The 57,131-nt window shown below is 71.2% G+C and carries 49 protein-coding genes; 15 read left to right on the top strand and 34 right to left on the bottom strand.

What is annotated here, in order from left to right:
* The first annotated feature begins 221 nt into the window (after positions 1-221).
* From ABZ948_RS10735 to ABZ948_RS10725, 3 genes are all read left to right on the top strand, one after another.
* A complete protein-coding gene (locus ABZ948_RS10735; protein ID WP_031117305.1) occupies positions 222-821 on the top strand; it encodes a SigE family RNA polymerase sigma factor in 600 nt (199 codons plus the stop codon).
* Complete coding sequence (locus ABZ948_RS10730; protein ID WP_359758564.1) at positions 818-1,687, top strand: hypothetical protein; 870 nt, start codon at positions 818-820, stop codon at positions 1,685-1,687. The genes ABZ948_RS10735 and ABZ948_RS10730 overlap by 4 nt, the downstream gene beginning before the upstream one ends.
* Before the next feature lie 84 nt (positions 1,688-1,771).
* Complete coding sequence (locus ABZ948_RS10725; RefSeq protein ID WP_359758563.1) at positions 1,772-2,605, top strand: pectate lyase; 834 nt, start codon at positions 1,772-1,774, stop codon at positions 2,603-2,605.
* Between the two features lie 213 nt (positions 2,606-2,818).
* Here the strand turns inward: ABZ948_RS10725 and ABZ948_RS10720 are convergent, their stop codons facing one another.
* Positions 2,819-3,973 carry a right-handed parallel beta-helix repeat-containing protein gene (locus ABZ948_RS10720; RefSeq protein ID WP_359758562.1) on the bottom strand — a complete coding sequence of 385 codons (1,155 nt, stop codon included), beginning with the start codon at positions 3,971-3,973 and terminating at the stop codon, positions 2,819-2,821.
* Between the two features lie 232 nt (positions 3,974-4,205).
* Between ABZ948_RS10720 and ABZ948_RS10715 the strand changes: the two genes are divergently transcribed.
* Positions 4,206-6,413, top strand: coding sequence for a glycoside hydrolase family 43 protein (locus ABZ948_RS10715; protein ID WP_359758561.1), 2,208 nt, complete (start codon positions 4,206-4,208; stop codon positions 6,411-6,413).
* A 3-nt stretch (positions 6,414-6,416) separates the two neighbouring features.
* Here the strand turns inward: ABZ948_RS10715 and ABZ948_RS10710 are convergent, their stop codons facing one another.
* From ABZ948_RS10710 to ABZ948_RS10600, 23 genes are all read right to left on the bottom strand, one after another.
* On the bottom strand, positions 6,417-7,574 hold the full coding sequence (locus ABZ948_RS10710; protein ID WP_359758560.1) for a dienelactone hydrolase family protein: 1,158 nt from the start codon (positions 7,572-7,574) through the stop codon (positions 6,417-6,419).
* Entirely contained in the window at positions 7,561-8,796 is a 1,236-nt protein-coding gene (locus tag ABZ948_RS10705; RefSeq protein WP_359758559.1) for a pectate lyase family protein, read from the bottom strand. The genes ABZ948_RS10710 and ABZ948_RS10705 overlap by 14 nt, the downstream gene beginning before the upstream one ends.
* 22 nt (positions 8,797-8,818) lie before the next feature.
* The gene (locus tag ABZ948_RS10700) at positions 8,819-9,847 is read right to left on the bottom strand and encodes a pectinesterase family protein (protein ID WP_359758558.1); all 1,029 of its coding nucleotides are present in this window, start codon (positions 9,845-9,847) and stop codon (positions 8,819-8,821) included.
* Positions 9,848-10,975, bottom strand: coding sequence for a pectinesterase family protein (locus ABZ948_RS10695; RefSeq protein WP_359758557.1), 1,128 nt, complete (start codon positions 10,973-10,975; stop codon positions 9,848-9,850).
* A 115-nt stretch (positions 10,976-11,090) separates the two neighbouring features.
* Positions 11,091-12,401 carry a pectate lyase family protein gene (locus ABZ948_RS10690; RefSeq protein ID WP_359758556.1) on the bottom strand — a complete coding sequence of 437 codons (1,311 nt, stop codon included), beginning with the start codon at positions 12,399-12,401 and terminating at the stop codon, positions 11,091-11,093.
* A 39-nt stretch (positions 12,402-12,440) separates the two neighbouring features.
* Positions 12,441-13,235 carry a rhamnogalacturonan acetylesterase gene (locus ABZ948_RS10685; RefSeq protein WP_359758555.1) on the bottom strand — a complete coding sequence of 265 codons (795 nt, stop codon included), beginning with the start codon at positions 13,233-13,235 and terminating at the stop codon, positions 12,441-12,443.
* Positions 13,236-13,353: 118 nt separating this feature from the next.
* The gene (locus ABZ948_RS10680; protein WP_359758554.1) at positions 13,354-14,715 is read right to left on the bottom strand and encodes an ABC transporter substrate-binding protein; all 1,362 of its coding nucleotides are present in this window, start codon (positions 14,713-14,715) and stop codon (positions 13,354-13,356) included.
* A gap of 49 nt (positions 14,716-14,764) precedes the next feature.
* On the bottom strand, positions 14,765-16,756 hold the full coding sequence (locus tag ABZ948_RS10675) for a pectinesterase family protein (protein WP_359758553.1): 1,992 nt from the start codon (positions 16,754-16,756) through the stop codon (positions 14,765-14,767).
* 30 nt (positions 16,757-16,786) lie between these two features.
* A complete protein-coding gene (locus tag ABZ948_RS10670) occupies positions 16,787-18,307 on the bottom strand; it encodes a glycoside hydrolase family 43 protein (protein WP_359758552.1) in 1,521 nt (506 codons plus the stop codon).
* Positions 18,304-19,152, bottom strand: coding sequence for a DUF6807 domain-containing protein (locus tag ABZ948_RS10665; RefSeq protein WP_359758551.1), 849 nt, complete (start codon positions 19,150-19,152; stop codon positions 18,304-18,306). The genes ABZ948_RS10670 and ABZ948_RS10665 overlap by 4 nt, the downstream gene beginning before the upstream one ends.
* Positions 19,149-20,330: a Gfo/Idh/MocA family protein gene (locus ABZ948_RS10660; RefSeq protein WP_359758550.1), complete on the bottom strand. Its 1,182-nt coding sequence runs from the start codon at positions 20,328-20,330 to the stop codon at positions 19,149-19,151. Before ABZ948_RS10660 ends, ABZ948_RS10665 begins: the two co-directional genes overlap by 4 nt.
* A complete protein-coding gene (locus ABZ948_RS10655; RefSeq protein WP_359758549.1) occupies positions 20,327-21,613 on the bottom strand; it encodes a pectate lyase family protein in 1,287 nt (428 codons plus the stop codon). The genes ABZ948_RS10660 and ABZ948_RS10655 overlap by 4 nt, the downstream gene beginning before the upstream one ends.
* Positions 21,610-22,506 carry a carbohydrate ABC transporter permease gene (locus ABZ948_RS10650; RefSeq protein WP_359758548.1) on the bottom strand — a complete coding sequence of 299 codons (897 nt, stop codon included), beginning with the start codon at positions 22,504-22,506 and terminating at the stop codon, positions 21,610-21,612. The genes ABZ948_RS10655 and ABZ948_RS10650 overlap by 4 nt, the downstream gene beginning before the upstream one ends.
* Positions 22,503-23,438: a carbohydrate ABC transporter permease gene (locus ABZ948_RS10645; protein WP_359758547.1), complete on the bottom strand. Its 936-nt coding sequence runs from the start codon at positions 23,436-23,438 to the stop codon at positions 22,503-22,505. Before ABZ948_RS10645 ends, ABZ948_RS10650 begins: the two co-directional genes overlap by 4 nt.
* A 139-nt stretch (positions 23,439-23,577) precedes the next feature.
* The gene (gene araD, locus ABZ948_RS10640; RefSeq protein ID WP_359758546.1) at positions 23,578-25,308 is read right to left on the bottom strand and encodes an L-arabinonate dehydratase; all 1,731 of its coding nucleotides are present in this window, start codon (positions 25,306-25,308) and stop codon (positions 23,578-23,580) included.
* The gene (locus tag ABZ948_RS10635) at positions 25,305-26,216 is read right to left on the bottom strand and encodes a dihydrodipicolinate synthase family protein (RefSeq protein ID WP_359758545.1); all 912 of its coding nucleotides are present in this window, start codon (positions 26,214-26,216) and stop codon (positions 25,305-25,307) included. Before ABZ948_RS10635 ends, araD begins: the two co-directional genes overlap by 4 nt.
* Positions 26,213-26,872: a GntR family transcriptional regulator gene (locus ABZ948_RS10630; protein WP_359758544.1), complete on the bottom strand. Its 660-nt coding sequence runs from the start codon at positions 26,870-26,872 to the stop codon at positions 26,213-26,215. The genes ABZ948_RS10635 and ABZ948_RS10630 overlap by 4 nt, the downstream gene beginning before the upstream one ends.
* Positions 26,873-27,021: 149 nt before the next feature.
* Positions 27,022-27,633: a TIGR03086 family metal-binding protein gene (locus ABZ948_RS10625; RefSeq protein WP_037756976.1), complete on the bottom strand. Its 612-nt coding sequence runs from the start codon at positions 27,631-27,633 to the stop codon at positions 27,022-27,024.
* A 242-nt stretch (positions 27,634-27,875) separates the two neighbouring features.
* The gene (locus ABZ948_RS10620) at positions 27,876-29,174 is read right to left on the bottom strand and encodes a YrhB domain-containing protein (RefSeq protein WP_359758543.1); all 1,299 of its coding nucleotides are present in this window, start codon (positions 29,172-29,174) and stop codon (positions 27,876-27,878) included.
* A gap of 3 nt (positions 29,175-29,177) precedes the next feature.
* Positions 29,178-29,495: a YrhB domain-containing protein gene (locus tag ABZ948_RS10615; protein ID WP_037756979.1), complete on the bottom strand. Its 318-nt coding sequence runs from the start codon at positions 29,493-29,495 to the stop codon at positions 29,178-29,180.
* The gene (locus tag ABZ948_RS10610; protein ID WP_359758542.1) at positions 29,496-31,244 is read right to left on the bottom strand and encodes a putative T7SS-secreted protein; all 1,749 of its coding nucleotides are present in this window, start codon (positions 31,242-31,244) and stop codon (positions 29,496-29,498) included. It abuts the gene before it with no gap.
* Positions 31,244-31,915 (bottom strand): hypothetical protein, encoded by a 672-nt coding sequence (locus tag ABZ948_RS10605; RefSeq protein WP_359758541.1) that lies wholly within the window; start codon positions 31,913-31,915, stop codon positions 31,244-31,246. The genes ABZ948_RS10610 and ABZ948_RS10605 overlap by 1 nt, the downstream gene beginning before the upstream one ends.
* Complete coding sequence (locus tag ABZ948_RS10600; RefSeq protein ID WP_359758540.1) at positions 31,912-32,286, bottom strand: SseB family protein; 375 nt, start codon at positions 32,284-32,286, stop codon at positions 31,912-31,914. The genes ABZ948_RS10605 and ABZ948_RS10600 overlap by 4 nt, the downstream gene beginning before the upstream one ends.
* A gap of 442 nt (positions 32,287-32,728) precedes the next feature.
* On the opposite strand from ABZ948_RS10600, the gene ABZ948_RS10595 reads away from it, so the two are divergent.
* Positions 32,729-33,967, top strand: a complete 1,239-nt coding sequence (locus ABZ948_RS10595; RefSeq protein ID WP_359758539.1) for an MFS transporter — start codon at positions 32,729-32,731, stop codon at positions 33,965-33,967.
* Here the strand turns inward: ABZ948_RS10595 and ABZ948_RS10590 are convergent.
* Both ABZ948_RS10590 and ABZ948_RS10585 read right to left on the bottom strand, forming a co-directional pair.
* Positions 33,904-35,067 (bottom strand): hypothetical protein, encoded by a 1,164-nt coding sequence (locus ABZ948_RS10590; RefSeq protein WP_359758538.1) that lies wholly within the window; start codon positions 35,065-35,067, stop codon positions 33,904-33,906. The genes ABZ948_RS10595 and ABZ948_RS10590 overlap by 64 nt on opposite strands.
* The gene (locus ABZ948_RS10585) at positions 35,064-36,005 is read right to left on the bottom strand and encodes a 5-dehydro-4-deoxyglucarate dehydratase (protein WP_359758537.1); all 942 of its coding nucleotides are present in this window, start codon (positions 36,003-36,005) and stop codon (positions 35,064-35,066) included. Before ABZ948_RS10585 ends, ABZ948_RS10590 begins: the two co-directional genes overlap by 4 nt.
* A 222-nt stretch (positions 36,006-36,227) precedes the next feature.
* On the opposite strand from ABZ948_RS10585, the gene ABZ948_RS10580 reads away from it, so the two are divergent.
* The 8 genes from ABZ948_RS10580 to ABZ948_RS10545 all read left to right on the top strand — a co-directional run bounded on the left by ABZ948_RS10580 (position 36,228) and on the right by ABZ948_RS10545 (position 43,921).
* Positions 36,228-37,037 (top strand): NAD-dependent epimerase/dehydratase family protein, encoded by an 810-nt coding sequence (locus ABZ948_RS10580; RefSeq protein ID WP_359758536.1) that lies wholly within the window; start codon positions 36,228-36,230, stop codon positions 37,035-37,037.
* Positions 37,038-37,348: 311 nt separating this feature from the next.
* Positions 37,349-38,116 (top strand): DeoR/GlpR family DNA-binding transcription regulator, encoded by a 768-nt coding sequence (locus ABZ948_RS10575; protein WP_359758535.1) that lies wholly within the window; start codon positions 37,349-37,351, stop codon positions 38,114-38,116.
* 80 nt (positions 38,117-38,196) lie between these two features.
* Positions 38,197-39,570, top strand: a complete 1,374-nt coding sequence (locus ABZ948_RS10570) for an ABC transporter substrate-binding protein (protein ID WP_359758534.1) — start codon at positions 38,197-38,199, stop codon at positions 39,568-39,570.
* Entirely contained in the window at positions 39,567-40,508 is a 942-nt protein-coding gene (locus ABZ948_RS10565; protein ID WP_359758533.1) for a carbohydrate ABC transporter permease, read from the top strand. The genes ABZ948_RS10570 and ABZ948_RS10565 overlap by 4 nt, the downstream gene beginning before the upstream one ends.
* Positions 40,505-41,356 carry a carbohydrate ABC transporter permease gene (locus ABZ948_RS10560; RefSeq protein WP_359758532.1) on the top strand — a complete coding sequence of 284 codons (852 nt, stop codon included), beginning with the start codon at positions 40,505-40,507 and terminating at the stop codon, positions 41,354-41,356. The genes ABZ948_RS10565 and ABZ948_RS10560 overlap by 4 nt, the downstream gene beginning before the upstream one ends.
* Positions 41,353-42,342, top strand: coding sequence for a zinc-dependent alcohol dehydrogenase family protein (locus tag ABZ948_RS10555; RefSeq protein WP_359758531.1), 990 nt, complete (start codon positions 41,353-41,355; stop codon positions 42,340-42,342). Before ABZ948_RS10560 ends, ABZ948_RS10555 begins: the two co-directional genes overlap by 4 nt.
* An 81-nt stretch (positions 42,343-42,423) precedes the next feature.
* Positions 42,424-42,645, top strand: a complete 222-nt coding sequence (locus ABZ948_RS10550; protein WP_359758530.1) for a hypothetical protein — start codon at positions 42,424-42,426, stop codon at positions 42,643-42,645.
* 64 nt (positions 42,646-42,709) lie between these two features.
* Positions 42,710-43,921 (top strand): TerD family protein, encoded by a 1,212-nt coding sequence (locus tag ABZ948_RS10545; RefSeq protein WP_359758648.1) that lies wholly within the window; start codon positions 42,710-42,712, stop codon positions 43,919-43,921.
* Between the two features lie 464 nt (positions 43,922-44,385).
* On the opposite strand, the gene ABZ948_RS10540 is transcribed toward ABZ948_RS10545, so the two are convergent.
* From ABZ948_RS10540 to ABZ948_RS10505, 8 genes are all read right to left on the bottom strand, one after another.
* Entirely contained in the window at positions 44,386-44,961 is a 576-nt protein-coding gene (locus ABZ948_RS10540) for a TetR/AcrR family transcriptional regulator (protein WP_359758529.1), read from the bottom strand.
* 70 nt (positions 44,962-45,031) lie between these two features.
* Positions 45,032-45,901: a carbohydrate ABC transporter permease gene (locus ABZ948_RS10535; RefSeq protein WP_359758528.1), complete on the bottom strand. Its 870-nt coding sequence runs from the start codon at positions 45,899-45,901 to the stop codon at positions 45,032-45,034.
* Entirely contained in the window at positions 45,891-46,907 is a 1,017-nt protein-coding gene (locus tag ABZ948_RS10530; RefSeq protein WP_359758527.1) for a carbohydrate ABC transporter permease, read from the bottom strand. Before ABZ948_RS10530 ends, ABZ948_RS10535 begins: the two co-directional genes overlap by 11 nt.
* Before the next feature lies 1 nt (position 46,908).
* Positions 46,909-48,201, bottom strand: a complete 1,293-nt coding sequence (locus tag ABZ948_RS10525; protein WP_359758526.1) for an ABC transporter substrate-binding protein — start codon at positions 48,199-48,201, stop codon at positions 46,909-46,911.
* 328 nt (positions 48,202-48,529) lie between these two features.
* Positions 48,530-49,567 (bottom strand): LacI family DNA-binding transcriptional regulator, encoded by a 1,038-nt coding sequence (locus ABZ948_RS10520; protein WP_359758525.1) that lies wholly within the window; start codon positions 49,565-49,567, stop codon positions 48,530-48,532.
* 97 nt (positions 49,568-49,664) lie between these two features.
* Complete coding sequence (locus ABZ948_RS10515; RefSeq protein WP_359758524.1) at positions 49,665-50,069, bottom strand: VOC family protein; 405 nt, start codon at positions 50,067-50,069, stop codon at positions 49,665-49,667.
* A 773-nt stretch (positions 50,070-50,842) separates the two neighbouring features.
* On the bottom strand, positions 50,843-51,526 hold the full coding sequence (locus ABZ948_RS10510) for a haloacid dehalogenase type II (protein WP_359758523.1): 684 nt from the start codon (positions 51,524-51,526) through the stop codon (positions 50,843-50,845).
* 527 nt (positions 51,527-52,053) lie between these two features.
* Entirely contained in the window at positions 52,054-53,271 is a 1,218-nt protein-coding gene (locus tag ABZ948_RS10505) for a PucR family transcriptional regulator (protein WP_359758522.1), read from the bottom strand.
* 486 nt (positions 53,272-53,757) lie between these two features.
* Between ABZ948_RS10505 and ABZ948_RS10500 the strand changes: the two genes are divergently transcribed.
* A complete protein-coding gene (locus ABZ948_RS10500) occupies positions 53,758-56,787 on the top strand; it encodes an aminotransferase class III-fold pyridoxal phosphate-dependent enzyme (RefSeq protein WP_359758521.1) in 3,030 nt (1,009 codons plus the stop codon).
* Positions 56,788-56,805: 18 nt separating this feature from the next.
* A partial coding sequence (locus tag ABZ948_RS10495; RefSeq protein ID WP_359758520.1) for a M14 family metallopeptidase occupies positions 56,806-57,131 on the top strand: 326 nt, incomplete at its 3' end.

Below are 57,131 nucleotides of genomic sequence, written 5' to 3'. Positions count from 1 at the left end.
GATTGTTCCCGCGTTGAACCCCGTTCAGGTTTTCGCCGTGTTACGGAATCAGAGTCCGGCCCGCCATACGCCGTTCGAAGCTCCGTACGAACCATCCCGAGATCGCTGCTACGCTTCCGGATCTCGTCCGGGCCTCCCCCGGATGATCACATGTCATCTACATGACACTCACGGGCACCCCGGCCGGGAGTGCCCGAAGCCGCTGCGAGGAGAGGTCGCCCGTGGGCACAGTCGTCGACGACGCCGCCTCCGTGGAGTTCCACGCCTTCTTCGAGCGCCATTACGCCGAACTGTCCCGTCTGGCCTATCTGTTGACGGGCGAGTCGGACACCGCCGACGACCTGGCGGCGGACGCGTTACTGGCGCTGTGGCACCGCTGGGACCGGGTGCGCGCGGCCGACCACCCGGCGGCCTACGCCCGCGGTGTGGTCGCCAACCTGGCCCGCACCCGGATCCGCAGTGCCGTGCGGGAGCGGCGGCGCATCGCCCTGTTCTGGTCGCAGCGCGAGGAGAACACCGAGAACCCCGACGTCGCGGGCGTGGTCGACGTCCAGGAGGCGCTGCGCAGGCTGCCGTTCCGCAAGCGCGCCTGCGTGGTGCTGCGGCACGCGTTCGACCTGTCGGAGAAGGACACCGCGCTCGCCCTCGGCGTCTCGGTGGGTACGGTGAAGAGCCAGACCTCGAAGGGAATGGCCGAACTCCAGCGGTTGCTGGGCACACAGGGTGTGCCGCAGCGGATGCACGCGGCGGTGGGCGCACCCCGTTGCGCACCCGCCGTGGAAGGCTTGCGCACCGGTGAGGGCGGAGGGAGGGACCGATGACCATGCGGCGGGACGTGCACGAGGAGCTGCGCTCCCGGCTGCACGCGGCGGCCGGGGGCCACGAGCCCGACCGGGAGCGCATCCTGGCTCGGGTCGAGCGCGGCATGGCCGGTCCCGCCACCTCCGGCCACCGGGCGACGCGTCCGCCGGTGTTCGGCTGGATGCGGGTGGCCGGTGCGACGGCCGCGGTGGCGAGCGTGCTGGCGGTGGGCGGTTACGCGGTCGCGTCCGCGGTGAAGGAGGAGACGGCCCCGCAGCAGCAGGAGGTGGCGACGCCGCCGACCCCCACACCGTCGCCGGAGGCGACGAGCCGGCCGCCCGCGCCGCCGGTGGATCCGACGCCGAGCAGCCCGCCGGAGCGGCGCGAGTCCGCTCCGCCGCCCTCCAGGACGCCGAGTCCCTCCGCCCCCGGGCGGACGCCCGCCGCGACCGAGGACGGGCCGCTGTGGTCGGACGGCTCGGTCGACCCGCACAGCAACGACTTCTGGGCGCAGAGCAACATCACCCTCAAGACCCGCGCGCGACTGACCGCCCTGACGGTGCGGTTGCGGGTCGCGCAGACCGGCGGGGTCTCCGACGCGGGCGCCTGGCGCTCCCTGCCGGAGAACGACTTCACCCTCACCGTCGCGGAGCAGGACGGCTTCCTCGTCTACACCTGGACCCTCAAGGAGGGCCGCACCGTGCCGGCGGGCGAGTGGGTGTTCGCGGGGCAGTTCGACCACGACCGCGGCGGCCGCGACGCCGGCGCGGACCGCTACACGGTGACGGCCGCCGCGGGTGCGGAACGGCTGTCCGTGGGGGGCGGTTTCGCCGCCGTGGACAAGGACGGGGAAGCCACCGGGGAAGACTCCGGGGACGACTCGTGAAAAAAATCTGAAGGGCGGCAACCCTTTCCTCACCGGTGACGACCACCAGGCGCAAGAGTCACCACCCAGTTGAGGAATCGGTACATGACTGCACCAGCAGAACAGCGCGTCCGCCACCGCCGCAGCGTCACCAAGCGGCGGGCGGTGATCGCCGGGATGTCGGCCTTCGGCATCACGGGAGCGGCGATCATCACGACGTCGATGCTGTCGACGGCGGGCGCCGCGTCCTCCTGGCCCGCGGACAAGGGCAAGACGCCGGTGTCGAAGACCATCCCGGTCTCCGGTGTCCGCGACGGCGGGATGAAGATGTTCTACGGCACCGGCGCGCTCGGCGGCGGCAACCAGGACGAGGGCCAGGACCCCATCTTCGAGCTGGCCGACGGCGCGGTCCTCAAGAACGTCATCATCGGCACCCCGGCCGCCGACGGCGTGCACTGCAAGGGCAGCTGCACCCTGCAGAACGTCTGGTGGACGGACGTCGGCGAGGACGCGGCCAGCTTCAAGGGCAAGTCGTCCTCGGCGGTGTACAAGGTGATCGGCGGCGGCGCGAAGAACGCCGACGACAAGGTGCTGCAGTTCAACGGCGCCGGCACGCTGAACGTGTCGGGCTTCCAGGTGCAGAACGCCGGCAAGCTGGTCCGCTCCTGCGGCAACTGCAAGACGCAGTACAAGCGCACGATCGTGCTCAGCGACATCGACGTCACGGCCCCGATGAACTCGATCGTCGGCGTGAACGCCAACTACGGCGACACGGCCACGCTGTCGAAGATCCGCGTCCACGGCGACAGCAAGAAGAAGATCAAGACGTGCGTGCGCTTCGAGGGCAACAACACGGGCAAGGAGCCCAAGGAGCTGAAGCCGGCCGGCCCGGACGGCAAGACCTGCAAGTTCAAGGCCTCGGACATCAGCTACCAGTGACGCCGCGGCACATGTGAGCTCCGGCCGGACCGAAACCCCCCTCGGTACGGCCGGATGCCGGATGTCCGGGCCCCCAGTCGGACTCCCGGCACCCCGACCCTCCGGAGCCCCCCTCCGGACGGTCGAGCAGCCCTGGCCGAGCCCCCCTCGGCCGGTCGGCAGGACGCCCCCGCCGGTACCCACCGGCGGGGGCGTCGTCGTGCGGCGGCGCGTCTAGTTCATCGTCGAGCCCATGGTGGTGGAGCCGGTCGTCAGGAACGTGGTCGCGGGGACGGAGCCGTCCGCCTTGCGGGCCCCGTAGGCGCCGGTGGCGTCCGTGGACCTGAAGGGCGGGGTCGCGACGCCGCTGTCCCAGTTGTTGCCGGCGGAGACCGCGGCGGAGCCCAGCTCGGCGCGGCCGGCCCGGTCGCTCACGGCGAGGTTCCCGCCGAGGCGGGCCGCACCGGTGGCGAAGTGGAAGCCCTTCCCGGCGTTGGCGTACGCGGTGTTGCGGTGCAGCGTGAGGGCGCCGGGGTTGGAGTTCCCGGTGAAGCCGTGCCGTGTGTTGTCCCAGGCCGCGTTGTCGTCGACGACGTGGGCGGCCGAGGCGCCCCCGCCGCCCAGTTCGAAGCCGTTGCCTCGGCCCTCGGAGGCGGCGTCGTCCGAGCGGTCGGGGCCGTTGCCGAAGGCCCAGGAGTGCTCGATGGTGACCGGCGAGGAGAACTGCCACAGGTCGAGGCCGTCGTCGGCGTTGTCGTACAGCCGGGCGCCGGTGATGCGGTTGCCCGTGCCGGAGCCGAACTTCACGGCGATGCCGTCGGCGTTCCGGCCGTGGCCGGCCGGGTCGTGGTTGCCGTGGCTGTCCAGGTTCCGCACGAGGTTGCCGGTGGTGCCGTCGCCGCGCAGGGTGAAACCGGAGTCGCCGTTGTCCGCGGTGACGAGGTTGTGGAAGACCCCGCCGACCGAGGAGGTGGCGACGAATCCCTCGGCCGGGGCGTCGGCGAAGGTGAGGTCCCGGACGGTCCAGTAGTCGCCGTCGATGGCGGCCAGCCGGGAGCCGGCCGGCAGCTCGGAGCCGTCGATCCGCACCTGCTCGCCCTGGTGCGCCCGCAGGGTGATGCGCGCCGAACTCGTGCCGTTCGCGCGGGACTCGAGGGTCGCGGTCGGGTGGTAGGTGCCGCCGCGGACCTGGATGGTGGTGCCGGCGCCGGCGTTCCGCACGGCCGTTTCGAGCTGGGCCGTGGTGGAGACGGTGACGGTCGTGGAGGCGGCCCGCGCACCGCCGGTCGTCAGCCCGAGGCAGAAGCCGCCCGCCCCCGCGGCACAGGCCACCGCGGCGGCGATGGAGAGCGTGCGGGTGCTGCGGTGGCGTCCGGTGCTGAGCAGCACGGAGCGGTCCTTTCCTAGGGAGTCGGGGAGGAAACGGCTCGGAGGGGCCCGCTCCGGCGCGTTTCGACCACCAGTCGCCGCCGTGCGGAAAAGGGTTGCCGCCGAGGCGTCGATGTTCCGAAAGTTTCGGAACGACCGGCCTCGTGCACACCCGTTGACGCCTTGCTTCCCTCCGGTGACACTCCGAGGGCCGCCATCCAACAGAATCCCCCATACTCCGACAGGAAGTGTCATGCGCCCCCGCACGCTCCTGCTTCCGTTCCTGGCCCTGACCGGCCTCCTCATGACCCTCCTCACGGCACCGCCGAGCACGGCAGATCCCGGAGCACCACCCGTGAAGCACTCCAAGTACGCCGGCTACCTCTTCGCCTACTTCACGGGCGAGGGCACCGCCGACGGCGAGCAGATCCGCTACGCCCTCAGCCGGGGCAACGACCCGCTGCACTGGCGTGAACTGAACGCCGGCAAGCCGGTCCTGACCTCGACGATCGGAGAGAAGGGCCTGCGCGACCCGTTCGTGATCCGCTCCCCCGAGGGCGACAAGTTCTTCCTGATCGCCACCGACCTCAGGATGTACCAGAACTCCAGCGGCAGCTGGGACCAGGTGCAGCGGCACGGCAGCAAGTCGATCATGGTGTGGGAGTCCACCGACCTGGTCAACTGGACCGACCAGCGCCTGGTGAAGGTCTCCCCGGACAACGCGGGCAACACCTGGGCCCCGGAGGCCTACTGGGACGACGAGCTCGACGCGTACGTCGTCTTCTGGGCGTCGAAGCTGTATGCCGACGACGACCCGGAGCACAAGGGCGACACGTACAACAAGATGCTGTACGCGACCACGAAGGACTTCCGCACCTTCAGCGAGCCGAAGATCTGGAACGACCCCGGCTACTCGGTGATCGACTCCACGGTCGTGAAGTACAAGGACGAGTACTACCGCTACACCAAGGACGAGCGGGACCCCAGCTCCTCCAGCCCCTGCTCGAAGTTCATCACCGGGGAGAAGTCGACGTCCCTGACCTCGACGAAGTACGACTTCGTGGCCGACTGCATCGGCAAGGGCGCGATGGACCGCGGTGAGGGCCCGACGGTGTTCAAGTCGAACACCGAGAAGAAGTGGTACCTGTTCATCGACGAGTACGGCGGCCGCGGCTACATCCCCTTCGAGACCACCGACCTCGCCTCCGGCAAGTGGACCCCGTCGACGGACTACCAGCTCCCGGCGAGCCCGCGGCACGGCACGGTCCTGCCGGTGACGCAGCAGGAGTACGACCGCCTGCTGGCCGCCTACCCGGCGACGCCCACCTCGGTCGTGGACGCGACGGCGAAGCACCAGAAGGGCTACGCGATCGTCACGGACAGCGCCTCGAAGGTCGTCCTGCCGATGGAGCCCGACGCCGATCTGCGGGGCCTCGCCCCGAAACTGTGGGTCGGCGAGGGCGCCACGCTGAGCCCGAGGTCCGGTACCCGCCGCGACTTCCGCACGCCGCAGACGTACACGGTGACGGCGGCCGACGGCACCAAGCGCACCTGGACGGTGGAGGCGGTCCGCACCCGCAGCCCCATGCTGCCGGGCCTGAACGCCGACCCGGACGTGCGGTACCTGAACGGCCGCTACTGGATCTACCCGACGACGGACGGCTTCCAGGGCTGGAGCGGCACCAAGTTCAAGGCGTACTCGTCGAAGGACCTGGTCCACTGGAAGGACCACGGCGTCATCCTCGACCTGGGGCCGGACGTGACCTGGGCCGACAAGTACGCCTGGGCGCCCGCGATCGCCGAGCGGAACGGCAAGTACTACTTCTACTTCTGCGCCGAGCAGCAGATCGGCGTGGCGGTGGCCGACTCCCCCGCCGGCCCCTTCAAGGACGCGCTCGGCAAGCCGCTGGTCGCCAAGGGCGGTGCGCTGAAGGGCCAGATGATCGACCCGTCGGTCTTCACGGACGACGACGGCAAGGCCTACCTGTACTGGGGCAACGGCCACGGGTACGTCGTCCCGCTGAACGACGACATGGTGTCGTACGACGCCTCGCAGGTGCAGGACATCACCCCGGCGAACTTCCGCGAGGGCTCCTTCGTGATCAAGCGGAAGGGCACGTACTACTTCATGTGGTCGGAGGACGACACGCGCAGCGAGAACTACCACGTGGCGTACGCGACGGGACCGTCCCCGCTCGGCCCGTGGACCAAGCGCGGCACGATCCTTGAGAAGCGGCCGGAGTACGGCATCCTCGGCACCGGTCACCACTCGGTGGTGAACGCCCCCGGCACCGACGACTGGTACGCCGTCTACCACCGCTTCGCCCTCAACGGCCCCGGCCGCCCGGGCGGCGACGGCATGCACCGCGAGACGACCATCGACCGCATGGAGTTCGCGGCCGACGGCACCATCAAGCCGGTGATCCCGACGCTGGAGGGGATCAGGCCGGTACGGCGGTGAGCCTCACAGGACGTCGTCGAGCCAGCTGAAGACCTCGTCCTGCATCCGGTCGGTGAAGACGTGGCCGAGCTCCGGCCACGTCTTCAGCCGTATCCGGTCCTCGGCGTTCCGCGCCCGCCAGACGGCACGCAGCTTGTCCTGGGCGACCCGTACGCCCTCGGCCGGGAACAGCGTGTCGAGACCGCCGTGGAAGAACAGCATCGGCCGGGGGGCCGCGATGCTCGCCACGTCGGGGATGTCGAGGTGCCGGGCGAGCCCGGGGTGGAGCATGTAGTAGGCCGACTGCCCGCGCAGCGTGTTGTTGCCGGGCACCATCATCTCCTTCAGGCCGGTCATCCAGCAGACGCTCGCGGCGGCCGCGACGTGGTCGCTGAGGGCGGCGGTCTGCCAGGCGCGGTAGGCGCCCATGGAGAAGCCGACGGCCGCGACCCGCCGGGCGTCCACCCGGTCGAGCCCCGCCAGGAAGGCGGCGGCCCGCTCGTCCTCCCGGGCCATGAGCCCGGCGAGCGAGGAACCGAGGTTGAGGAAGCTGGACGCCAGGGCCTGCTGCTGCTCGTAGGCGAGGGGCCCGCGGTCGCCCCAGCCGAGCGCGTCCAGGCACAGCACCACATAGCCCCGCCGGGCCAGTTCGTCGCCGACGAACCGCCCGCTGAAGTACTTGTCGGCCCAGGCCGAGGCGGAGGCGAGGCGGGTGTCGTCGTACCAGGGCCGGACGAGTTTCTCCTTGCCGATGTCGAACCGGGCGCCGTGGTCGTGCAGGAGCAGCACGGCCGGGAAGGGACCGCGGCCGTGCGGGGTGAGCAGGGCACCCCGCACGCGCTCGTAGCGGGTGAGGGAGACGGTCACCGACTCCCGGGTGAAGCCGTCCCCCGGGGAGCGGTCGCCGAACTCCGGCGCGTACGGCGTGCGGTCCTGCCGCTCGACGAGGAGGTGCTCCTCGACCACGGCCCGGGCGGCACGCCGCCAGGCGCGGAAGTCACGGACCGGGGAGCGGCCCCAGGCGAGCGGGAAGGTCAGGGCGTCCTTGAGCGCCGGGTGGAAGTCGGGCAGCGGGCCGTCGACGACCGCCGCCTCCGCCCCGCTCACCGCTCCCCCCGCCAGCAGGGCCGCGCCGGCCCCGACCACGAACCCGCGCCGTCCCAGCGGCTCATGGGCGTCCATCCGGCCTCCCCGCTCCGGCGTGCCGCAGCACGTACCGCTCGACCGCCGACGCCGACGCCAGGGCGCGGTGGTCGTACACGTCGGCGGGGTCCCAGCCGACGTCGCTGTCCAGGCCCAGTCCGCTCGCCACGGCGTCCAGGCGGGCGGGCCGGCCGTTGAACCAGGAGCCGGTGTCGTGGAACCGCTCGCCCCCGTACGCGGCGAGGGCGACGGACGGTCCGGCCCCCGGGTACCGGAAGACGTTGCGCTCGGAGAAGAGCGCGGACTCCACGCCGACGCCCAGGGCGTAGAGCGGGGTCCGTCCCCGGTGGACGTTGTTGACGACGTGCACCTGCCCGAAGCGGACGCGCGGGGCGCGCTGCGCGATGCCGTCGAAGAGGTTGCGGGCGAAGGTCACCTTGAGGTGCCCCCGGTCCCGGTCGCCGCGCCCGTCGCCCGAGCCGACCAGGATCGCCTTGTCGTGGTCCTCGAACCGGCTGTCGGAGACGGTGACGAAGTCGGAGCCGTCCTCGATGTCCAGCAGTCCGTCGTGCCGCTGCACGCGCTCGCCGTGGAAGCCGAGGGGCGCCTCGCGGTCGGGGAACCGGCCGTCGGTGAAGGTGCAGTGGTCGATCCAGAGGTGCTTGCCGGTGATGACGGTGAGCGCGTCGAAGCGGGCGTTCCAGCTGCCGCGAGTCCCGTCGGCCGGGGACCAGCTGGTGAAGTGGTCGACGGGTGCCTCCAGGCGCAGGTTGCGCACGATGATGTTCCGGCCGGTGTTGACGGTCAGGAACACCCCGAGCAGCCGGGCGTCGCGGCCCACGCCGACGAGCGTGGTGTTGCTCGGCACGGTCAGCTGGATCTGCGCCTTCTGTCTGTTCGACCCGGTCTGGCGCAGGTGCCGCTGCTGCTTGCAGTGGTCGAAGCGGGTGTCGGACCAGGCGGAGCCGTCCTCCCCGAAGCAGGACATGTACTTGCGGAGGTCGTAGCCGGGCGCGTAGTCCTGCTCGCCGAGCAGGGAGCCGTCGTCGCTCTCGTGGCCGTCGATGTCGCCGACGACCCGGATCACCTTGGGCGCGGTGGGCTCCCCGCCGTTCGCGAGGGCCTCCTTGAGCTCGGCGCGCGTGTCCACCGTCCAGGTCCGGCCGCCCGCCCCGCCGCTCGTGCCCGGGCCCGTCGAGGCCCAGCCGACGGGCGCGCGTTCGGCGGCGGAGGCCGGCGGGGCGGGCCAGAGCAGACACACACCCAGGAGGAGAGCGGCGGCCCTACGCACAGGGCCGCCAGTCGCCGAGATAGGTCTCCTTGGTGTGCGACCGGGCCTGCTCGGCGGTGAGCTGGGGCCGGTTCTCCGGCACGGAGACGGCGGCCCCCGGCCCGGTGTTGCGGTACTCGGCGAACCGCATCGACTGCCAGGGGTGGGCCTCCCGCATGTTGGTGTACGGGGCCACCGCGTCGATGCCCGGCCCGATCCGGGTCTCGCGCACGACCAGCGACGGCCGGGCCGTGGTCTCGTACGACGGCACCCAGGGCCGGGCCAGCTTGTACGCCCCGTCCTCGGCGCCGGAGGTGACGCGGCAGCGGACGGCGAGGATGCCGTGCGGGTTCGCCCGGGCCGTGGAGGGGGCGAACACCATGCCCTTGGGGGTGAAGTCCACGTCCCGTGCCAGGGTGCGGAAGTGGCACTCCTCGAACACGGCCGTCGCCCGCCCGAAGACGAAGTCGACGTCGCCCTGGATGTGGCAGTGCCGGAAGTACTGCCGGTCGAAGGCGTCCAGGGCGGTGGTGTCCACGAAGAGGGTGTCCTGGTGGGCCAGGAGCCGGACGTTCTCGAAACGGGTCCGGTCGCCGTACGTGTACGCCGCCACGGCCTGCGTTCCCGTGATCTCGGGGTGGTCGGCGCGCAGCCAGTCGTTGGCCAGGGTCAGGTCGCGGACGGTCAGCCCGGGGGCCGCCGAGGTGAAGGTGGCGGAGCCCGCCGTCCCGTAGGTGCCCGAACCGTCCGGCCTGGGCGTGCCGTTGGCGTTGTCGTACACGATGACGGTGTCGCGGGGGTCCCGGGTGAGACCCCGGAGGGTGAGCCCGGCCGCCCGGGCCGGGACTTTCACCACCTCGCGGTACGTCCCCGGGTGCACGACGATCGTCCGGCCCGGCCCGTCCACCGCGTCCACCGCGGCCTGGACGGAGTCGCCCGGCCGGACGTGCAGGACGCGGCGGTCGGCCGCGGCGAAGGCGGGTGCGGCACCGGCGGCGACCAGTCCGCCGGCGAATCCGGTGAGCAGGGTGCGCCGGTGCATTCAGCAGACCTCCTTCCACGGCTCCCAGTCGCCGAGGTGGGCGGCGCGGGTGGCGGAGCGGGCCTGTTCGGCGGTGAGTTGGGGGCGGTTCTCGGGGACCGTGATCCGGGCGCCCGGGCCGGTGTTGCGGTACTCGGCGAACCGCATCGACTGCCACGGGTGGGAGTTCGACATGTTGGCGTAGGGGGCGGCAGCGTCGATGCCCGGCCCGAGCCAGGTGTCCCGGACGGTGAGCATGGGCCGGGCGGTGGTGTCGGAACTGGGCACCCAGGGCCGGGCCAGCTTGTGGAAGCCGTCGGGGGCCTCGCTGCTGACGCGGCTCCTGGTCACCAGGTAGCCGAGCGGATTGGCCCCGGCGGTCGACGGCGCGAAGACGAAGCCGTACGGGGCGCCGGACAGGTCGGTCCGGTCCAGGGTCCGGAAGTGGCAGTGCTCGAAGACGGCGGTGCCCCGGCCGAAGACGAAGTCGACGTCGCCCTCGGCGTAGCAGTGGGCGAAGTACTGGCGGGCGAAGGTGCCGAGGGCCATGGAGTCGGCGTACAGGGTGTCCTGGTGGCCGAGGAACCGGCAGTGGTGGAAGGCGGACCGGTCGCCCTGGACCTTGAGGGCGACGGCCTGGGTGCCGGTGATGCCGGGGTGGTCGGCGCGCAGCCAGTCGTTGGCGAAGGTGATCCGGTGGGCGGTGAAGCCGTCGGCCTGCAGGGTGGTGGTGGCGGAGCCGGTGGTGCCGTAGCTGCCGCCGCCGGGCTTGGGGGTCCCGGCCGCGTTGTCGTAGACGATCACGACGTCCCGGGGGTCCTCGCTCGCCCCGATCCAGGTCATCTCGGTGCGGGTCCGGTCGACGGCGACGGTCTGCCGGTAGACGCCGGGGGCGATGACGAGGGTGTACCCGCTGCCGTCCGCCGCTGCCACGGCGTCCCGGACCGTGGTGACGTCACCGGCGCCGCCGGGGTGGACGTACAGCGTCTTGGAATCGAGCCGGGCGGCCGGTGAGCCGTAGCGGCCGAACGGGCGCGGGCGGGCGGCGGCCCGCGCGGGGCCGGGGGCGAGGCCGAGGGCGGCGCCGGCTGCGGCGCCGGCGACGAGGAACCCGCGGCGGGAGAGGGGACGACGGTGCTGCGAGAGCATGCGGCTGCTCCTTCGCGGTGCGGCTGGTGCGGGGTGAGGGAGGGCCGGGGCGGGCGCACCCCGGGGCGGGGGTGCGATGCGGGCCGCCCCGGCCCTGTTTCAGGAGCGGGTCAGATCAGCACAGGCGTCCGGCGCCCGCCCGGGCTCCGACGATGCCCGGGACGGCCTTCGCGGGATCGACGCCCGCCCGCAGGGTCGGGGTCCAGCCCGCACCCGACTGGAGCGTCTCGCCGGGAATCTCCGCGTTGTGCACGGCGATCAGGTCGACGGCCTTGCCGCCCACGACATTGCCGTTCGCGGTGACGGGCGCCTCGCTCCACTTCTTGAGGATCTTCGCCGGGCTGATGCCCTGGGCCAGCGTGAACGCGTTGTGCTCGGCGACGAGCCGGGACTCCTTGCCGATGCCGAAGACGTAGCCCCACTTCTGGCCCTTGGTGACCACGAAGTGGTTGTTGTACGAGTCGACCTGCCCGAACCGCACCCGCGGGGCCCGCTCGACGATGCCCTCGAAGCGGTTGTGGTGCAGCGTGACCTTGAGTTTGCCCGTGTCGTCGGCGGTGGCGCTGTCGCTGTTGCCGATCAGCATGGTCTTGTCGTGGTCCTTGAAGGAGTTCCAGGACACGGTCACGTGGTTGGAGCCGCGCACGACGTCGAGGAGCCCGTCGTGCTGCTGGAAGACCTTCCCGAAGTAGGAGGGCAGGGAGCTGTCCGGGTAGCGGCCGTCGGTGAGCGTGTTGTGGTCGACCCACACGTGGGTGGAGCCGTAGACGACCATGCCGTCGTACTCGGAGTTCCAGGCGCCCGTCTTGTTGTCGTCGGTCGGGTCCCACTGCGGGAAGCAGTCGACCGGCGCCTCGAAGGTGAGGTTGCGGACGATGACGTTGTCGACGCCCTTGATCTGCAGGCTGCCGCCGAGGATGCCCGATCCCTTGCCCACGCCGATGATCGTGGTGTTGGCGGGCACGTTGGCCTTGATGGCCTTGTCCTGGTTGGCGGCGGACGCGGCCCGCAGGTCCTCCTGCTCACCGCTGACCGGCTTGTCGTGTCCCCAGACGGCGGGGTCGTAGGCGGCGAGGTACTTCTGGAAGTCGTACCCCTCGGCCGCGAAGGCGTCGCAGCCCTCGGAGACGGCGTCGATCATCCCCTTCACCTTGATGATCTTGGGCGCGGACCCGCCGTCCTTCAGGGCGGCCCTGAACTGCTCCCACGTGGTGACCGTGTAGACGTGCTCGGCGTCGGCCGCGGCGCCGCCGGTGGTCCCGGTGCCGTACGCGCCCCACCCGTCGCCGGCCCCGAGGGTCTGGCGGGCCACGTCCCGCGGCTGGGCCTGTGCGCCGGTGCCGGTCAGGGACAGCACGAGCGCGGTGCAGCCGGCCAGCACGACGGCTCTCGCAATGGCATGATCATGACACTTCTGAACGTTCATGGTGCGGCTCTCTTCTCTCGTCGGGGACGGTGCTCTCCGCTACGCGGCGGCTTCCGGCCAGGTGATCCAGGACTCGGGGATCCGCTCGTCCAGCCGCCGCAGATCACGCGGCCCGAGCACCCTGGTCCGCAGCAGCTCCCGCGCCACGAGCCGGGCCACCTCGATGGCTCCCGGCGGATTGAAGTGCGTGTTGTCCTGCTCGGTCGGGGTCCAGTTGAAGTACGTCTTCGTCTGCTCGGGCCCCAGCTCCTGCCACCGGGCGAGCGACAGCGCCTGGGTGTCGAGCAGCGCGACCTGCTCCTCGGCGGCGAGCGCCCGCATGGCCGCCGGGTACTCCCCGTGCGTGGGCAGGGCCTTCCCGGCGGCGTCGAACCTGCGCCGCTCCACCGAGGTCGCCAGCACCGGCCGCGCCCCGCGCGCCCGGGCCCCCTCGACGTACATCCGCAGATGGTCCTGGTACGTCGTCCAGGGCTCGGTGTAGCGCGCCGGGTCCTCCTTCTTCGCGTCGTTGTGGCCGAACTGGACGAGAAGGAAATCCCCGGGCCGTATCACGGAGAAGACGGCGTCGAGCCGCCCCTCGTCGACGAAACTCTTCGAACTCCGCCCGTTCACCGCGTGATTGGAAACCACCAGGTCCTTGCGGAGAAAGAACGGCAGCGCCATTCCCCACCCGGTCTCGGGCGCGGCATCGGCGTACTTCTGGGCGGCGGTGGAGTCACCGGCGATGTGGAGGGTGCGGCGACGGCGGCCGGTGGCGTAGGCGGTACCGGTGGCGGCAAGGGCCAGCGGGACGGAAGCAGCCACGGCGGCCATCTGTCTTCTGCTGAGGGACACGCAGAGTTCCTTTCAGGAGAGGGCGGGAGATGCCCTAGGGGCGCGGGGAACTGCGCGACAAGCCAGGGACGGCCCGCAGCCCGCACACCACAGGCCGTCCCACGGCGAGACCCGGCAATCAACTGTTCTGCTGGTTCCACTCCTCCTGCGCGGTGTTCAGCTGCTCAGCCATCGTGTCCAGGAATTCCTTCGCACTCATCTTCCCGAGCAGCACCTTCTGGAAGTTCGGCTCGTTGTCGGCCTTGGAAATGGTGTTCCAGTCGGGCAGGTAGTACGGCAGCTGCACGATCGTCGTCGTCCCGTCCGACAACGCCTGCGCCGCCAGCTTCGTGGGCTCGGCCTTCGCGATCCACGCGTCCTGCGCCGCGTCCGTGTTCGACGGCACCTGCCCCGCCGCCTCGTTGAACTTCGAGTTCTCCGCCTTGGACGTGGCGAACTCGATGAACTTCCAGGCGGCCTCCTTGTTCTTCGAGCTCTTGAACAGCCCGATCCCGTCCACCGGGTTGGAGACCTGCACCCGCTTCCCACCGGGCCCGGTCGGCTGCGGAATACCGCGGAACTTGTCGGACCCGAGCGCCTTCACATGGTCCTGGTACGAGCCGAGATTGTGGTTCAGCATCCCGATCGTGCCGGAGTCCCACTGCGCGACCATCTTGGTGAAGTCGTTGTTGAGGTCGGCGGCCGGGGTGACCGTCTTGTACAGCTTCGCGTACTTCTCCAGCGCCGCCACGTTCTTCGGGTCGTTGACCGTGGTCTTGTCACCGCTGGAGTCCCAGAACGAGGTGATGCCGGACTGCCCGTACATCGCGTCCAGCGCCTGGGCGATGGACCCCGCGCCGCCCCGGATGGTGTAGCCGAACTCGTTCTTGCCCTTGTTCGTGAGCTTCTGCGCGGCCTCGAAGAACCGCTCCCAGGTCGTCGGCTCCTGGAGCCCCGCCTTCTTGAACAGGTCGGTGCGGTAGTACAGCACACCGTTGTTCGCGGAGGTCGGGATCGAGTACAGCTTGTCGTCACCGCCGCCGGCGGCCTTCAGCGACTCGACCATGTCCTTGTTGAGCTTGCCGTTCAGCGACGACTTGGCGAGCCGGTCGTCGAGCGGCTCCAGCGCGCCCTGCGCGGCGAACCCGGCGAGCATCGCCGCACCCACACCGCCGACGTCCGGCAGGCCGCCGCCCTGGAGGGCGGTGTCGACCTTGGACTGGTACTCGGTGGAGGCGATGCCGACGTACTCGACCTTGATGTCCGGGTTGGCCTTCTCGAAGTCGGCGATGACCTCCTTCCAGATCTCGGTGCGGACACCGCCGTTGTTGTCCCAGAAGACGATCTTGCCCTTGCCGCTGCCCTCCGAGCCCTTGTCGCCGCCCGCCCCGCTGCCGTCGTCGCCGCAGGCGGTCGCGGTCAGCGCGAGCACGGCCCCCAGGGCGACGGCGGCCGACGTCCGGCGCCCGCCTCTGCTGCTGGTTCGATTGCTGATCTTCATTGGTCGGCTCTCTTCTTCCGGATCCAGCGAACTGTGTGGGTGTGGGGGGTCAGTGGTGGGCGTGGGGTGCCCAGTCGTCCGTGCCCTTCAGGTAGGCGGCGACGGTGTGGGACCGCGCCTCCTGGTGGCTCAGCTGCGGACGGTCGGCGGTGACCGTCGCGCCCGCTCCGTGGTTGCGGTACTCGGCGAACCTCGCGTCCTTCCACGAGAACCCGCTCATGTCCGTCCACGGAGAGCTCTTGATCGCGGCAGGCAGTTCGGTGTCCCGGATCAGCACCTGGCCGATCGCGTCCGGTTCGCCGCCCGGGTGCCAGGGCCTGCCGAGGTGGAACGTCCCGGCGGGGGCGTCACTGACGATCCTCGACCTGGTGATCAGGAACCCGTACGGGTTGCCCTTCCAGGTCGAAGCCGCGGTGATGTAGCCGTTGTTGGTGTCCGAGCCCCGGCTCAGCGCCCGGATCACCGACCGCTCGATCACGGTGGTGGCCCGTCCGTAGACGAAGTCGACGTCGCCCTCGATGTAGGAGTCGCGGACGTAGACCCGGCTGACGGTGGTCAGCTTGGGGCTGTCGGTCATCAGCGTGTCCTGGTTGCCGAGGAACGCCGTGTCGTCGAAGACGATCCGGTCGCCGGTCGTCTTCATCGCCAGCGCCTGCTCGCCCTTCAGCTCGTGCGCGGCCTCGTCGAAGTCGTTGCTGAAGGTGAGGTGGCGTGCCGTGACGTCGTTCGCGGCGATCCGGACGGTGGCGCTCCCCGTCGATCCCCCGTACTCGGCGGGCGTGTCGAAGACGATGACGGTGTCGGAGCGGTGCCGTCCGGTGCCGCGCAGCTCGATGTGCGGCTTGCCCGCCGGGATGAGCACCTTCTCGCGGTAGGTGCCCGGCGCGACGGCGATCCGCACCGGCACGTCGTTGCCGTCGGGCACGGCGTCCACGGCGGCCTGCACGGTCGGGTAGGCGCCCGGGACGTGCAGCGTGACCGGCCCGCCGATCCGCTTCTGCGGTCCGGAGAACCGCTTCACCAGCGCGGGGACGGCCGCGGCCGGGTCGAGCCGGTAGGCGTAGAACGCGCGCGGGTCGAACGCCGTGCCCCACGCGTCGTGCCGGCCCGTCGTGTTCCTCAGGACCGACCCGCGCTGCACCAGCTCGGCGGTGGCGTCGGCCTGGTAGGGGTGCTGCACGCCGTCGTAGTAGCTGTTCTCGACGACCATCTTCGTCCGGCCGCGCGCCCAGTTCCCGTACGTCCACACGGGGTCGCCGTCGGACAGCTGCGAGGACAGGTAATTGTTGTAGAGGTGCGCGTAGGCGCAGTTGTCGGCGGACGGGTTGCGCTGCTTGGTGCCCCGGAACCAGTTGTGGTCGACGGTGATCTGGGTCTTGACGTTCGGCGTCCAGCCGATGCCGAAGGTCTTGTTGTTGTCGGTGAACTGGTTGTAGGAGACGGTGACGTACTCGCTGTCCTTGCGGATGTCGAGCTGGCCGTCGCAGATCCGCGAGAACCGTATGTGGTCGATCCACACGTGGTGGGCGGTGTCGAGGCGGATGCCGTCGTAGTCGGTGTCCTTGCAGTCCCAGTTGCCCTCGATGGCCGTGTCGCGGATGGTGAGGTTGCGGATGACGACGTTGTGCGTGCCGGCATCGAGGGTGAACCCGCCGTGGACGATCTCGGCGGTGTCGCTCACGCCGATGATGGTCTTGTCCGAGGCGACGGGTATCTCCGTGCCGAAGGGGTCCATGTCCAGCGATCCCTTGACGCGGATGACGTACGGCTCCTCGGCCGCCGCGTACTTCGCCAGCGCGGCCTGGTCGGTGACGGTGACGACCTTGCCGCCCGCCCCGCCGGTGGTGCCGCCGGCGAGGGAGGCGAAGCCGTGGGGCCGGTCGGTCCAGCGGTCGGCGGCGGGCGCGGCCTGCGCTGCGGGCGCCGCCGCCCGCGCGTCACCGATCGCCCCGAGCCCCAGCGCGGCGACGAGGCCGAGCACGGTGGCCACGACCTTGCCGTGCCCCGCTCTCGGCAAGCGCTTGCTCCGGAAGTGCGTCATTGCGGCTCCCAACAGGCGTACGAGGGTGACTTATGAGGGCGTGACTCTGAACCGCGTGAAGGTCGCGGCTCCGGCGTGCCCGCCTCCGGCGGGCGCGAGGGCGAACAGGCCGAGCAGGGCGCCGACCCAGCGCCAGGGGGTGGCGGCGAAGACCGGGCCGGACGGCCGGAAGCCGTCGCCGGTGTCGGCCGAGAAGCGGCAGCGCGCGCCGGCGCCGATCTCGATCCGCAGCCGGGCCCGGCCGTCGGGGGCGAGCCGGGCGTGGTCGGCGTCCCGTTCCCGTTCGGCGACGCCCTCCGCGAACCGGTGCACGAGGTGCACGGCCCCGTCGGCGCCCCGCTGGAGCCCGATCCAGGAGAACGCGTCCCCGAGCACCGCGAGCCCCGCCCGCGCGCCCGGCTCGTCGCTGTCGAGCCGCAGCTCCACCTCGGCCGCGCAGGGCTTGCCGGGCAGCCGCTGGGTGAGGACGTTCGGGAGTCTGCGCAGGTCGTGCGCGTCGGCCGAGCGGACGCAGGTCAGGCGCAGCCCGTCCCCGGAGTGCTGGGTGGCCCAGCCTTCGCCGGGGTTGGCCGTCCACTGCCACTGGCGGCCGAACCGTCCGCCGGGAAAGTCGTCGTCGGTGGCCGGCGCGGCGGGCGGCTGCGGCGGCAGGGCGGGGCGGCGGTGTGCGGTGACGGGGGCGCCGTCGTCCCCGAGCACGGGCCAGCCGTCCGGGCCCCAGCACATCGGCTGGAGGTGGACGACCCGGCCGTAGGGGCCGCGCTGCTGGAAGTGCAGGAACCAGTCCTCGCCCGACGGGGTGCGCACCCAGCCGCCCTGGTGGGGGCCGTTGACGTCGGTGTCCTTCTGCTCCAGGACGATCCGCTCCTCGTACGGCCCGAAGAAGCCGCGCGAGCGGAAGGCGCCCTGCCAGCCGGTCTCCACTCCCCCGGCCGGGGCGAAGATCCAGAACCAGCCGTCGTGCCGGTAGAGCTTGGGCCCTTCGAGGGTGAACCAGCCGGGTATCCGGTCGCCGTCGACGATCACCTTGCCCTCGTCGAGGAGTTCGGTGCCGTCGGGGCGCATCCGGTGGCCGGTGAGCCGGTTCTTGATGCCGGAGCGGGACTTGGCCCAGGCGTGGACCAGGTAGGCCTCGCCGGTCTCCTCGTCCCACAGGGGGCAGGGATCGATCAGGCCCTTGCCCGCCTTCAGCAGGTGCGGGCGGGTCCAGGGGCCCCTGATCTGTGGGGCGTTGACCTGGAAGATGCCCTGGTCGGGGTCGCCCCAGAAGATCCAGAAGCGTTCGTCGTGGTAGCGGAGGGACGGGGCCCAGACGCCGCAGTCGTGCCGGGGCGTGGCGAACGCCGCGGCCGGTTCGAGGCGTTCGAGGGCGTGGCCGACCAGGGTCCAGTCGACCAGGTCGCGGGAGTGCAGCAGGGGCAGGCCGGGGGCGCGGCCGAAGCTGGAGGCGGTCAGGTAGAAGTCGTCGCCGACGCGCACGACGTCGGGGTCGGACCAGTCGGCGTCGAGGACGGGGTTGGTGTAGGTGTCCCCGGTCGTCTCGGCGGTCACGGGCTCACCGCCTTGCGGACGAGGGCCGCGGCGGCGTCCCGGCCGAGGCGGCCGTCGGCGACGACGGTGACCACCCGGCGGACGACGGTCTCGCCCGGCGGGATCGGCAGCCGCTCGTCGTGCGCCAGCGAGGAGCCGACGCCGGGGTACTCCTCGGTGCGCACGAACCACGGGTCGCGCCGGGTCTGTTCGGTTGCCCCGGCGAAGACCAGCGTCCAGCCGGCCCCGGCCAGGGCGAGCCAGTCGGCGCGCCTGCCGTGTGCCCCGGCCTCGCCCTCGGTGTCGGCCGTGAAGACCTCCGGCGCGGCGGCCTCCTTGCGGGCCCGCCAGAAGAAGCCGCCGTAGGCCGCGCCCGGGCGGCCGTTGGTCGCGGGGCTGCCGATCGACAGCGGGCTCTTCGTGACGTTGGTGAGGGAGAAGGTGAGGTCCAGCGCCCAGGCCTGGTCGGTGAGTTCGGTGGCCGCGACCGTGCGGCGCTCGCGCAGCAGTTCGCCGCCCGCGGCGACCCAGCGCAGCTCCTCCACGAAGCCGTCCGGGTCGCGCAGCTGGAAGGCGACGTGCCGCTGGGAGCCGTGGTTGTCCAGCTCGGTCGGGCCCTGGTCGCGGACGTAGGTGCGTCCGCCCCAGAAGTTGGACCCCTCGACGTCGGGAACGGCGACACCGACGCCGAGGTGGTGCGCGTGGTCGGCGGGGCTCAGTTCGGTGACCGCCGTGCCGGCCAGGGTGGTGACGGGGTGCAGATAGGGCCGGGGGGAGAGCCGGCCCGGCAGCTCGGGCCGGGTGACGTACCGGCCGACCGGCCGGCCCGCGACGCGCAGGACCGCGGTGTCGCTGCTGCTGGTCATCTGGTGCTCACCTCTTTCGACAGGTGCTCCGTGGCCCAGGGGGCGCCGAGTTCGGAGTAGAGGGAGAGGGTGTCGGCGGCGGCCGCGACGAGTCCGTCGATGCCGGGCACCACGCGGCGGTTCTCGCCGGGGATCCGGTGCCAGGCGGTGTCCGGCAGCGGCGCCGGGTCGGGAGCGGTGCGGATGGCCTCCACGACCTTCATGAAGGCGCCGGTCTCGTCGGGCGGGACCAGCAGGGCGGCGCCGGTGGTGAGGTGGTCGACGAGGTTCTCCAGCAGGTCGGTGCGGCCGTGCTCGAACTCCTCCGGGCCGTGCCCCGCGCGCTGGAGCAGCACGCGGTCCTGCTTGTACCAGAAGGTGATGCGGCCGCTGCTGCCGTGCACCAGCACGTACGGCTCGTCCGCCTGCTCGGCGCACAGGGTGGCGGCGACGGTGACCGGGTGGCCCTGCGCGGTGGTGATCCGGACGCAGGAGGTGTCGTCGGACTCGATGGCGTTGGCGCGCAGCAGCTCGGTCTCGATGGCGGTGACGTCCTCGGCGCGGGTGCTGCCGCCGAGGGCGAGCGCGGTGGCGACGGCGTGCGCGAGGGGGTTGGTCAGCGCCCCGTCGATCACGTCGACGCCGTTCATCCGCCGCTTGCCCGCCCAGGGGGCCCGCCGGAAGTAGTCCTCGTCCCGTACCCACGCCCCGGCTCCGCCGAGCCCGACCAGTTGCCCGATCGCGCCCTGGCCGACCAGTTCGCGGACGGCGGGCAGGGCGTGGGAGCCCAGTGACTGGAAGCCGATCTGGCAGACGACTCCGGCCGCGGCTACCCCGTCGGCCATCCGGCGGAACTCCGCGTACGAGGGGGCGGGCGGCTTCTCCAGGAGGAGGTGCACGCCCCGTTCGGCCGCGGTGAGCGCGAGGTCGGTGTGGGTCGGGATCGGGGTGCAGATCACGGCGATCCGGGCGCCGGTGGAGTCCAGCAGGGCGCCGAAGTCGGCGGACTGCTCGGGGGTGCCGAGGTCGCCGAGTTCGTCCTCGGTCAGCGGCGTCAGCTCGCAGACGCCGACCAGCCGGACGAGGCCCTTGTGCTGCAGGCGGCGGATGTTCTCCACGTGCCAGCGGCCGTGACCGCGGGCACCGGCGAGGACGACGGGCACAGGTGTGTTCATGGCGTCGATCATGCGGCCGGTCATGGGATCCTCCCCGCTCCCGCGCCGCGGGCCACCGCCCGGTCGGCCGTGGCGGCGCTGTCGATCGGCCCGTGCAGGACGGGCGTCCAGCCGACGTCGGCCGTCAGATCGCGCTCGCTGCCGGAGTTGTAGGCGTTGTAGATCATGAGCAGGTCAACCGGAAAGCCGTTGAAGAGCGTGCCCTCCTGGTGCAGGGCGCTGCCGTTCCAGCTCTTGACGAGGTCGGCGACCTCCACGTGGCCGGGCGCGTGGAAGGCGTTGTTCTCGGCGTGGATCCCCGACTCGGTGGAGACGCCGAGGGAGTAGCGGTAGTCGCCGTCGGTGATGTCGTAGCGGTTGTTGTAGAGGTGCACCTGGCCGAAGCGGACGCGCGGGGCGCGCTGGACGACCGATTCGAAGGCGTTGTGGTGCAGGGTGACGCGGAGTTTCCCGCGGTCGCCGGTGGCGGTGTCGCCGTTGCCGATCAGCATCGCCTTGTCGTGGTCGGTGAACCGGCTCCAGGAGACGGTGACGAGGTCGGAGCCGTTGGTGATGTCGAGCAGGCCGTCGTGGCGGAGGTAGTTGCGGGCGAAGTGGGTGGGTTCCTTCGCGTCGGGGTGGCCCTTGTCGGAGGCGGTGATGTGGTCGATCCACACATGGGTGGCGCCGGCCAGCCAGAGGTTGTCGTAGGCGGCCTTCCAGTCGCCGAGGCCGCCGGTGTTGGGCTGCCAGACGGGGAAGCAGTCGTAGGCGTCGCGCAGTTCGAGGTTCCGGATGATCACGTTGTCCGCGTCGCGCACCTGGAGGGCGGCGCCCTTGAGGACCGCCGAGTCGCCGAGGCCGACGATCGTGGTGTTGGAGCCGACGGGCAGCACGATCCGCTCGGCCTGCCGGGCGGCGGAGGCCTTGCGGGCCTCCTCCTGCGGGCCGCTGGGCTTGGCGGCGCCCCAGGTGCGCGGGTCGTAGGCGGCGAGGTACTTCTTCAGGCTGTAGCCGCCGGTGGCGTAGTCGGCGCAGTCCAGGCGGTCGCCCTCGTCGTCGGTGTTGGCGTCGATGGTCCCGGCGATCCTGATGATCTTCGGGGTGTCGCTGCCGCCGTCCAGGGCGCGGACGAGACCGGCCCGGTCGGTCACCGTGTGGACGTGGTCGGCGTCGGCGGCCGCGCCCCCGGTGGTGCCCTGTCCCTCGGAGGCCCAGCCGTCGTCGGCGGGGAGGGTGTCGCGGCCGATGTCCCGGGCCTCGGCGTGGGCCGGGACGCAGAGCACCCCCAACAGGCCCGCCGTGACGGCCAGTCGTCCGAGTCTCATCCCTTCACCGCCCCCGCGCTGAAGCCGGTGATCAGCCACTTCTGGATGAAGGCGAAGACGATCACGACCGGCACGGCCGCGATGATGCCGCCCGCCGCCAGGGCGCCCAGGTCGACGCTGTCCGCGCTCATCAGGGTGTTCAGGCCGACCGGGATGGTCTGCTTGTCCTGGTTGTTGAGGAACATCAGGGCGAACAGGAAGTGGTTCCAGGAGTGCACGAAGGCGAAGGAGCCGACGGCGATCAGGCCGGGCCGCAGCAGCGGCAGCACCACGATCCGGAAGGCCGTCATGCGGTTGCAGCCGTCCACCCAGGCCGCCTCCTCCAGGGAGTACGGCACGTTCTTGATGAAGTTGCTGATCAGGATCATCGACAGCGGCAGCTGGAAGACCGTCTCGGCGAGGATGACACTGCCGAGGCTGTTGATCATCTGGAGTTCGGCGAAGATCTCGAACAGCGGGACCAGCAGCAGCGCGCCCGGTACGAACTGGGAGCAGAGCAGGCCCAGCATGAACGCCCGCTTGATCTTGAAGTCGAACCGGGCGAGGGCGTAGCCGCCGGCCAGGGCGACGAGGGTCGTCATGACCAGGGTGGCGACGCCGACGAGCACGCTGTTGGCGAAGTAGGTGCCGAAGCTGCGCTCCGTCCACACCTTCTCGAAGTGGTCGAAGGTCATCGGCCAGGGCACCAGCGACGTCGAGCCGGCCGGGCGCAGGGCGAACAGCAGGATCCAGTAGAAGGGGATGAGGGTGAAGACCAGGTAGATGCCCAGGGGCAGGTAGATCTGCCAGCGGGGTGCCTCGTCCCAGGCCCGGTTGCGCTTCGCCGGTCGCGGCGGTTCGGGGGTGGCGCGCACGGGGGCGGGCGCCGTCTTGGTCGCTTCCTTGACGCTCACTTGCTCTCGCCTCCGAACTTGCTCAGCCGCAGGTAGACCATCGAGCAGAAGAGCAGGATCACGAACGCCACCGTGGTCAGGGCCGACGCGTAGCCGAAGTTGTGGGCGTCGACGGAGGTGTTGGCGATGTACAGCGGCAGGGTGGTCGTCTCGCCCGCGGGTCCGCCGCCGGTCAGGGTGTAGAGCAGGTCGACGTTGTTGAACTCCCACACCGCGCGCAGCAGCGTGGAGAGGATGATGGCGTCCTTCAGGTGCGGCAGCGTGATGTGCCAGAACTGCTTGATCCGGCTGGCCCCGTCGACCTCGGCGGCCTCGTAGAGGTCCTTGGAGACGGACTGGAGGTCGGCGAGGATGAGGATCGCGAAGAACGGCACTCCGCGCCACAGGTCGGCCACGATCGCCGCCGGGAAGACGGTGGAGGTGTCCGAGAGCCAGCTCGTGCCGTAGGAGCCGATGCCCAGGTCCGCGAGGTAGCGGGTGATGCCCGTCTGGGAGTTGTAGAGCAGCACCCAGATCGCGGAGGTGAGCACGCCGGAGACGGCCCACGGGGAGAAGACCAGGGCGCGTCCCAGGCCCCGGCCCACGAAGGTCTGGTTGACGATGAGGGCCAGCGCGAGACCGAACAGCAGCTGGAGTCCGACCTCGACGACGACCCACTTGGCGCTGAAGACCAGGGTGTCCCAGAAGACCGGGTCCTCGGTGAAGGCGTGGACGAAGTTGTCGAAGCCCGCGAATCCGTTCCGCCACGGCTTGGTGGGGTTGTAGTTCTGCAGGCTGTAGTAGAAGACGCTGACGACCGGGTAGGCGATGAAGCCCAGCATGAGCAGGGCGGCCGGCGCGATCAGCAGGTACGGGAGCCTGCGCGGGGTGGCGGAGGCACGGCGCCGCCGGGGTGGCGCGGGCGGTTTCGCCACGGCTGCGGCTTGGGCCATGACTGTTCTCCGTTCTCAGTACGTCGTGGTACGTCGTGCTCGGTACGTGCGCGGGAAGCGCTTTCTCCCTGGGCAGGGTCGTGCCGGGGTCGTGCTGAGGTGCGTGGGTGGTGCGGAGGTGCGTGGGCGGTGCGGCCGTTCAGCTCGCGTACGGGTCGGCGACGCGGCCCGGGCGGGCGAGGAACTCGAAGTCGCAGCCGGTGTCGGCCTGCGTGATCTGCTCGTTGTAGAGCGCGCCGTAGCCGCGCTCGTACCGGGCGGGCGGCGGTGTCCACTCCGCCCTCCGGCGCTCCAGCTCCTCGTCGTCCACGTTGAGCTGGAGGGTCCTGGCCTCGACGTCCAGGGTGATCGAGTCACCGGTGCGGACCAGGGCCAGCGGCCCGCCGACGTACGACTCGGGCGCGATGTGCAGCGCGCACGCGCCGTAGCTGGTGCCGCTCATCCGGGCGTCGGAGATCCGGACCATGTCCCGCACGCCCTGCTTCAGCAGGCGGTCGGGGATCGGCAGCATGCCGTACTCGGGCATGCCGGGGCCGCCCTTGGGTCCGGCGTTGCGCAGCACCAGCACGCTGTCGGCGGTGATGTCCAGCGCGGGGTCGTTGATCGTGCGCTGCATGGTCTTGTAGTCGTCGAAGACGACCGCGGGACCGGTGTGCTTGAGCAAGTGACGCTCGGCGGCGATGTGCTTGATGACGGCGCCGTCGGGGCAGAGGTTGCCGCGCAGCACGGCGACCCCGCCCTCGGCGGCGACCGGGTTCTCGCGGGTGCGGATGACGTCGTCGTCGTGGACGACGGCGCCCGCGAGCTGCTCGCCCAGGGTGCCGTTGACGGTGGGCCGGTCCAGGTGCAGCAGGTCGGTGATCCGCGAGAGGAAGGCCGGGAGGCCTCCGGCGAAGTGGAAGTCCTCCATGAGGTACGTCTGTCCGCCGGGCCGGACGTTGGCGAGCACCGGCACGGTGCGGGCGATGCGGTCGAAGTCGTCGAGGGTGAGCCGGACGCCGGCGCGGCCCGCCATCGCGATCAGGTGGATGACGGCGTTGGTGGAGCCGCCGAGCCCGAGCACGGTGGTGACGGCGTCCTCGAAAGCCTCGCGGGTGAGGATCCGGGACGGCTTGAGCGCGGTCCAGGCGAGTTCCACGGCGCGGCGCCCGGAGGCGGCGGCCATCCGCTCGTGCCCGGAGTCGACGGCCGGGATGGAGGAGGCGCCCGGCAGCGTCATGCCGAGGGCCTCCGCCGCCGCGGTCATCGTGGAGGCGGTCCCCATGGTCATGCAGTGACCGGGTGACCGGGCCAACCCGCCCTGCAGCTCCCGCAGTTCGCAGTCGGTGAGGTTGCCCGCGCGGTGCTCGTCCCAGTACTTCCACATGTCGGTGCCGGACCCGAGGGTCTCGCCGCGCCAGTGGCCCGGCAGCATCGGCCCGGCGGGCACGAAGAGGGCCGGCACGTCGGCCGAGGCCGCGCCCATGAGCAGCGCGGGCGTCGACTTGTCGCAGCCGCCGAGCAGCACGGCCGCGTCGACCGGGTACGACCGCAGCAGCTCCTCCGTCTCCATCGCGAGGAGGTTGCGGTAGAGCATCGGGGTCGGCTTCTGGTACGTCTCGGAGAGCGTGGCGACCGGGAACTCCAGCGGGAAGCCGCCGGCCTGCCACACGCCCCGCTTGACCGCCTCGGCGCGCTCGCGCAGGTGGACGTGGCAGGGGTTGATGTCGGACCAGGTGTTCAGGACGGCGATCACCGGGCGGCCCTGGTACTCCTCGGCCTCGTAACCGAGCTGCCGCATCCGGGCGTTGTGCGACCAGGTGCGCAGCTGGCCCTCGACGCCGTACCACTGGTGGCTCCGGAGCTCCTCGGGACGCAGTCGGCCGGTCATATCGACCACCCCGCGGCGATCGCGGCGACCTCGGCGCGCTCGTCCTCCCGGAGGGTCCGGCTCGGTGGGCGGACCTCGCGGCGGCACAGTCCGAGGGAGGCGAGGGCCTCCTTGACGACGGTGACGTTGTTCGCGGAGCCGTTGGCCGCTCGCAGTTCCTCGAAGCGGCGGATCTGCTCCCAGACCTTCATCGCGGCCGGGTAGTCGCCGGAGCGCAGCGCCTCGATCATGTTCAGGGAGACGGCCGGGGCGACGTTGACGAGCCCCGAGGTGAAGCCGGTGGCGCCCGCGGAGAAGTAGGAGGGGGCGTACGGCTCGGCGAGTCCGGCGACCCACACGAACCGCTCCAGGCCCGCGTCCCGGGCGAAGGCGGCGAACTTGGCGGCGTCCGGGACGGCGTACTTCACGCCGATGACGTTCGGGCAGGCGTCGGCGAGTTCGGCGAGGCGGGCGCCGGTGAGCTGCGCGTTGCGGATGTACGGCACGACGCCCAGCTCGGGCACGGCCTCGGCGACGGCGCGGTGGTAGTCGACCCAGCCGGCCTGGGAGACGTACGGGTGGACGGGCTGGTGGACCATCACCATCTGGGCGCCGAGCTCCCGGGCGTGCCGGGCCGAGGCGACGGCGGTCGGGATGTCGTGCCCGACGCCGACGAGGATGACGGCCCGGTCCCCGGCCTCGTCGATGGTCAGCTCCGTGACGAGCCGGCGCTCCTCGGGGGTGAGGGCGTAGAACTCGCCGGTGTTGCCGTTCGGGGTGAGGGTGGTGATGCCGCCGTCGAGCAGACGGCGCAGCAGGGCCCGGTAGGTGTCCGGCGCGACGGAGCCGTCCTCGGCGAAGGGGGTCACCGGGATCGCCACCACGTCGGCCAGGGCCGCCCGCTGGGTCTCGAACGCCACGCTGCTCATTCCTGACCTTCCTGTTCCAGTGCTGCCTCGGGGAACGCGCGCTGCACGAAGGACGCGATGTGGCCGTGGAGCGCGCGGGCCGCGCCGTCGGCGTCGCCGTCGAGGGCGAGCCGGAGGATCTCGCGGTGCTCGCCGGCCTCCCGCTCCCAGGAGGGCGAGGCGGCCCAGGCGACGGCGGAGACCAGGGCGGCCTGGTCGCGGACCTCGTCGAGCATCCGGCCGAGCAGCGGGTTGCCGCAGGGCAGGTACAGGGCGCGGTGGAACTCCCGGTTGGCGAGGGAGCGTTCGGCGGTGTCGGTGGCGGCGTCGGCCCGGGTCAGCGCCTCGCGGGCGGCGTCCAGGGAGGCGCCGCGCTGCACGGCCCGCTTCAGCGCCTCCGGCTCCAGCAGCAGCCGCACGTCGTAGACCTCGCGCGCCATGTCCGCGTCCACCATGCGCACCGTGACGCCCTTGTACTGGCTCATCACGACCAGCCCGGTCCCGGCGAGGGTCTTCAGCGCCTCGCGCACCGGGGTCTTGGACACCCCGAACTGCGCGGCGAGCTCGGTCTCGACCAGCGCCTGACCCGGCGTCAACTGCCCGGTGAGGATGCGGTGTTTGATCCCCTCCAGCACGTACTGCGTGCGGGAGGGGATCGGCGTGGGCACAGAGGTCATGCGCGCCTCTCGGATCTCGCGTCTCGGTGGATCGCGTATCGGATCTCGCGTATCGCGTCTCATATATGACGTACGAAGTACGACGCGATGACGGTAGGAGGGCGCGTGGGGTTCGTCAATGCTTTCGGCAAAGAAACAGCAATCGCTTTCTACAGGTGAGGCGCCCACTCCGGATCCCGCCCGCTGAGCCCCACCGCCCGGGCCAGCAGGGATGCCTCTGGCCCGACCGTGACGACGGGCCCGAAGATCGCGCCGCGGTCGGGGTCGTCGACGGACGCCGCGAGGAAGTCGTGGCAGACCCGGAGCGCGGCCGGGTCGGGGTCGTAGCGTTGACCGGTGGCGCGGGCCAGGTCCCAGCCGTGGACGACCAGTTCGTCGGTGGCGACGAGACCCGCGATCTCGCCGGGCAGGTCCACGCCCCCGGCGCGGGTCATGCCGGTCCAAGCGGCCGGGTCCCGCCAGGCCTCGGCCAGTTCGGCGAGGACGTTGGGCAGCTCCTCACGCCAGCCGGGCGCGAGGTCCGGGAGCGCGGACTGCGGGCTGGTGTCGGTGGTGACACCCAGGTCCTTGCGGCCGGCGTCACGGAAGGCGACGGCCAGCCCGGCCAGGTGGCCGAGCAGGTGGCGCACCTGGTACTCGGGGCAGGGGGTCGGGCCCGACAGCTGCTCGTCGGTGACGCCGGCGACGAGGCGCGCCAGTTCCTGCGCGTGGGGTCCGAGGTCGAGGGTCGGGCTGGTCGTGCCCGTTGTGCTGTCGGTCATGGGGCTGCTCCTCCGGGTGTCGTCCGGAAGGTAGACCGGAACCGGGCGCAGAACTCATCGCCCGCCCGACGCTTTCCCGCGTCCCGTCTCTGGTCCCATGTCGCACGGGCCGGCCGGTGGGATGGGGCGTAGCGCGACGGCCCACCGGTCGGGATGACGCCCCCCGACGGCCCGGGCGAGACGCGCGTCGCCCCGGCCATCGGAGGCCGGGTGCTCGTCGGCGCTGCCTGCCCGGACGTCCCTCAGCGGTACCGGACGACGTGCAACCGGTGGACGCCCGTCGGGTCCAGGACGGCCGGCTCGCCCGACGCGCCGTCGACCAGAACGACGCCGTCCTCCAGGCGGAGCGCGTTCACCAGCTGGCCGACGGCCTCGCGGCCCCGGCCGTCCGTACGGCGAGCCCAGATCAGGGCGCGGGCCGCGACGGGCAGTGCGGAAGCCGCCTCGACCGCCGCCGCCCAGTCCTGGTGCTCGGACACGGACAGCACGGGGCCGAGGTCGGCGAGCGTCGACTCGAACCACGCGGCGCGGGCGGGAGACGGTGGCTTCGGTAGGTCCGCGCTTCCGACGGTGCCGCCCGCGTCCCACCGGGCGAGCCAGCCCCACGGGTCGGCGTTGGGCAGGCCGAAGGGTGCGGCCTCGTCCTTGGGGACCACGACCGTCGCGTCGAGCATGCAGTCCCGCCAGTGGCCTTCGCGCAGGAAACGGCTCGTGTTGCAGGAGAAGACCCAGCCGCGCGTGGTCTCGTCCTGCGCCGTCGGAGCGTGGAGCTCCACTTCGCCGTGGTAGGCGTCCTGAAGCCAGCGGCGTGCTTTGTCGACCGCGGAGGCGAAGTCGGGCGCCGCGTGCTCCCACGGGGTGAGGCGCGGCGTGAACGCGCCGGGCAGCGCGCGGAGCAGCACGAGCTCACGGACCAGGGACGAGTCGAGGCGGGCCAGAGAGGAGGTCAGCGCGTCGAGGAGAACCACTTGTCCCTTGTGGTTGTGCGCGTAGAGCAGGTTGCCGGTCGCCTCGTGGCCACCGACCTCCCGGCGGACCCAGACCAGGCCACGGGTGTCCGGCCCGGTCTGTGTGACCGCCCGGATCACGTCGTCCCAGTCGCCGACCCCGACTCGCGTGAATTCGGGGAAGTAGCGGCGCGTGAGCCGGTCCCACCAGCCGGGTGCCTCGTCCGACGGCTGCCAGGGCAGGGGGGTGGAGGGGGCGCCGTTGATCGTGGAGTGCAGAGTCACGACACATCCGCGGATGTTGATCCGACGGGGCTGCGTCTCGACCCGGCGAGCCGCGTCTTCCGGTGCCACGGGTTCCAGGTCCGCGAGTGGGGCACTGGGCGCCGGGTGGAACGGGGTCCCGCCGTCCTTGGGGACGACGACCGACGCGGCCATCATCGGCGTCTCCGGAAACCCCGGCTGCGGCAGCGGTCGGCAGGCCATCAGCCATGCGGCCGCCGTTTCGTGCACGGGGTGCCCGACGGCCAGCCCCACGAGGCCGCCGTAGGTGGCGTTCAGCCAGGCGGTTGCCCTCTGGTCGGGACTCGACATCCCTCAGTGCCCCCTCTTCGGCGGCCATCCATGGGGCCATTCACCCGTCGCGCGGAGTTCCATGTACTTGTCCGCCGGAAGGTAGGTCGGGGAGAAGTGCGGATCGGTGCCGTCGTGCGGTACCACGATGAGCGACGTGAACGGAGCCTGCGTGGGGTCGCCCGTGTCGATGTGTTCCTTGAAATCGAAGCGCACGGTCCAGCCGTAAGGGAACCGGATCGCTGTTTCCGGCAGCATTACTACAGAATCGGGCTTCTCAGGGAAAGCCTTGGTTTTCAGGTATTCGGCGGCCGCCGCCACGGCCTCGTCACGACTCAGCACTCAGGAGCTCCCATCGCGGTAAGGAATGTGTCCGATCGATGACACATTTTTCTCCAGCATTCCGAGGGTTCCTGACTGCCCGTCGAGGAAAACGACCCCGTGCTTGGTGTTCACGGCATTGAAGACGTGGGCGCTGCCGTCGGGTCGGCTCACGTACACGGCGCTTCTCGAACCCTCTCCGCGCGCCTGGAGGTCTCGGATGATGTCATCGTAGCTCTTGACCATGTCATAGTGCCCCTTGGCCCTGTCCTTGAGGCCGAGTTGCTCCGGGGGAATGTGATCCGGCTGCAGCTTGGGCGCCGCACTCACCTCGACCCCGTCCAGCCTGCGGTCCACGGAGACGACGTTATGGCTGCAGTTGTCTCGATAGCCAGGAGTATCGGTACTGTTGACGTCCTTCAACCACGGATATTCGCTGTCCAGAAACTCCTGGGCCTTCTGTGGGTCCACGGAGTCGTAATGGATGGCTTTTTCCTTGACGTGGTCCGTGGACCGTGCGAGGTCGCTCCAACTCTTGGGCGCCGCGTCGGCGGCCTCGTCCGCGACCTTCGCACCGTTGGGTACGGCCTTCGCGGCTCCCGCTCCCGTCTCCATCCCCTCCCTCACCGCAGCGCGCAGACCACCCCGCGCCAGCCCCGCGCCCTTCGTGCCGATGAGCTCGGGTACGAGGCGGCCGATGAATTCGGACGGATCCTTCTTGAAGCCCTCCACCGCTGCGTTCAGCGCGCGCTCGGGGTGGGCCGCGGTCGAGACCAGGCCGGAGAGCGTCAGGGAGATGTTCTGGAGGTACTCCGCCGGGTGGGTCAGGTTGTAGGGGTCGACCGGGTTCAGGCCGCGGGCGAAGCTGACCAGGCCCGCCGTGCCTTTGACGACACCGCCGACGAAGTGGTTGAGCTCGACGCCGGTCGCCACGAGGCCGTCGACCACGTTGCCGGTCAGGCGGTCCAGCGGCGGCGGCTCCGCCGGGGCGTGGGCGAGGGCCTTTCTGACGTCCGCCTCGGCGTCACCGGCGGCGGTGTTCCGTTGGGCGCGGGCTCGGGCCAGCTTCTCTCGCGCCTGCCGGATGGTCTCCCTGCCGGGGTCCTGGAACGGCCCTGGCATGGGCCCGGGGTCCTGGTCCGCCCGCACCTTGGCGTTGTAGGCGTCGACCTTCTGGTTGTACTCCCCGATGGCCTTCTCGGACGCGCTTTTGCCACGCGCGTACAGCTCGATGGCCTCCTGCGCCTGCTGCTGCGCCCACTTCACCGTGCCCGCATAGGCGTCCAGCGCGGATGCGGCGGCGGCGCATGCGTCGGCGGCCTGGAACCACTTCGAGGGGTGGACGCCGAACTTCTCGCGGAACGTGTCCCCGGCCTCGCCGCGCCAGGCGGAGGAGTCGACCTTCTTCATCCCCGAGCCGACCTTGTCGAAGGCGGCGGAGAAGTCCCGCAGGTGCTTGGCACTGCTCCGGATCTTCTCGGGGTTGCCGTGGATCAGCTCGTCGGCCTCCTCGGTCCCGCCGAGCTGCTGCTCGCCCGGTGTGGCTCCGAGGTCGGACGCGACCTCGTCGCCCCAGTCCTGGACCGCGTCCGCGGCACCCTCCAGGCCGACCCGGTCAAGGCCGTCACCGAGCCGGTCGGTCCCCCAGTCGACGCCCTCGCCGACGACCTTCTTTCCGGCGTCGACACCGTCCTCGAGAGCGGTCAGGCCGTCGTTGACGCCGTCCTTCACTCTGCCCAGGCCGCTGCCGAGGTCGTCGAGGACGCCCATCAGCCCTCACCCCCGCCGCCCTGCGTACGGGCACGCTCCTCCGGCGAGGGGCCGAACTGCTCGTCCAGCATCCGCTCCCACGCGGCCTTTGAGATCCCCGAACGCTCACGGATGTTCTCGGGCGCCAGCGACCCCATGCCGGCCAGGTTCTCCGACGTCATGACGTCCCGGCCCGCGTCCCGCCAGCCCTGGGCGCTGGTCTCCCAGGCCCGGTCGAAGGACTCCTTGCTGTAGTCGGCGTCCCTGATCTGGGTGACCGGGTTGTCCGACCAGACCTCTCCCCAGTCCTTGCCGGTGATCTCGTCCTCCGAGGCGTGCGGATTGCCGATCACCGAGTTGACGCCGACCTTCATCGCTCCTGCGACGTACTGGTCGGTCTCGTAGTACGTCCCGGCCGCGAGCCCCGTCTTCAACGCGAACCCGTTGCCCTCCTGGATCAGCGAACGGACGCCCCACTCCCACCGCTCGCAAAAGGACCCGAAGGCGCCGGTGAGGCCTTCCGCCCCCAGCTCCAGACCGGACAGTGCGATGTCTCCGAAGCCACGGCCCGCGCCGGCCTCACCGACCATGCCGAGCTCTTTCAACTCGCCCAGCGCCGCCGTCAGTCCCTTGGCGATCTCGTCGAGACCGATCGCCGTCAGATCATCGCCGTTGCCGGCGCCCCCCGTCATCGAGGCGTCCCTCCTTGCTGTACATGGTCCACTGCGAACGCGTCGGGCACGATTCCGGTCACCGGCGGGAGCAGCAGCGCGTGTTCGGCACCGTCGGCCGCGTCCAGAGCAACTCCGCACGGCACACCGGCCTTCGGTACCGCCAGATCCAACAGCCGTGCCCCCAGGACCGTTTGGTACGTCCACTCCCGGTCGGCCTCGTCCCGAGCGAGCGCGTACCGGGCCAGCGCCGACTCGTCGGAGAAGGCCAGGATCCAGCGGATCCCGCCGAAGTCGGCGGTGAGCCAGCCGCCGTGGTACAGCGGCACCAGCACCGCCGCGTCCCGGAACGCCTCCAGCAGCACGGCGAACTCGCTTCGCCCAAGGGCCACTTCCTCCTCGGCGGGCTCCGGCGCCTCGACGGCCTCCGATGCCTCAGGCGGTCGGGGAGCACCATCCGGCTCAGCCGGTCGATTCCCCTCGTGAGAACCGGAGTTCTCGGTGATCAACTGCCGCCCCGGAGCCACGGGTGGCTCGGGCCTCAAGGTCATCTCTGCGTACTCGGCAAGTCGGGACCGCCGAATCGGCCCCTCCGAGCCACCCCCTAGAGCTGTCACGACGCAACTTTTTCATGTGCCGCACCAGCGCTCCTCCTCCACCTCATGGATCACCTCGGTCACACACAAGATCGATACGCAGCTGTCACGATTTCCCGACCAGGTCGGGGCGTGAAGGAAGCGCCGGAGGGAGTGGGCCTCCGACCGCAGGACCTTCGGCTCCTTAAGGAACCTGCCCGATCCGCTCCCCGGGTCCTTAGCCGCACCATGGCCAGGCATGACGACCAAGACGACGTGGCCCCTCGTCCGCGTCCTGCGCGATCGCGACTCCGGGCTCTACCTCTGCGCGGTGGTGGTCTCCGGCTTCGGCACCTCGGCCCTGTGGCTGGCGTCCGGTGTGTGGGTGAAGGACCTCACCGGCTCGGACGGCCTGGCCGCGCTGTGCCTGCTCGCCATGTGGCTGCCGACCCTGGCCGGACCGCTGCTGGGGACGCTCGCCGACCGGGTCCGCCGCAAGCCGCTGCTGATCGGCGTGAACCTGCTCCTGGGCGCCCTGCTGCTCACCCTCGTGAGCGTCGACTCGCCGGGCGACCTGTGGCTGCTGTACACGGTGCTGTTCGTGTACGGGGCGGCGGGTGTCGTCCACGACGCGGCCGAGTCGGCCCTGGTCGCGACCGCCGTCGACCCGTCCCTGCTCGGCGACTTCAACGGTCTGCGCATGATGGCCGGCGAGGGCATGAAGCTGCTGGCCCCTCTGGCGGGCGCGGGCCTGTACGCGGCGTACGGCGGCGCGAGCGTCGCACTGCTGGACGCGGTGACGTTCGCGCTGGCCACGGGGCTGTACGCGCTGCTGCGCGGCCGGGAGGCGAAGCCCGCGCCGTCGGCCCGGAACCACCGGCGGCGGACCGCCGAGGGTGTCCGCCACATAGGGGCGCACCCCATGCTGCGCCCTCTGGTCCTGGCGGGCGGCGCCACCATGCTGTGCGCCGGCCTGAACGGGGCGATGGTGTACGCCGTCGTCGACGATCTCGGGCGCTCCCCCGCCTACGCCGGTGTGCTGTATGCCGTGCAGGGCGCCGGTTCGGTCGCCGTCGGCCTGCTCTCCGGTCCCGCCCTGCGCCGCCTGGGCGAGCGGCGTTTCGCGGCGTACGGCATCGCCCTGCTGGCGTTCGCGGTGGCCCTGCGGGCGGTGCCGTACGACCCGTCGGCGCTGGTGTGCGGCGCGGCGATCGGCGCGGGCCTGCCGGCCGTGCTGATCGCCACGCTGACCTCGGTGCAGCGCGAGACGCCCGGCCCGCTGCTGGGCCGGGTCACCGCCACGGCCCACACCCTCGTCTACGCGCCGAACGTGGTCGGGCTGGCCGCCGGGGCGGCCCTGGTCGGGCCGGTGGGCCACCGGCTGGTGCTGGTGGCCCTGGGCGTGGGCCTGCTGGTGACGGCGGCCTGGCTGTTTCAGAGCCCGGCGAGGGCGGAGCGGACCGTCTCCAGGTCGCCGTCGGACGCCAGCCCGGCGTGATACAGCCGCAGTTCGGTGGCGCCGAGGCGCCGCGCCCCGGCGGCGTCGGCGGCGAGGGTGCCGGGGCTGCCGCCCATGCCGGAGACGACGGTGAAGTTGGCGGCGATGACGGCGCCCTTCCGGCCCTGCTCCGCGAACGGCGTCAGCGTGCCCGTGCCGCCCGCGCAGGGGACGACCACACCGTCCGCGACGGACAGGATGTGCGCCGGGTCCACGCCGGGGTTGGCGCCCACGTGGTACGAGACCGGGTCCGCGTGCAGCAGCACCTGGAAGCCCTCGGGCGCGGCCGCCCGGACCGCCGCGACCGCCTCCTCCTGGAGCGTGCGGGCGGTTTCGTCGCGGTACGCGCGCGTGGTGTTCGCGAGCGTCTCCCCGAGGAGCTTCTCGATGCCCGGCCAGCCCCCGTCGGACGGCGCCCCCTGCCAGACCGGTTCCAGCGCGGTCCGGACGGCGGCGGCCAGCCGGTCCGCGTCCAGGCCGTGCCGGCCGTAGCCCTCCCGGCAGGACGGGCAGAAGCAGAGCGCCATCAGGTACTGCCCGGCGTCCCCGAGGCCGACGCCGCCGGTCTTGTCGTGGGCGTGCAGATGCTGGAGTCCGTACCAGCCGAGGGACTCCAGTTCGGTGCCGCGCGCCCCGGGGCGTACGGCCGCCTCCGCCGCCAGGTCGGTCAGGTACGCGCGCGTGGCGGGCTGCGCGATGCAGGGCGCCCAGGGGTAGCGGTCGCCGTAGGCGTTGACGACCGAGGTGTCCGGGTGCTCCGCGCCCATGCGGGAGTTGTGGGCGAGGACGACCCAGGTGTGCACCTCCAGGCCGGCGTCGGCGAGCGCGGCGGCGGCCTGGCCGAAGGCGTCGCCGGGCGCCCAGTCGCCGGCCGCGTAGGGGCGCAGTTCCCGCCCGTCCCAGCGGTCGTCCGCCGGGTAGAGCACGGCGGCGTGTTCGGCGGTGACGATGCGGTGGCGCGGGTGGCGGGGCGTGAGCGCGCGGGTGGAGTGGTAGGCGGCGGCGAGCGTCACCTGCGCCACGCCGAGCGCGGCGATCCGCGCGGGCGCCTCCGGGTCCCCGTTGACGTCCCAGGGGTAGACGAATGCCGACGCCTTCACTTGGCCTCCTCCAGCAGCGCGTAGCCGCGTTCGATCAGTTCGGCGAGCTGCTTGACATGATCCTCCGTCGGCTCGTGCAGCGGGGGCCGGACCTCCCCCACGTCCAGTCCGCGCAGCCGTACGCCGGCCTTGACCAGGGCGACGGCGTAGCCGCGGCCCTGGGCGCGCAGTTCGACGAACGGGCGGAAGAAGCCGTCCAGCAGCTTCTCCACGGTGGTGTCGTCGCCGGTCCTGAGGGCCTGGTGGAAGGCGAGGGCGAGTTCGGGCGCGAAGCAGAACACGGCGGACGAGTAGAGCGTGACGCCGAGGGCGCGGTAGGCGAGCTGGGTCTGCTCGGCCGTCGGCAGGCCGTTGAAGTAGAGGAAGTCGCCCGGGACCTCGGTGCGGACGGCGCTGACGATGCGCTGCATGAGGTCGAGGTCGCCGAGCCCGTCCTTGAGGCCGACGATGCCGTCGGTGCGGGCCAGTTCGACGACCGTCTCCGGGGTGAAGACGGCGTTGTCGCGCTGGTAGACGACGACCGGAAGGGCGGTCGCGGCGGCGACCTCCCGGTAGTGCCGCAGCAGCCCCTCCTGCCCGGCGACGACGAGGTACGGCGGCATGGCGAGCAGCCCGTCCGCTCCGGCCGCCTCGGCGAGGCGGGCGTAGCGCACGGCGAGGGCGGTGCCGTACCCGGCGCCCGCGACGACCGGCACCCGCCCCTCGGCCGCCTCGACGGCGGCCCGTACGCAGGCCTCGAACTCCTCGGGCGTCAGCGCGTGGAACTCGCCGGTGCCGCAGCAGGCGAACACGGCGGCGGCTCCGGCCTCCACCCCGCGCCGGACATGCGTGCGGTAGGCGTCGAGGTCCACGGAGCCGTCGGGTCCGTAGGCGGTGACCGGGAAGAACAGCGGCCCGCTGGGGACGTTGAGTCGAGCGGCGAGAGGGGCTGGCGTCACAAGCTCTCCCGGTTCCATATTCATGATTGGCGTCTACATTTCTGAACACCACCACGCTAAGGTGCCGTCTTGGCGCCGGTCAAGCGCGCACACGCGCGTCACACCAGCGGATTCGCCCCCTCCGCGGCACACTTGACGGGTTCCGCCTCCCCTCCTTAGCGTGTCCACGCATATGAATGCCGTGCGCCCATGTGCACTGCTGGCGATCAAGGAGACCCGAGGATGCCCGCTCCCCGCACCGTCCTGCTCACCGGCGCCGCCGGCGGCCTCGGCACCCTGATGCGGGATTTGCTCCCCCAGTACGGCTATAACCTGCGCCTGCTCGACCTGCGCCCGGTCGAGGGCGCGCCCGACGCGATCATCGCGGACCTCGGGGACAAGGACGCCGTACGCGAGGCGGTGCGGGGCGTCGACGCGATCATCCACCTCGCGGGCATCTCCCTGGAAGCCCCCTTCGAGAAGATCCTCAAGGCGAACATCGAGGGCACCTACCACCTCTACGAGGCCGCCCGCGAGGAGGGCGTCGGCCGGATCGTCTTCGCCTCCTCCAACCACGCCGTCGGCTACACCCCGCGCCCCCAGGGCGACGACCCCCTGATCCCGATCGACACCCCGCGCCGCCCGGACACCTTCTACGGCCTGTCCAAGTGCTTCGGCGAGGACCTGGCGCAGCTCTACTGGGACAAGTACGGCCTGGAGACGGTGTCGGTGCGGATCGGCTCCTGCTTCCCGGAGCCGACCAGCGTGCGCATGCTCTCGGTGTGGATGAGCCCCGCCGACGGCGCCCGCCTCTTCCACGCGGCCCTGACCGCCGAGCACGTCGGCCACACCGTCGTCCACGGCTCCTCCGCCAACACGCGCCTGTGGTGGGACCTCACCTCCGCCCGGGCACTCGGCTACGAGCCGCAGGACGACTCCGAGCCCTGGGCCGAGAAGCTCATCGCCGAGCAGGGCGAGCTGGACCCGGAGAACGAGGCACACGCCTACCTCGGCGGCCACTTCCCGACGGACCCGCCGATCTGGCCGTACTGACCGAAACACGTCGTCACATACGGGGGGCGGGCAGAGAACGGGCCCGCCCGCTCGGGCATCCGGGCACGACCCGGAAGCGGTGGGACAACGCCCTCAGGGGCGCGGGGAACGGCGCGACCAGCCACAACGCACCTGCGGACGGCCACGGCCTCCCCGCGGCACTCCGCGCCTCCGCGAGACCGAACGGGCACAGACGGGCAGGATCACGCCCGCAACAGACCTGGCCACCGCGGAACACCCGCTGTAGAACTTCCCCCATGGCCCGACCGAGGGCCCGAGCGGGCAGCACAGCAGGAAGGCGGGTGACGGCCATGACCAGAACCGCGGAAGAACGCCAGCGCGAGATCGTGCTGGCCGCACGGCGGGACGGCTCGGTCGACGTCACCGCCCTCGCCGCCGACCTGGGCGTGGCCAAGGAGACCGTACGGCGCGACCTGCGCGTCCTGGAGGACCACGGCCTGCTCCGCCGCACCCACGGCGGCGCCTACCCCGTGGAGAGCGCCGGGTTCGAGACGACGCTCGCCTTCCGCGCCACCAGCCACGTCCCCGAGAAGCGCCGGATCGCGGCCGCCGCGGCCGACCTGCTCGGGGACGCCGAGACCGTCTTCGTCGACGAGGGCTACACCCCGCAGCTCATCGCCGAGGCGCTCCCGCGGGACCGGCCGCTGACCGTGGTCACCGCGTCCCTGCCGGTCGCGGGCGCCCTCGCCGGCAGCGACACCGTCTCCGTCCTGCTGCTGGGCGGCCGGGTCCGCTCCGGCACCCTCGCCACCGTCGACCACTGGACGACGAAGATGCTGTCCGGCTTCGTCGTCGACCTGGCGTTCATCGGCGCCAACGGCATCTCCCGCGAGCACGGCCTCACCACCCCCGACCCGGCCGTCAGCGAGGTCAAGACCCAGGCGATCCGCGCCGCCCGCCGCACCGTGTTCGCGGGCGTGCACACCAAGTTCGGAGCGGTCAGCTTCTGCCGGTTCGCCGAGATCGGCACGCTGGAGACGATCGTGACGAGCACCCTGCTGCCGGCGGCCGAGGCCCACCGCTACTCGCTGCTCGGGCCACACGTCATCCGCGTCTGACCCACCCCCCTTTCGCCCCCACCGGGCGCAGCCACGCCCCGTGCTGCCCCTTATCTCCCCATTCATTCCAGGAGCGATCCATGCGAACCCAGAGCCGACGACGGCCTCCGCGAGCCACGCTCGCCCTGGCCGCCGCAGGGACGCTGCTCGCCCCGCTGCTCTCCGGCTGCTGGGTCGGGGCGGGCGGGGCCGGATCCGGCGGCGACGCCATCAACGTCCTGATGGTCAACAACCCGCAGATGGTCGAGCTGCAGAAGCTGACCCGCGCCCACTTCACCAAGGAGACGGGCATCAAGGTCAACTTCACCGTCCTGCCGGAGAACGACGTCCGCGACAAGATCAGCCAGGACTTCGCCAACCAGGCCGGCCAGTACGACGTCGCCACCCTGTCCAACTACGAGATACCGATCTACGCCCGCAACGGCTGGCTGCACGAGATGAACGGCTATGTGGCGAAGGACCCGGGCTACGACGAGCAGGACGTCCTCAAGCCGATGCGCCAGTCCCTCACCGCCGAGGACGGCAAGCTCTACGGCCAGCCCTTCTACGGCGAGTCGTCCTTCCTGATGTACCGCAAGGACGTGTTCGAGAAGCAGGGCCTGACCATGCCCGCGCACCCCACCTGGCAGCAGGTGGCGGACCTCGCGGCGAAGGCCGACGGCGCCGAGCCCGGCATGAAGGGCATCTGCCTGCGCGGCCTGCCCGGCTGGGGCGAGGTGATGGCCCCCTTGACCACCGTCGTGAACACCTTCGGCGGCACCTGGTTCGACAAGGACTGGAAGGCACGGCTCGACTCCCCCGAGTTCGAGAAGGCCACGAAGTTCTACGTCGACCTGGTCCGCGAACACGGCGAGTCCGGCGCCGCCCAGTCCGGCTTCGCCGAGTGCCTCAACAACATGACCCAGGGCAAGGTCGCCATGTGGTACGACGCCACCTCCGCGGCCGGGTCCCTGGAGGCGGCGAACTCCCCCGTCAAGGGCAAGGTCGGCTACGCCCCCGCCCCGGTCGAGAAGACGAGGTCCTCCGGCTGGCTCTACACCTGGGCCTGGGGCATCCAGCAGGCCTCCCGCAACCCCGACAACGCCTGGAAGTTCGTCTCCTGGGCCTCCGGCAAGGAGTACGAGCAGCTGGTCGGTGACCAGGTCGGCTGGTCCAACGTCCCGGCCGGCAAGCGGGCGTCCACCTACGCCAACCCCGCCTACCGCAAGGAGGCCGCCGCCTTCCAGGAGATGACCAAGGAGGCCATCGAGCAGGCCCGGCCGAACGACCCCGGGGTGCAGCCGCGGCCCGCGCCCGGCATCCAGTTCGTCGGCATCCCCGAGTTCACCGACCTCGGCACCAAGGTCTCCCAGGAGATCAGCGCGGCCATCGCCGGACGCCAGTCCGTCGAGTCGGCCCTGAGGAAGTCACAGGCGCTCGCCGAGAAGATCTCCGAGGAGTACGAGGGACGATGACCGCCATGACCACGGCCCCCGTGGCCGCCCCCGAGACACGCACCCCGGTCCGCCGGCCCTCCGCCCGCCTGCGCGCCTGGGCGACCCGCGCCCCGCTGCTCCCCGCCCTGATCTTCATGATCGTCGTCACCCAGCTGCCGTTCGTGGCCACGCTGGTGATCTCCTTCTTCGACTGGAACAGCCTCTATCCCGACGCCCGCCGCTTCACCGGCCTCGCCAACTACCAGGAGGTCCTCACCGACCCGGACCTGCGCCACTCGGTGTGGACGACCGTGCTGCTGACGGTGGCGGTGGTGCTGGCCAGCCTGGTGCTGGGGCTCGTCCTGGCGCTCCTGCTGGACCGCAGGTTCCGCGGCCGGGGCATCGTACGGACGCTGCTGATCGCCCCGTTCCTGGTGGTCCCGGTAGCGGCGGCCCTGCTCTGGAAGCATGTGCTCTACAACCCTGAATACGGGCTGTTCAACGGGCTGTTGCACTATGTGGGCGGCCCACAGCCCGACTGGATCTCCAGCACCCCGCTGCTCGCCGTGGAGGCCTCGCTCGTCTGGCAGTGGACCCCGTTCATGATGCTGATCCTGCTCGCCGGCCTGCAGAGCCGCGACCACGAGCAGATCGAGGCGGCCCGGGTCGACGGCGCGAGCGACTGGCAGATCTTCGTCCATCTGACGCTCCCGCACCTGCGCCGCTACCTCGAACTCGGCGCCCTGCTGGGCTCGATCTACATCGTGCAGAACTTCGACGCGGTCTTCACGATCACGTCCGGCGGCCTCGGCACCGCCAACCTGCCCTACACCGTCTACCAGAGCTTCTACCAGGCCCACGAGAACGGCCTCGCCTCGGCCGCGGGCGTCCTGGTCGTCATCGGCTCGATCGTCATCGCGACCTTCGCCCTGCGCGTGGTGTCGTCCCTGTTCCGCGAGGAGGTGTCCCGCGCATGAGCACGACCGCCCTGCGAGCCCGCCGGGTCCGTGGCAGAGGAGCGGGCCTGGGCCTGCTGGCCTGGCTGCTCGGCATCGCGTTCTTCCTGCCCATCGCGTGGATGGCGCTGACGTCCTTCCACTCGGAGGCGGACGCGGCGACCAACCCGCCGTCCTTCGCGGCCGCCCTGACCCTGGACGGCTACCGCGAGTTCTTCGGCGCGGGCGGCGGCGCGAGCCCCTGGCCGGCCCTGATCAACTCCACGGTCGCGTCCGTGGCGTCGACACTCCTCGTCCTGCTGCTGGCCTTCCCGGCGGCCTACGCGCTGTCCATCAACCGCGTCCGCAAGTGGACGGACGTCCTGTTCTTCTTCCTGTCCACGAAGATGCTGCCGGCCGTGGCGGGCCTGCTGCCGATCTACCTCTTCGCCAAGAACGCCGGGATGCTCGACAACATCTGGCTGCTGGTCATCCTCTACACCTCCATGAACCTGCCGATCGCGGTGTGGATGATGCAGTCCTTCCTCGCCGAGATACCGGTCGCGGTGATCGAGGCCGCCCGGGTGGACGGAGCACGGCTGCCCACGGTCCTCGCGCGCGTGGTCGCCCCCATCTCCCTCCCCGGTATCGCCGCCACAGCCCTGATCTGCTTCATCTTCAGCTGGAACGAACTGCTGTTCGCCCGGGTGCTGACGGGCGTGGTCGCCGAGACCGCCCCCGTCTTCCTGACCGGCTTCATCACCAGCCAGGGCCTGTTCCTGGCGAAGGTGTGCGCCGCGTCGCTCGTCATCTCCCTGCCGGTGCTCGCCGCGGGGTTCGCCGCCCAGGACAAGCTGGTCCAGGGCCTGTCGTTGGGAGCCGTGAAATGAAGGCCGCCGTCATCGAGTCCGTGGGCAAGGCCGTCGTCGCCGAGGTCCCGGACCCGACGCCAGGGCCGCGCGAGGTCGTCGTCGAGGTCGCGGCCTGCGGGCTGTGCGGCACGGACCTGCACATCCTCCAGGGCGAGTTCGCCCCGAAGCTGCCGATCGTGCCCGGGCACGAGTTCGCGGGCGAGGTCGTCGGCGTCGGCACCCGGGTCACCGAGGTGTCGGTGGGCGACCGGGTCGCGGTCGACCCGTCGCTCTACTGCTACGAGTGCCGCTACTGCCGGACCGGCCACAACAACCTCTGCGAACGCTGGGCGGCGATCGGCGTGACGACGGCCGGGGGCGCGGCGCGGTACGCCGTCGCCCCGGTGGCCAACTGCGTGAAGCTCCCCGACCACGTCCGCACCGAGGACGCGGCGCTCGTGGAGCCGCTGTCCTGCGCGGTGCGCGGCTACGACGTCCTCCAGTCCCGCCTCGGTGCGCACGTGCTCATCTACGGCTCCGGCACGATGGGCCTGATGATGCTGGAGCTGGCCAAGCGCACGGGCGCGGCGAGCGTGGACGTCGTCGACGTGAACCCGGCCCGCCTGGAAACGGCCCGCCGCCTCGGCGTCTCCGGATCGGCGGCGAACCCGGACGAGCTGGACCGCCCGCAGGGCTGGGACCTGGTCGTCGACGCCACGGGCAACGCGGCGGCGATCCAGGACGGCCTGGACCGGGTGGCGAAGGCCGGCACGTTCCTGCAGTTCGGCGTCGCCGACTACGCGACCCGCGTGACGATCGACCCGTACCGCATCTACAACCAGGAGATCACCATCACCGGCTCGATGGCCGTGCTGCACAGCTTCGAACGGGCGGCGGAACTCTTCGCGAACGGCGTCCTCGACCCCGAGGTCTTCATCAGCGACCGCATCCCGCTGGAGCGGTACCCGGAGGCGCTGGAGCAGTTCGCGGCGGGCGTCGGCCGCAAGATCGTGGTCGTGCCGTAGGCCCCCCGGGCGCCGTTGGGCGGGAGGCGGGGCGGGCGAAATTCGGTGGGGCGCCCGCCCCCGCCCTCGTACGCTCACGGCATGCCACGACCCCACGGATTCACCTACGAGGAGCACGCGGGCGGAACCGTCCGCATCAGCCACCACGGCCGCCCCGCCACCACCCTGAACGGCCCCCGTGCCGCGCAGTTCCTCGCCGAGGTCGAGGCCTCCGACCCCCAGCTCGTCATGGCCCGCTGGACCGGCAACTACAAGCGGGGCAGCGAACGCACCGCCCGGGACCACCCGCGCAATCGCCGCTGACCCGATTGGCGGCAAGGTAAGGGAACGGCAAAACCGCCTCGCTCGTTCACCCGGCATGACAGCTATGACCCCCGGCTCGAACATCCCCCTGTCCGCCGCCCGCGTGACGGTGGACGTCGCCGCCCCGGTGCGGCTCGACGTATCGGGCCTGCTGCTCACCGCCGACGGCAAGGTGCGCTCCGACGACGACTTCATCTTCTACAACCAGCCGTCGGGCCCCGGCGTGACGTACCGCTCGGGCGGCGGCACCGCACCCGACGCGATCACGGTCGACACGACCGCCCTCCCCCCGGGCATCGAGAAGATCGTCGTGACGGCGAGCCCGGACGCCGCGGGCCAGACCTTCCAGGGCATCGAGCCGACGGCGACGATCCGCAACGCGGACGACAGCTCCGTCCTGGCCACGTTCACGCCCCCGCAGCTCGGCAGCGAGACGGCCCTGGTGATCGTGGAGATCTACCTGCGCAACGGCCAGTGGAAGGCCCGCGCCGTCGGCCAGGGCTACGCCAACGGCCTCGCGGGCATCGCCACGGACTTCGGTGTCTCGGTGGAGGAGCCGGCCGCCGCCGCCCCGGCCCAGCCGATGACCCCGCCGCCGGCTCCGGTGCAACCGCCCGTGGCCCCGCCGGTCGCCGCGCCCGCCGCGCCTGCCGCTCCCCCGGCGCCGGCCACGCCTCCCCCGCCCCCGCCCGGCGCCGGGAAGATCAACCTCGACAAGGGGCGCGTCAGCCTCCAGAAGAACCAGACGGTTTCCCTGATCAAGGGCGGCCGCCCGCTGCTCTCCCAGGTCAGGATGGGCCTCGGCTGGGAGCCGGCGTACCGCGGCAAGGACATCGACCTGGACGCCTCGGTCATCGCCTACGGGCCGCAGCGCAACCACATCGACAGCTGCTACTTCGGCAAGCTGCAGATCGTCGGCGGCGCGATCCGGCACTCCGGTGACAACCTCACGGGCGAGGGCGGCGGTGACGACGAGGTCATCACGGTCGACCTCGGCCGCCTCCCCCAGGAGGTCACCGGCCTGGTCTTCACGGTGAACTCCTTCTCCGGCCAGAAGTTCACGGAGGTCGCCAAGGCCTACTGCCGCCTCCTGGACGGCACGACCGGCGAGGAGCTGGTCCGCTTCGACCTCACCAGCGCCGAGCCGCAGACCGGCGTGATGATGGCCAAGCTGATCCGCCAGTTCTCCGGCGAGTGGGAGATGACGGCGATGGGCGACTTCGTGAAGTCCCGCACGGTGAGGGGCATGGTGAAGCCGGCGGCCCAGTCCCTCTGACCGCCCCCGCACGCCCCAGGGAACGCCCCCGGCCGAGCCCCACACCCCACCCGCCACCTGCCGGGGGCACCCCACCGACCATCCCCCCTGACTCCCACGGCCCTTCCAGCCGCCCCCACCGGCCTCCCCGCCTTTCCCACCAGCCTCTCGCCGGCCTCCCGGCCCCTCCCGCCGGCCGCCCAGCCCTTCCCACCGGCCTCCCGGCCCCTCCCGCCGGCCGCCCAGCCCTTCCCACCGGCCTCTCGCCGACTTCCCGGCCTCCCGCCGGCCGCCCAGCCCTTCCCACCGGCCTCCCGGCCCCCTCCTACTGCCCTCCCCCGGCCCTTCCGGCCATCCCCACCGGCCTCCCCGCCTTTCCCACTGGCCTCCCGCCGACTTCCCGGCCGCCCAGCCCTTCCCACCGGCCTCTCGCCGGCCTCCCGGCCCTTCCTACCGGCCTCCACGTCCTCCGCGGCCCGGACGCGTCAGCCGCCCCGCGGTGCCAACCCCTCCGTCAGCAGCCCCAGATACCGGCGGATGTGCCGGCCCTCCCCGTCCGCCAGTTCCGACGCCGTCGCCACGCCGTGGGTCAGTCGCAGGACGTCGATCGGCTCCACGTCCGGCCGTAGCGTGCCCTCCTGCCGGGCCGCGCGGACCAGCCGTCCCGCCGCGCTCCGCACCGAGTCGCCGCAGGCCGTGGCCACGGCCGAGTCGCCCTCGGTGACGGCCGGGCCGAGGAGCGCCCTCAGGCCGCGCATCCGGATCATGCCGACGCCCAGCTCGTACAGCCACTCCCCCAGCGCCTCACCCGGCGGCAGTTCGGCCGCGAGCGCGTCGGCCCGCGCCGCGAGCGCCTCGATCCGGTCGAGATAGGCCGCCTCCAGCAGCGCCTGCCGTGTCGGGAAGTGCCGGTACAGCGTGCCGGAGCCCACCCCGGCACGCTTGGCGATGTCGTCGAGCGACGCGCCCTCCCCGTGCTCGGCGAACGCCTCCACGGCCACCTTCAGCAACCGCTCGTAGTTGCGCCGAGCATCCGCCCGCATGGGCCTGACCTGGACCATGCAGCCACTCCTCACCAACCGGGAACCCTCTTCGAACCCTACCGAGAGGGAGCCCCGCGGGCCCGGTCCCTCACATCTTCATGGCCCCGGCCGCGAGGTCCCGCAGGAAGTGCCGCGCCCCGATCAGGAACACCACGATCAACGGGATGACACTCATCAGCGCACCGGCCATCACCAGCGCGTAGTCGGCGTTGTAGAGGACGTTCAGGTTCGCCAGGGCCACCTGGAGCGTGACCTTCTCGGGGTCGATCATCACGACCAGGGGCCAGATGTAGTCGTTCCAGAGGCCGATGAACGTGAAGATGCCGAGGAAGGCCAGGGCCGGGCGGAACAGCGGCAGGGCGACCGTCCAGTACAGGCGGAAGAAGCCGGCACCGTCGATGCGCCCGGCGTCCAGCAGCTCGTCCGGCAGTGAGTTCTGGGCGTACTGCCGCATCCAGAAGATGCCGAACGCGTTGGCCGCGCCGGGCACGATCAGCGCCTTCAGCGAACCGGCCCAGCCGAACTCCGCGATGGTGACGAACTGCGGCACCAGGGAGAGCTGTGCCGGAAACATGTACGTGACCAGCAGCATCCCGAAGAGGAACTTCTTCGCCGGAAAGTCGTACTTGGCGAAGGCGAAGGCGGCCAGCGAGTCGAAGAACAGCACGAGCGCGGTGCCGACCACGGCGACCACGACCGTGTTGAACAGCGAGCCGAAGAAGTCGATGGTGTCGAGCACCCGGCCCATGTTGTCCAGCAGGTGCGGTCCCGGCACCAGCTTGGGCGGGTAGCGGTAGATGTCCTCGGACGTGCCGGAGGCCATCACCACCAGCCAGTAGAAGGGGAACAGCGAGACCAGCACCCCGGCCAGCAGCGCCACGCGGACGCCGATCCGGGAGAGCCTGCTGCCGGAGCCGATCGCGAGCCCGGCGTTCCCGGTCGTCCTGTCAGCGGCCATCGCGAGCCCCCTTGCGGCGCAGCAGTGCGGTGATGCCGGGCCGGCGGTCGTCGTCGGAGCCGGACACCAGCCGCCAGTTGATGATCGTGAAGACGGCGATGATGGCGAAGAGCAGCCATCCCATGGCGGCGCCGTAGCCGAACTGGTGCTCCTTGAAGGCCTTCTGCCACAGGTAGAGCACGATGGTCATCCCCTCCTGCCCGGGCCCGCCCGTGGTTCCGACGTCGGTCGACTGGAACAGCACCTGAGACTCGGTGAAGATCTGCAGGCCGTTGATGGTGGAGGTGATCGCGGCGAACAGGATCACCGGCCGCAGCTGCGGCACCACGACCCGGAAGAGGGTCTGGCGGCTGTTCGCGCCGTCGACGCGGGCGGCCTCGAAGTGCTCGGTGGGGATGGCCTGGAGGCCCGCCAGGAAGATCAGGGCGTTGTAGCCGACCCACCGCCAGATGATCATGAGGGAGACGGACGACTTGATGCCCCACTCGGAGGACAGCCAGCCGATCCCGTCGAGCCCGACGGCCCTGAGGACCGCGTTGGCCAGGCCCGCCTGGGCGAAGACCGAGCCGAAGACGATGGTCATGGCGACCATCGAGGTGACGTTGGGGATGAAGTACGCGACCCGGTAGGCGCCGGCGAAGCGGACCTGGGAGTGCAGCAGGAACGCCAGCACGAGCGCCAGGAAGAGCATCGGCACCGTCGACAGGAACCAGATCTCGAAGGTGTTGAGCACCGCGTGCCAGAACACCGAGTCCCGCACCAGCCAGCCGTACTGCCGGAGCCCGACGAAGCGCATGTCGCCGATGCCGTCCCAGTCCTGGAAGGACAGGTACATGGAGAAGACGACGGGGAAGGCGCCGAAGACGGCGAACAGCACGTAGAACGGGGAGATGGCGAGGAGGGGCGGGAGGTGCCGTCTCCGCCCGGGAGGGGGGGATCCGGTACGGCGGGCGGGGCGCCGTTCGCCGGCCGCCGGCGCACCGGCCGGGTCGAGAACCGTGGCCACGTCAGCTCACCCCCAGCCGGGACAGCGTGGTCTCGGCCGTGCGCACGGCGTCCCGCCAGGCCCGGTCGGGGTTCTTGCCGAGCATCTCCACATTGGTCAGCTCCTGGAAGAACGGGGTGTTGGCGGTCTCCTCGTAGGGGCTGAAGTAGACGACCGGGGCCTTCTCGGCGGCCGGGCCGAAGACGTCGATGGGCTGCTGACCGCCGAAGAAGGGGTCGGGTTCGTGCATCGCCGGGTCGGCGTAGGCGGCCGGGGTGGTGGGGAACAGGGCCATCTCCTGGTAGCTCTTGAGCTGGTTGGCCGGGCTTAGCAGCCACTTCAGGAAGGCGAAGCCGGCCTCCGGGTCCCGGCAGTAGCGGGTCAGGGTCACGTAGGAACCGCCGTAGTTGCAGGGGCCGTCGGGCAGGGTCGTCAGCCGCCAGGAACCGGAGGTCTTCGGCGCGGTGTCCTTCAGGCCGTTGATGGCCCACACCGCCGTGGTCATGGTGGCGACGCGGCCCCCGCTCATGGCCGCGTTGAAGTCGGGTGTGCCGTCGGTGATCCGGGCGCTGAGTCCCTGGCGGAGGATGTCCACGGACAGGTCCCAGGCGCGCCGGACGTGCCGCTGGTCGCCGATGAAGCGGTTGTCGGGGTCCACGAACTGCCGGGGGCTCTGCAGCAGGACCTGCTGGAAGACGTTGCCGATGTTGCTGACGAGGTAGGGCTTTCCGGGTCCCTTCGCCCGCAGCGTCCGTCCGGCGGCGATGAACTTCTCCCAGGTGGCCAGCCCCGCGGCGACGTCCTCCGGTTCGTGGGGCAGTCCGGCCTTCTCGAAGAGGTCCCGCCGGTAGTAGAGGGCGGTGGGGCCGGCGTCGAGGGGGAAGCCGATCATCCGGCCCGTCGGGGTGAAGCAGGCTTTCCACTTCCAGTCGAGGTACTGGTCCCGGACGGATTCCGCGCCCAGCGTGCGCAGGTCGAGGAACTCGTCCTCGTCGGGGAAGAACGTGGCGAGGTTGTCGTTGTTGACGACCGTCAGGTCGGGCACGTAGGCGCGGGCGGCGAGGCTGGTGCGCACCTTGGAGTCGATGTCGCCGTCCGGGATCTGGGCGCCTTTCACCCTCACCCCCGGCAGGCCCGGGACGCCGCGGGCGGCGGTGGCGAGCAGTTTGTCGCTCAGCGAGCCCTTCCAGTACCAGAGGCTGAGGTGGTCGGTGCCGGCGGAGGCCGACCCCTCCTCGGCGCCGCATCCGCTCAGCGCCGGCAGGCCGGCGCCCGCGCCGCCCAGGGAGACCCCCAGAAAGCATCTGCGGGACATCGTTCGGTGTTCCATGGGCGCGCACTCGCTTTCCGGGCAGGCCGCGGCCGGGCACAGCTGTGCCGCGGGCCCGTTCGCACGGGGATGGGGGGACGCTTCCGGGGGACGCTTCCGGGATGAGGAAGAGGAAGGGAAGACAACGATGTCGGCGGGCGGGCTGGTGGTCGCGCCGCCGGTCTCGCGGTGGGGGTTTCTGTGGGGCCGTGAACGTTCACGTGAGCGTTGCCGTCGAGTATCGGGGCGTCCGAAAACCGGTGTCAAGGGAACGGCGCGGCCGATCTACGGCCCCGGCCGGGAGCAGGAAGGAGGCGGGTCAGGCGGACTTGGGTCAGGCGGACTCGCGGACCACGAGCTCGGGCGTCACCCACGCGTCCGCGCCGCGCAGCGGCTCCTCACCGGCGCGCAGCCGGGCCACCTGCTCCACGGCCAGCCGCCCCAGGCGCCGTTTGTCGATGTGCAGGGTGGTCAGGGCGGGCTCCACCAGCTCGCCCAGGGAGAGGCCGTCGAAGCCCAGCACGGCCAGGTCGTCCGGGACGCGCCGGCCGTAGCGGCGGGCGGTGCGCATCGCCCCGACCGCGATCAGGTCGTTGAAGCCGAAGACCGCGGTCATGCCGGGCCGGGCCCGCAACAGCCGTTCCATGCCGGCCTCGCCGCCCGTCACGCTGTGCTCGGGGCAGACCACGACCCAGTCCTCGTCGACCGGCAGACCGAGCCGCCGCGCCTGCTCCAGGAAGGCCAGCCTGCGGGGTCCGGGGCCGTGCACGCCGTCCAGCATGCCGATTCTGCGGTGCCCCGCGCGGAACAGGTGCTTCATGCCCTCCTCGACGCCGGTGGCGGCGTCGATGCCGACGGCCGCGAACCGGGTCTGCTGCGGACCGCGCTCCAGCAGCACCAGCGGCACGCCCCCGAGGTGCCGGGTGAGCACGTCGTCCGGGTCCTTGAAGTAGCCCACGACCGCGTCCGCCTGGTGGGAGAGCACGTCGAGGGCCTGCCGCTCCCTGGCCTCGTCGATGCGGGAGTCCCACACCACGACCTGCCAGCCGCGCTGCTCGGCCGCCTCCAGCACGCCCGCGGCCACCTCGGGGAAGAACGGGTTGCGCAGGTCGGGGATGACCAGGCCCGCCGTCACCGCGCCCTTCTGGACGAGTCCGCGCGCGAACCGGCTCGGCCGGTAGTCCAGGAGCCGCGCCGCCTCCAGGACCCGCTCCTTGGTGGCCGGGTCGATCTCACCCTTGTCGTTGACCGCGCGGGAGACCGTCTGGCGTGACACCCCGGCCAGTCGTGCGACGTCGTGGATCGTGGCCCGGCGCCGCGCACCGTCGGGCCGCTCGGCACCCGGCTCCGCGCGCTGATTGTCCGTCCACACGCTGAGCACTGTATCCGGCGCCGGAGGCCGCCCGGCAGGGGCAGCCGGGCGGGCCCCTCAGCCATCAGCCCGGTGAACCGGGGCAGCCGGGCGGGCCTCAGCCGTCCAGCTCGGTGAACAGCGTCAGCTGCAGGGCTCCGGGGGCTTCGAGCCGGGAGTTCAGGGAGTTCCAGGGGGTGCGGGTCGGCTCGGCGATCACCTCGGCTCCGGCGGCGGCCAGCTTCGCCGTGGTGGCGGTGGAGTCGTCCACCTGGAAGGCGACCCGGACGTGCCCGGCCACCCGCCGGCCCACCTCGACCTCGTCGATGAACGCGGCGTGGTTCGGGTCGGTCAGCTCCAGCGTGGCCCGCCCCGCCTCGAGGATCGTCACCCGCCCGTCCTCCGAGGCGAACGCGGCCCGCTCGGTCAGCCCGAGCGCGTCCCGGTAGAAGCGCAGCGCGGCGTCGTAGTCGTCCGCGGTCACGACCAGGCGGAGCTCATGGACGGCTGCTTCTTCGGGCATGGCGGCTCCTTCGAGGTCGCGGACACCCGCCACAACCCACCGGCCGCCCGGTTGATTCCCGGCCCGAGCGGGCTGTGACCCCGACCGGGCTGTGCCCCGTTCGCGAGCAGGTATCGGTGACTGCGGCTGACGCACCTCGACGTATGCCTCTTGCTGAGGGTCAGCGCAGCCGGTCCTTGGCCTTGTAGTACGCCCCGGCGAAGGGCAGGAACCAGGCGGTGCCGTTGTAGAACGGCACCGGAACCTTGGGGAAGCCGAAGCCGCGCATGGGTTGGCCTCCGGGTGGCCGTCCATGACCTCGGCCATGGCGCGGCCCATGTGGGTGGCCATCTGGACATAGTCGATCTTCACCCCGGCCATCTGCGGGAAGCTCTCGGTCATCTCCCGCTTCAGGACGTCACCGCTCTTGACGTCCGAGGCGGGGTCCGAGGGGGCGAAGCGGGCCCGGCCGCCGAAGGCCAGGCGATGGTCCGGGGTGATGCGAATGCAGTGGCCGATGTTCTTGGAGGACACGACCACGCGGTTGTTGGGGATGAGCTGCCTGACCCTCTCCTCGCCCAGTGGCTCGGTGACGATGACGAAGCTGCCGACGTTGATCAGCCGCTTGCGGAACCAGGGCAGCGTGCGCCCCCGCGCCTCGGCCGGGTCGATGGTGATGCCCTGGGTGCACATGCTGCCGTTGCGACCGGAGGCGCCGGAGCCGACCTTGTCCTTCTCCACGAGGACGACGTGGGCGCCCTTGGTAGTCCAGGGGGTGTTGCCCGGGGCCGGCTTCAGCAGCCGAGCAGGGCCGGCAGGCCGGACAGGTCGGGCAGCTCGTCGAAGGGCTGGTAGTCGGCGCTGCCGCGGGCGCCGATGGAGCCGTTGTGGCCGTAGCGGTTGATCCACACACGGCGGGCGAGGCCGAGGTCGCGGGTGGGGATGAGGTCGTACTCCCAGCCCTGGGCGACGTGGATGACCTGGGCGGGGTCGATGTCCATGGTCTGGAAGGCGTACTCGAAGGTCTGCCGGGACGGCTTGTACGCCTTGGCCTGCTCGGCGGTGATGACATGGTCGAACTCGACGCCCATGTTGGCCAGGTTCTGGGCGATGAGGTCGTCGTCCGTGTTGGAGATGATGGCGATCTCGTACCGGGACTTCAGCGCCCGCAGGGCGGCCGGGACCTCGGGGTGGGGGCCGAAGGTGGGCACGGCCGCGACCAGGGCCTCGCCGTCGGACTGCCGGTACTCCAGGCCGTGCAGACGCATCGCTATTTCCAGGCTGACGGGCAGCAGCTCGCGGAAGGGGCGGTATGCCTCCAGGACGGCGTGGAACCGCATGATGCGGAAGTCGTCGAGGAACTCGTCGACGTTCAGACGGTCCAGGTCCAGCCGGTCGGCCAGGACCTTCAGGGTGGTGGGGCCGAGCTGGAAGTCGACCAGAGTGCCGTAGGCGTCGAAGGTGACGATCTGGCGCATGGTATTCAACCTCTTTCCTGACATATGGGACACCGGGTTCAGGAGGCTGCCGAGGCGTTGGGGCAGCGACCTGTTCAGGGGGATGGGGACTGAGGGGATGGGGGCTGAGGGGTGCCCGAGGGGCCGCCGCTGGAGGACGAGCCCCCGGGCAGGGCCGGGGACGACGAAATGCTGATCAGGTGGTCGGCGGCAGCATCGTTACCGCGCCGATGCGATGAGCCTCTCTCCGGCTCGAGGTGATGCGTCAGTGAAGCACCGTGGAGAATCCGGCAACAAGGGACGTGAGGCCGCGAGATCGACCGCGAATTTTGTGCCTGTGCACAATTTCTGAGAAGCACCGCGAGTGGCTCCGGCGCGAACTGCGGCCGCTCGGCGCCGCTGCCCGGCGGCGTGACCGGGCTGTCGGCCGCCAAGGCTGCCGTCCTCATGACATGACGGGCATGTGGCCTCTGGCCGCCGCGTTTTGGCTCCAGCTCTCCCGGTCGCGGCCCCGGCCGGTTGCCTCGACCCGTCCAGCGACCGGTGGATCAGGACATCGTCGCCCGGAAGCGGGCGCCCGCGTCCGTCTCCAGCCAAGCCAGGGCGAGGACCAGCCGGGCGGCGTCCTTCGGCCGGGACAGCTTCAGCCCGGTCGCCTCTTCCGCGGCCTGCAGGCGATTGCCCACCGTGTTCCGGTGACGGTAGGTGCGTGCGGCCACCTCGGCGACCGAGCCCAGGTCGAGGTACCAGCGCAGAGTCTCGACGATGCTGTCGCGGTCGCGCAGCTCGAGCAGGGGGCGCAGCACGCCGGTGGCCATCGCACCGGTGAGCTCCTCCTGCGCCGACATGATCGCCCCGATCCAGTGACCCTGCACATGCCGCACTCCGGGCTGCGCGGAGCTGCGGATCGCGGCACGTGCGAACCGGATGCCCCGCGCCGTCAGCGCCAGGCCGGGGACTTCCGCTACGCCGCAGCGCCACGGGGCGAACGGCCGGAGCATGGCGAGCACGGCCTCTTCATCGCGCCGTCCGTGACCGATGATGCCGAGGAGCTCGTCGCCCATCCATCCGAAGTGACGCAGCAGGCCGCCGCGACGCAGCGCGTCGTCGACCTGGGACACGGCCGGGTCCCCGGTAGGAACGGATTCGACCACGACCACGGTCAGGGCGACGTTCTCGGAGAAGCCCAGCAACGTGGAGGCCTCGGCGACGATGGAGGGATCCTGCTCGCCTTCCAGGACCAGGCGGGTGAAGGCGCGGTTGCGCACCTCCGCACGATGGCTCGCCAGGTCGCGCTCGGTGCGGCGGTAGGCGTCGACGACCTCGACGCTGTTGGCGTCCGTCGCCTCCCAGACGCGGATCAACCCGTCGAGGAAGTCGGGATCGGCGCTGATGCCACGTGCTCGCCCCTCTGCGAGCACGGCCTCCCACAGGGTCCTGAGGTCCAGCTGGAAGGAGTGCATCAGAGCGGTCAGGGGAAACGCCTGCTCCGCTCGCTCGCGTCCCACGTCCTCGGTGGCGCGCGAGACCGTCCGGGGCACGGGACCGCCGGCCAGCCGGGTCAGGGCGAGTTCGAGGGTTCGTCGCATCCCCTCCCGTTTCCGGACCGGGTCCCAGTCCGCCGACGCGTAGGCGGGCTCCTCGGCTTCCAGTCGTTCGAGAGCACGAGAGGTCAGTTCCTCGAGCCGTTCCTCGAGGAGCCGGCGCGCGATCGCCTGCACGGCGTCGTGGCGAGCCCCGCCCTGACGGCGTCCCGGGCCGCTCACGAGAACCGCCTCCCCCGGCGACAGCCATGACCGGAGGGATCCGGGGCCGGGGCCGTCTCCGGGTGATGCCGCCGACATGCCGGTGGGGCTCCCTGGCAGTAATTGTGCACAAGCACAAAATACGGGGTCGATGTCGCGGCGTCGCGTCCCTTGTTGCCGGGTTCTCCGCGGGGTTTCATCTGACGCATCACCTCGGGCTGGAAGAGCTCGCGCTGCTGAGGGTCAGGAAGCGATGACAAGGCGGCCGAGCCAACCGGTTCGCCAGGCAGAGCGGGATCGAGATCACCCAGGCCCCCGGAGACTACGCCGAGCTCAAGGCCAAGGTCGAGGCTCAGAACGTCACCTGTGACGTCGTGACGGCCCACCTCGGACCTGACCGCCGACCAGGTGCTTGGCCAAGGCCTGCTCAGCCCGTGAAGCGATGAGCGTCGTGACACAGGCCCACGGTGAGTGATGAGCGACCTGACGACGAGAGAGAACGCACCGATGACCTTCGCGACCACCACCGGCCAGGACGGAACGACCGTCCCCGGTCACACCGGCCAACTGCCGGGCTCGCTCCTCGATCACGTGCTGCGGCAGTCCTTCGGACTCGAGGGGTATGTCCAGCACCCACTGGGAGGGGAGATCGACCAGAACGTCCGGATCACCGGCGACGACGGCATGCGCTACTTCGTACGGGTCACCCGCGCGGAGCCGGACTCGGCCGACGTCCTCTGGCAGAACTCGCTCCTCCAGCACCTGGCCTCCACCGTTCCCGGCCTTCCGGTGCCACGGCTGGTCCCGACACGCGAGGGAAAGTTCCTCGCCGCCGTCGTCCACGAGGGCCGAACACACGTGGTCCGCGTGATGAGCTGGCTTGAGGGCCGGGTCCTGGCGGAACTCGACGACCACCCCGCGGCGCTTCTGCGCCAGCTGGGAGAGGCCGCCGGGCGGCTGAGCCTCGGACTCTCCGGCGTGGAGCCACCGGTGGGCCTGGAGCCGCACGACTGGGACATGGGCCGGGCCGCCGAGATCGTCGAGGCCTCGCTGCACGCCGTACAGGACGCGGACCGGCGGGAGTCGGTGCGCACGATCATGGGCTGGTACGACGCTCTCCTGCCGGTATGGGACCGACTGCCGCGGAGCGTCGTACATCAGGATCTCAATGACGCCAACGTCCTGGCCGACGCCGACGAGGACGGGGTGCTGCGGATCTCGGGCATCGTCGACCTGGGCGACTCGCTCTACAGCGTGCGCGCGGCGGAGGTGGCGATCGCGGCGGGCTACGCCATGGTCCGCAAGGCCGACCCGCTCGCCGCTGCGGCCGAGGTCGTGGCCGGCTTCCACTCGGTGCTTCCCCTCACGGCTGAGGAACTGGCGGCCGTCTATCCATTGGCGGCCGCACGGCTGTGCATGAACGCCGTGACGTGGACGCGCCGGGTCGCCGAGAGCGACACGCCGTACGGGCGGACCCGCATGCGACACACCTGGCCGGCGATCGCGCAGGTGGCCGAGGTCTGCCCCGACGTCGCCGAGGCGACGTTCCGGGTCGCGTGCGGGCTCCCCCCGACGCGGGAGCAGCGTGGTCTGGAAGAGGTCCTGGCAGAGGCGGCCCGAGACGGTGCCCCGCACACACCGGCCCCGCGACTGCTCGATCTGCGACCGGCAAGTGATCTCTACGACGAAGTCGACTGGCACGACGCGAGGGCGGTGCGCGCGAGCATCGACGACGTCCTCGACGGGCGACGGCGACGGGGCTACGTGCCCCACCTCAGCGCATCGCTGCTCCTGGGGGACCGGCGCCGCCCGGGAGCCGACGAGCCCGCGACGGTGCAGGTCGGCGGCTCGCTGATCGTGGCCGACGCCGAGGAGGTCGCCAGCCCGCTGCCCGGCGTCGTCGAGGCCCCCGGTGGCGCCGGGATGCCGTTGGTACTGCGCCATGCGGTCGAGGGGCTGGAGTTCTGGACGTGCTGGTGGGGACTCGACGACACGCCGCCCGTCGCGGCGACCGTCCCGGCCGGGGCGCCGTTGGGACGTGCCGGCGCGAGCGAGGACAAGGACCCGCTCGGGTCCTGCGTCCAGGTACAGGTCCACCGCACCGCGCGGATGGCCACGTGGCCGCCGCCTCGTGTCGTGCCGCCCTCCGCACGGCGGGTGTGGAGCCACCTGTCACCCGACCCCGCCCGGCTCCTCGGGTTCACCGAATCCCCCGCCGCGGCCCCCACCATCGACGACGTCGTCTCAGTGCGCCGTCGCCACATCGCCCGCTCCCAGCGCAACTACTACCGCGCCCCGATGAACCTCGTGCGGGGGCGGGACGTGTGGTTCCACGACGAGGACGGCCTGGCCTATCTGGACTCGCTGAACAACGTCACCCACGTCGGCCATGCCGAGCCACGCGTGACGGCCGCCGCCACCCGGCAGATGCGCAAGCTCAACACCAACAGCCGTTTCGTCTACCCGCAGATCGCCAGTTACGTGCAGAAGCTGGTGGCCACGCTGCCCGACCCGCTCGAGGTCGTCTTCCTCGTGTGCACCGGCAGCGAGGCGAACGACCTGGCGCTGCGGATCGCCCGCCAGGTGACAGGTCGTCAGCACATCGTCAACATCGACGGCGCGTACCACGGAAACACCGGCGTGGTGACCGGGATCAGCCCGAACCGTTACAAGGGCCCCGGCGGCGCCGGTGCGCCCGCGACCACCCACGAGGTCGTCATCCCGGACCGCTACCGCAGCACCTACGGGTACGACGACGCGGACGCCGGGGTCAAGTACGCGCGCGACGCCGCGGCTGTCATCGAGCGGATCACGGCCGACGGCCGCCCCCCGGCCGCCTTCATCGCCGAGTCCCTGATGGGATCGGGTGGGAACATCGTGTTCCCCGACGGCTACCTCGACGGCGTGTTCACCGCTGCCAGGCGAGCGGGCGCCCTGTGCATCTCCGACGAGGTCCAGGTCGGCGTCGGACGACTCGGGCCCTGGTGGGGGTTCGAGCTCCAGGGGGTGGTCCCGGACATCGTCACGATGGGCAAGCCGCTCGGGAACGGGCATCCCCTCGCGGCGGTGGTCACGACTCGGGAGATCGCCGACGCGTTCGACACGGGCATGAAGTACTTCAACACCTTCGGCGGCAACCCGGTCTCCTGCGCGATCGGCGAGGCCGTGCTCGACATCGTCGAGCAGGACGGGCTGAGGGAGAACGCCGTGAGCGTGGGCGGGTACTTCGCCCGGTCGCTGCGCGAGCTCCAGCAGCGCCAGCCGCTCATCGGTGACGTGCGGGCGGAAGGGCTCTACCTCGGCGTCGAACTGGTCCGCAACCGCACCACCAAGACGCCGGCCACCGAGCAGGCCTTCATGGTCACCGAACTCATGAAGGAGCGAGGCGTCATCGTCTTCCCCAATGGCGTGCACGACAACGTACTGAAGATCAAACCGCCCATGACCTTCCGCCGCGAGCACGTGGATCTCTACGTCGACGCGCTGGACGAGGTCCTGTCCCTCCCCGAGCTGCGCTCGGCCGTTTCCACGGCCTGAGTCGGAAAGAGCAAACACATGACCCTGACCATCGGCGCGCTGCGGGCCGAGCCCGGCCAGAAGACCCGCGGGACCCTGCCCGCCGACCTGGGCACCACGACGGTGGACGTTCCCCTGATCCTCGTCAACGGCTCCCGTCCCGGCCCGAGGGCCGTGATCACCGGTGGCGTCCACGGCGGCGAGTTCGTCCCCGTCGACGCCACCACCCGCCTGGCCGGGCTGCTGGAACCGGACGAGATCGCCGGCCAGCTGGTGATCTGCCCCGTCGCCAACCCCCCGGCCGTCTACGGCGGACGGCTCAACATCTCCCCGCTGGACGGCGTCAACATCAACCGCGTCTTCCC

The sequence above is a fragment of the Streptomyces olindensis genome, from assembly GCF_040645895.1.
Taxonomy (GTDB): Bacteria; Actinomycetota; Actinomycetes; order Streptomycetales; family Streptomycetaceae; genus Streptomyces; species Streptomyces olindensis.
This window is presented reverse-complemented; position numbering and strand designations above follow the sequence as displayed.

What these genes read in the sequence shown, in the direction of transcription:
- ABZ948_RS10540 (WP_359758529.1), bottom strand. Translation starts at nt 44,961, where the DNA reads ATGGTCCAGGTCAGGCCCATGCGGGCGGATGCTCGGCGCAACTACGAG.
- ABZ948_RS10595 (WP_359758539.1), top strand. Translation starts at nt 32,729, where the DNA reads ATGACGACCAAGACGACGTGGCCCCTCGTCCGCGTCCTGCGCGATCGC.
- ABZ948_RS10605 (WP_359758541.1), bottom strand. Translation starts at nt 31,915, where the DNA reads ATGACGGGGGGCGCCGGCAACGGCGATGATCTGACGGCGATCGGTCTC.
- ABZ948_RS10700 (WP_359758558.1), bottom strand. Translation starts at nt 9,847, where the DNA reads ATGCACCGGCGCACCCTGCTCACCGGATTCGCCGGCGGACTGGTCGCC.
- ABZ948_RS10660 (WP_359758550.1), bottom strand. Translation starts at nt 20,330, where the DNA reads ATGACCGGCCGCATGATCGACGCCATGAACACACCTGTGCCCGTCGTC.
- ABZ948_RS10625 (WP_037756976.1), bottom strand. Translation starts at nt 27,633, where the DNA reads ATGACCGACAGCACAACGGGCACGACCAGCCCGACCCTCGACCTCGGA.
- ABZ948_RS10575 (WP_359758535.1), top strand. Translation starts at nt 37,349, where the DNA reads ATGACCAGAACCGCGGAAGAACGCCAGCGCGAGATCGTGCTGGCCGCA.
- ABZ948_RS10680 (WP_359758554.1), bottom strand. Translation starts at nt 14,715, where the DNA reads ATGAAGATCAGCAATCGAACCAGCAGCAGAGGCGGGCGCCGGACGTCG.
- ABZ948_RS10635 (WP_359758545.1), bottom strand. Translation starts at nt 26,216, where the DNA reads ATGAGCAGCGTGGCGTTCGAGACCCAGCGGGCGGCCCTGGCCGACGTG.
- ABZ948_RS10675 (WP_359758553.1), bottom strand. Translation starts at nt 16,756, where the DNA reads ATGACGCACTTCCGGAGCAAGCGCTTGCCGAGAGCGGGGCACGGCAAG.
- ABZ948_RS10630 (WP_359758544.1), bottom strand. Translation starts at nt 26,872, where the DNA reads ATGACCTCTGTGCCCACGCCGATCCCCTCCCGCACGCAGTACGTGCTG.
- ABZ948_RS10500 (WP_359758521.1), top strand. Translation starts at nt 53,758, where the DNA reads ATGACCTTCGCGACCACCACCGGCCAGGACGGAACGACCGTCCCCGGT.
- ABZ948_RS10545 (WP_359758648.1), top strand. Translation starts at nt 42,710, where the DNA reads ATGACCCCCGGCTCGAACATCCCCCTGTCCGCCGCCCGCGTGACGGTG.
- ABZ948_RS10550 (WP_359758530.1), top strand. Translation starts at nt 42,424, where the DNA reads ATGCCACGACCCCACGGATTCACCTACGAGGAGCACGCGGGCGGAACC.
- ABZ948_RS10565 (WP_359758533.1), top strand. Translation starts at nt 39,567, where the DNA reads ATGACCGCCATGACCACGGCCCCCGTGGCCGCCCCCGAGACACGCACC.
- ABZ948_RS10570 (WP_359758534.1), top strand. Translation starts at nt 38,197, where the DNA reads ATGCGAACCCAGAGCCGACGACGGCCTCCGCGAGCCACGCTCGCCCTG.
- ABZ948_RS10510 (WP_359758523.1), bottom strand. Translation starts at nt 51,526, where the DNA reads ATGCGCCAGATCGTCACCTTCGACGCCTACGGCACTCTGGTCGACTTC.
- araD (WP_359758546.1), bottom strand. Translation starts at nt 25,308, where the DNA reads ATGACCGGCCGACTGCGTCCCGAGGAGCTCCGGAGCCACCAGTGGTAC.
- ABZ948_RS10525 (WP_359758526.1), bottom strand. Translation starts at nt 48,201, where the DNA reads ATGTCCCGCAGATGCTTTCTGGGGGTCTCCCTGGGCGGCGCGGGCGCC.
- ABZ948_RS10580 (WP_359758536.1), top strand. Translation starts at nt 36,228, where the DNA reads ATGCCCGCTCCCCGCACCGTCCTGCTCACCGGCGCCGCCGGCGGCCTC.
- ABZ948_RS10730 (WP_359758564.1), top strand. Translation starts at nt 818, where the DNA reads ATGACCATGCGGCGGGACGTGCACGAGGAGCTGCGCTCCCGGCTGCAC.
- ABZ948_RS10535 (WP_359758528.1), bottom strand. Translation starts at nt 45,901, where the DNA reads ATGGCCGCTGACAGGACGACCGGGAACGCCGGGCTCGCGATCGGCTCC.
- ABZ948_RS10620 (WP_359758543.1), bottom strand. Translation starts at nt 29,174, where the DNA reads ATGTCGAGTCCCGACCAGAGGGCAACCGCCTGGCTGAACGCCACCTAC.
- ABZ948_RS10515 (WP_359758524.1), bottom strand. Translation starts at nt 50,069, where the DNA reads ATGCCCGAAGAAGCAGCCGTCCATGAGCTCCGCCTGGTCGTGACCGCG.
- ABZ948_RS10560 (WP_359758532.1), top strand. Translation starts at nt 40,505, where the DNA reads ATGAGCACGACCGCCCTGCGAGCCCGCCGGGTCCGTGGCAGAGGAGCG.
- ABZ948_RS10715 (WP_359758561.1), top strand. Translation starts at nt 4,206, where the DNA reads ATGCGCCCCCGCACGCTCCTGCTTCCGTTCCTGGCCCTGACCGGCCTC.
- ABZ948_RS10695 (WP_359758557.1), bottom strand. Translation starts at nt 10,975, where the DNA reads ATGCTCTCGCAGCACCGTCGTCCCCTCTCCCGCCGCGGGTTCCTCGTC.
- ABZ948_RS10610 (WP_359758542.1), bottom strand. Translation starts at nt 31,244, where the DNA reads ATGGGCGTCCTCGACGACCTCGGCAGCGGCCTGGGCAGAGTGAAGGAC.
- ABZ948_RS10710 (WP_359758560.1), bottom strand. Translation starts at nt 7,574, where the DNA reads ATGGACGCCCATGAGCCGCTGGGACGGCGCGGGTTCGTGGTCGGGGCC.
- ABZ948_RS10555 (WP_359758531.1), top strand. Translation starts at nt 41,353, where the DNA reads ATGAAGGCCGCCGTCATCGAGTCCGTGGGCAAGGCCGTCGTCGCCGAG.
- ABZ948_RS10655 (WP_359758549.1), bottom strand. Translation starts at nt 21,613, where the DNA reads ATGAGACTCGGACGACTGGCCGTCACGGCGGGCCTGTTGGGGGTGCTC.
- ABZ948_RS10645 (WP_359758547.1), bottom strand. Translation starts at nt 23,438, where the DNA reads ATGGCCCAAGCCGCAGCCGTGGCGAAACCGCCCGCGCCACCCCGGCGG.
- ABZ948_RS10665 (WP_359758551.1), bottom strand. Translation starts at nt 19,152, where the DNA reads ATGACCAGCAGCAGCGACACCGCGGTCCTGCGCGTCGCGGGCCGGCCG.
- ABZ948_RS10725 (WP_359758563.1), top strand. Translation starts at nt 1,772, where the DNA reads ATGACTGCACCAGCAGAACAGCGCGTCCGCCACCGCCGCAGCGTCACC.
- ABZ948_RS10690 (WP_359758556.1), bottom strand. Translation starts at nt 12,401, where the DNA reads ATGAACGTTCAGAAGTGTCATGATCATGCCATTGCGAGAGCCGTCGTG.